The organism is Pseudomonas sp. Root401, assembly GCF_001425105.1.
GTDB classification, from domain to species: Bacteria; Pseudomonadota; Gammaproteobacteria; order Pseudomonadales; family Pseudomonadaceae; genus Aquipseudomonas; species Aquipseudomonas brassicacearum.
The window spans coordinates 114,239-171,909 of the sequence record NZ_LMDO01000003.1 but is presented as its reverse complement, the minus strand read 5'-3'; the positions used below and the strand labels follow the sequence as shown (position 1 = coordinate 171,909).

Genomic DNA, 57,671 nt, shown 5'->3' with positions numbered 1-57,671 from the left:
TGAAGAGTTTCTGGCAGCGTTGGCAGATCCGAATCATCCCGAACATGAAGAAATGTCGGAGTGGTATGGGGATGATGGATTTGATCCAACAGCGTTTGACTGCGATTGGGTCAACCAATGGCTGAAGAAGCAGGTGAAGGTCTGATCAACAAGAGGGTGTCGGGCGGACGCTTACGTATTTGATCCAACAGCGTTTGACTGCGATTGGGTCAACCAATGGCTGAAGAAGCAGGTGAAGGTCTGATCAACAAGAGGGTGTCGGGCGGACGCTTACGAGACTCGTGCATTCCATATAAATCAAGCCTTGCAGGGTGATTGTAAGGGTAGGGATACAAGCCGGGATACACATTTAGTCCGGCTGCGTCTTATCCTTGGGCGGGAAGAGTAATGCAAGGCGAGCACGTACGACAGATGCTTCAACGGTTTCGACAAATTTTCTGACGTCCTCCATTGCCTGCGTAACCCATTCTGCTGGAAATGAGTGCTCCGCCCCATTCTTGTCCTTTCCGTTCCTATGAACAACGTCGTGCCTGATCTGTACTAATTCAAGAAGTCTGATCTTGAGCGCTTCGTCTGGAAAGATATCTACCTCTAGGGCGATCTTAAAAATAGCCTCGATTTTTGGGAGGTTGTGATAAAGCAGTCCCTTGAGGTAGCTGCGGATCCTGTCACTTACCACCTCAGGGTTTGCCAATATAGTGCTCAAAGGGACCTTCTCAGCGGATAACTCTTTATCTTTGATGGCTAAGCGCTGCATCGCCTTCGGTTCTGTGAGTACTGCGCCTTGGAGCGTGTCTCCTAGGTACGCCTCCATCGAGCTAACTGTTTCGGCGAAAATCATCCGCTGTATTATCGACGCTGACCGCCTAAAAACTCCCAGTTCGCTACCTGAACACTCGGCGAGCACATCACCCAGGTGGTGATAGGTAGAGATGTAAATCTCGTATGGCTTCTGCGGAATAGAATTGTTGAGCCATTCATTTTCCTCTGAGTCGCCCGACCCAAAGGGGGCCTCGTCTGCATCGACATCCACATCGGGATGGTCTAGGATTTCTATAAAGCAGCCAGCAGGGGAGTTCTGAATGTTGATATTGAAGAACTCTCCGCACTGGTCACATGCCATTTCACCGTCATCTTCAGACAGGGAGTCCGAGAGCGGTTCGACGCACCAATCTACCTCTGGCACCTCAACAGTTACGCAGGCTTCTTGCTTACATGCTGGGCATTCAAATCGTGCCGTGGTGGTTAGCTGACTCATATATTGCTCGGTCCAGGGAGGGGTGCGATTTTGGGATAGCGACCAGCTTAGCCTACCGGCTCAGAAACCGCCGGGGACCCTGGATGATATGTGACGGTACGGGGCATGAAACCCGCGGGATCTAGCTAGTGGGAGGCATTGGAAGTTACTGAAATTTCAATCGTTGAAATTGAAAGGATCTTGAAGAAAAAGGGCCATCGTTACAGCTTCGGTAAAGGTGGCTGTGTCTGTTGCTGATAGTGAACACCTGCACAGCGTCAACCACGGTAATGGTTGTCAACCACGTCAACCTGTCAACCAACTTAAAAAATCCAGCCGCTAACACGACCGCGCGGGTTTTATGCCCCGTGTCTATCCGGAATGCCCAGGGTCCCCGGCGGCTTTCCGCTTCATGGAGCAAATGACTAGTAAACAGCAGTTCACCAGGTTCACCTGTTTACTAAGCTCAGCACCTTTCCGCCGACACGATCACGCGGGTTTCCTGCGCCGTATAGGACCTAGGCAGAGACTCGCGCTATCGGCAAGACGCCATGAGCATGATCTATCTCTCGTCGCTGAAGGAGGATCTCGTGACGGGGCATGGGGATTCCCTCAAAAAAGGTGTTACGGGTGTTACAGCGCTGATTAACTGATTGATTTATATTGGTTTTTTTGTGTTACATAAAAATATTTATCATGCTTGGCTGCGTGTTATATGAAGCGTAGGTGTTACGCTTTTTTCAAAATATTAGAAGCTGTTTTTTCTCAAGAAAGTACAATTAAGTCAGTATCTTATAGCTCTATCCTAGAGAGGAGGCTAGCGTAGCTGGCACGCTATCCATTTAGAATGAGCGAGTAATGCATGCATGGGACAGTCAGGGGTCAATTTGGAAGATAAGGAAAGTTTCCTAGGTGCTGTCGCGTCGAACGCTGGCGACGACTTCCATGTGCTTTGGGCCACGCGTGAGATGCTCCGGCTGCTCGACGCTAAAGACGACGTAATAGCTGTCAAGGTTGAAGGCCCTCCTCGTGATGACGTTCACGCTCAGTTGGGGGAACATGGTCAAGCTGCCGATATCGTCCTAATACGTAACACGTCGGAAGAACTCAGCTATCGCTACTTGCAGCTCAAACACTCCGCGTCACACCCTCAAGATAACTGGACGTGGTCGCGACTTCTCACCCGCCGAGCGAAGACCAAGCCGCGTAGTAGCGTGCTCGGCAAACTCGCAGGGCTGTTGAAAGCCGTCAAATTCAACGGTGATTTCTCGATCGTAACCAATCAACCGCTGTCGGCCTCAGTGGTAGCAGATATTGCACGGTTGATCAAGAGTGGCACCAAGCCCGCACCAGACGATACGGATCTATTTAACAAGCTCAAAAAAGGGCTTGGATTGACTGCCCTGCAAGTTGTAACTTTTCTCAAAGCATGGGATTTGACGGGTTTTGCGTCGACGTCTCGACTGATGATGGAGAGCGAAATCATCCTGCGTCTCGCCAGTATGGCCGATGCCGATACGCGCGACGACGCCAATCTATTGCAGAAGCGCGTTGCTACATTGATGCTCCCTGAGAGCACTAACGATCCTGCAGTGACGAGGGAAGTGCTATCGGTCTGGCTGGGAGTAGGTAGCAGCGGGATGCTGTTCCCGGCCCCGTCACAGATAGAACCTGCTCGGCCATACGTACGTCGCACAATCATCGATCTTCTCGGTGCGAAACTTGCAGATTTTCAGCATAAACCACTGCGCGTTCACGCTGGGGGCGGATGTGGCAAGACAAGCCTGATTTTCGATTTACAGTCAGTTCTCCCGCCAGGCTCCGAGGTGTTTATATATGACTGCTATGGCGGAGGCTTATTTCTGGCTTCAGATCAGAAGCGCCACCTACCTGAGCAGGCTTTCACGCAGTTAGGCAATGAGCTTGCTGCACGCCTTAGAACGCCTCTGGTTATTCGGCGTCGAGGTAGCATTGATGTGTTCGAGTCGTTCCGCAAGCGAGTCGAGGTGGCAGCGGGCGTTCTAACAGCACGAAATACGAATGCGCAGCTCATACTCTGTTTCGACGCGGTCGACAATGCGAGAACAGGCTCTATCCATTGGCACGACCTTTGTTTTCTCGATGCATTGAGTCAGGCGTCGGCTTGGCCCGCCAATGTTCGGATTATTGTGAGCTGCCGGACTGCTCGACGGGACGAGGTTGGTGATAAGCGACTCTACGACGATTTTGAGATTCCAAATTTTAACGTCGATGAGGTCCGCCAGCTTGTTGCCTCCTGGCAACCCAAGTGGAACCCCGAGCTCGCCACTACGTTTGAAAGTCTCACAGGCGGTAACCCGCGTCGTCTTGTTTATGCCATTAAGGGTTTGCCGAGCGACGGGGAGATGCGTGCGATAGAGCGGCTGATGCCGAAGGCCGAGGGTATAAACCCTTTATTTGAACAGCGTGTTAGTGAAGCAGGTAAGCATCTCGGTAGCGCTGATAAAGTCTGGCAAGTGCTTGATGCTCTTTCCCGTTTGCCCCGCCCAGTGCCACGGCGGATTCTCGCAGCGTTGGCAGAGCTATCTTGCGCTGATATCAACGACATAGCAGCAGATGTAGGCGGCATTGTAGAGCACGATGAGGGATGGTCCTTCCACGATGAAGACTTCGAAGCCTTTGTAATTGAGCGGCCTGACAATGGTGGAGAAAAGCTACTTGAACGTGCGGCCGATCTTCTCTTCGATACCCGGCTCACAGATCGTTACGCAGCATTCAGCGTCGCAGAAGTACTCGCCGCCGCCAACCGTCTTGATGCACTTTACGCATTGGTTACTCAGGAGCAGAAACCCTCGTCCGTTCTAAATCTGCTAGAAGCTCAGTTTATCTGGTCTCGACAGTTAAGCCTCGCAATACGCTGCTGCCGTACAGCGGCGGATATCACTAATGCATGTAGCCTGCTCATCGCATCGGCCGAGGCGATTCATCGCACTAACTTGCTAGAGAACCTTACGGTTAAGAACCTTGACCTCTCGGTGCGATTCGCTGCTGAAGAGGCAAATCGCCTCGTGATGGTTGGTCAACGTCATCGGAACAAACGCCCGCAATTACGGATTGAGCTAGCCCTACATGCGGCGCTGACTCGTCCTGAAACAGCAAAAGCTCACCTGCGATGGTGGCATGCTCACCTTCGTGAACTAAGCAGTAAGAATAGCCCGCATAGGATCGAAATTACAGCTAGCGACATAGCCGTCGAGTATCAAGTCTATGCAGCGCTATCAAATGAGGGTGAAGCCTTCGATCGCCTACTTTGCTGGCGTCCTAAGTCGGTTTTGCACTCGGTACTCAAAATATTAGCGGCAAGTGGTGCGGGAATAAATCTCCAAACACTACTCGCCGTGATCAATAAGCGCGCATGGCCTCCACTCGGACTGGCACCCTTGATGGCAGCGGCTCTACTCGCCGGAGCGGACATGGGGAACTCCATTATGCGCAAAGGCCTCGCAGGGCTTGCGCAGGCAACCCGTGCACGATGGCAAATGCCAATAGAGACCGGGTTATCAAACTCTCCATTACTAGCTTGGCAAGAAGCTGTGCTCTTGGTATGTGAACGTGCCATCACCCATGAAGATCTCAGGCCTTTGGTTGCTGTGATCCTAGAGCGCGCAATGCCAAAGCCTGTACTTGAGGAAACATATCATCTTCACCGGCTGCGGTCGGCCGGAGCGCGACAGGCACGAGCTTACGCGCTGCGCGAGCTAATCTCTGGAGTTATCGTACCAATTGCTGATTGGCTGCCACCGCGACGCACCGCTCCCCCACGGACTGAACAAAGACCAGGACGGCGCCCGGAGAAATCACCTGAGGAGTACTGGAATGAGACCCTCGCAGAAACGGTAACAGCATTCTCCCGGTTCATTGACGCAGCAAGAATAACTGTAACGTCAATTGCCGTCGATCCGGTTAGTGCATGGCCAGCGCTTGCCAAAACACTCGACGTCTCGCGCAGCTATGATCAGGCTTCACGCCGAGATCCGGACGTCGCGATATTGCTTATGCGTAATCATTTGGTGCATGCGGGACTTTGCGGCGGAAACGTGAAAAGCCTAATTCTAAGTGCGCGTAATGTGATGCAGGACTGGTCTGCTGACAGGATTACATGCGCACTGGATCTAGCGAGAGCGCTTGGATTGATTCCGCATACGTATGATGTAGTACTGCAGTTGTTGACTGAGGTTGCGGACGAGATTGGATCGGCTCCACTTCCCGCGTCTGAACGAGTCGAATTGTTTAGCCAAAGTGCGCGCATTGCGTTGTCGCTCGATGTAGGACTTGCGGAATGGTTGTTCGGCAAGGCGGTAGAGGCAACCGGGGCGATAGACTTTGAAGCTCGCAGTGCACTTGCGGCTGCTGGTGCTATCGCGCAGACAGGCCTTAATGGGAGTTCTGCTGAGCACGCAGTTTTCGCTGCGCGTCTTGGCGACGCCGCAGGCGCGGTCGCGGAGTCACTTGGAGCTGGTGATGATTTTGCATGGGATGACGTAATCGGTTGGGTCACCTCCGCAAGTCTTTCAATGGGCTTAGTTATTGCTGCGCGGTGGCACGATAGGGGTATCACATTATTTGACCATAGTTTGCCCAAGGTGATAGCTGCTGGTGCCTCTTTGACACTTGCCCAACGGCTCGCCCTTGCGACGCTTGCATCAGATGGACCGGTCGAGCTAAACACTGTGATCGGTAGTAGCTCTGCGCTACCAAATTGGCTAGTAGAGCCGGCGTTGGCAGAGCAACTACGTGAAGGCAAGATCGATGAGTTCATCACTGCTTTCAAAAAGCTCGAAGGTTGCGCTGGTCACGACGCCTCGGCTGCGATCGTTGCGGCAAAAGTAAGTAGTGATACCTTCCTAGGATGGCCAGAGGTGGACGCTCAGTGGCATCCGACGGAAGAGTTAGATATTGAATCTACCGAAAAAGAGCATGGGCCTCTCAAGAGTGCGGATGAAATACGAGCAGCGTTGAGCGCCGGTACGGAAAAAAGAGGCCCTGATAGTTATCAGTTCCATGAGGTCGCGGAGCGGCTCGGCAGTCTCGCATTACGTGTGCCCTTTCTCGATATTGGATTCGAGCTGGGTCGCGATGGCGGAGAGTTTGGCAAAGCTGTACCCGAAATCTTGCAATGCTGGTCCAACTATCCCCCTGTTAAGACTTGGATGCGAGAGCGCTTCCCGTCCTATATTTCGGGTGCACTTCGTAATCTTTTCCATTGGAGTTACCAGACGGAGATCATAGAGGCCGCGCTCGCAGCCACCGGGCTGGACTCTGCTGCGCAGGCTGATGTCCTCCTGGACGGTATTGAACTACTTCGAGAACGTATCTCATCTGAGCTTCTCTATACGCTGACTGGACTAGTAGCCGCTCGTGTTCCGATAGAAAATCGCTCAAGACTATTTGATGCGCTGCTGCTGAGGGTCGAGGGCGGTACGTCGCATCCGGCCCGTGTTCAACTCGCCAATATTGCTCCGCCAGACAATATCGCGGAAAGCGTCGGGCGCAGCCTATTCGCCGCGATGGGCGATATCGACCGCCGGGTACGCTGGCGTGCGTGCCACGCTGCACTAGTACTGTTGCGCGGGCAAGATCCAGCGTGGGCGAGTTTGATCTCCTGTTTGGATAGGAGTTCGGAGCCCGTTTTCGCTGGGGCTCCTTTCTACCACTATGCTGCACTTGAGCAACTGATGATCGTGATGCTACGTGCCACAGTAGATAATGTGCAGGAAGTCGCCCTTCATACCCAACTCATCCTCGATACAATTCGGCGCGAGCCGCATGTAATTGTGCGCGAACTGGGACGTTCCGTGCTGCTAGAAATTTATAAGGCCGCTGCTTGGCAGTTCTCAGAAGCAGACCGTATGTTCGTGGAAAAGCTTAACAGAAGCCAGTTAGCCCCGATCCCTCGCCTTGCCAGATTTTCTCAACGTTTGAGTGAAGAGAGAGGGCGTAAGCGTAAGTATTCCTTCGATAGTATGGATGCGATCCCATATTGGTATAAACCTGCTGCGCGCTTATTCGACTTGCCACTAGATGACTTTCTTGATCGGCTTGAGTATTGGCTTCATGACAAATGGGGATATGGAGAAAATACCACGCACTGGAATCGCGAGCCGCGAATGAGTCGTCTAAATGGCTTACATGAATTGACATCTCGCAGACATGGTTCCCAGCCAACGGTCGAGCGATTGAGCCATCACATCGAGTGGCATTCGATGATGTGTGTGGTTGGAGAGTTGATATGCGAAATACCCCTGATCAAGTGTCACCAGGATGAGGACGAGCTCGAAGCATGGATTTGTCGATATCTACCGACCTTGTCGCCTCACTGGTTAAGTGACTATCGAGCCGTGCCTCCGCTTGAACCACGTTTCTGGGGTGTTGCACCAATCGAACTAAAAAGCTGTCTGGATCAGCACGAGGATGAAACCGACGCGCATGCTTGGGGATGTTCAATCTCTACCGAAACGTTTGATGCTGAAATCACAGCATCAAACGATATTGTGGTTGCAGCTGATTTTGAGCTGCAGTGGAATAAGGCCACTCACAGGGTCTATATCCATTCGGCACTAGCTTCACCTCACACGGCAAACGCGCTTGCACAGGCGCTTGCTAATACTCGCGATCACATGGATTTCGCACTGCCTGATGAGCGGTTTCACGAAAATATTGAAATGCCAGGGTTCCAACTTGAGGCTTGGCTGCAGCCGTTTGATAGTGATTCGAACGGAGATAAAATCGACGAACGCTGTGGAGCTGTTTCAGGGATTCCAGTTGGGTTAGTAGGTGCTGCCATGGATCAACAGGTGAAATTCGATGTTGAGCGTAGTGCGTGGTGCTCACCAACAGGTGAAGCTCACGTCAAGGTAAAATATTGGGGAGACGATGAACACCAAAACGGGTATGGATGGCGAGCGACGTCTAGCCGGGACTTCATATGTGACTTACTTGATCGAACTGAAAGGAGCCTCATCGTTTTAGTGCAGATTTCCCGCCAGGTACGAAATGATGAAATTGATCGTAACAAACCTCGGTGGGTTCTCTATGTGTTTGATAAAAACGGGGTAGGGACGCGTGTAGAGAGAGAACTCAGAAGCCTCGGGCGAGTTCTGGTAAGGCGTGAGAGGCTTGAAAATAGTGTTGATACTTTAGGCCGCTGGATGCTGCATAGAGCCGCTGAGCTTGATCAGCAGTGCGATATGGCCGATGAGGAACAACGTGGGTTATTAGTGCTCGAGCTTGAAAAGCTTTGTAATGCTTTTAAGCTCCGCGACAAGTAATAACTTATAGCAGTAAGGTCATGCTTCTTCGGCTGTATGTGTGGTTTAACGATTTGCTAGGGCAGCACACATAAACGTGATGCCCATGAATTTTATTTGCGTTCTTCCAAATGAGGGGTCGGATGAGTAGTGGTTGAAGAGTTTATGGGGTAAGCGTACGGGCAAACCGTCTTGCACGACTAAGCCGGACGCCACCTATGCGGCAGCAACTCTGCAATCTCACTTGCCCGCTGCGTAGGCAGGCGCGTCAGCACATCCTTCAGGTAGGCATATGGATCGTGCCCATTGTTCCGGGCCGACTGGATCAAACTCATGATCGCAGCGGCGCGTTTGCCGCTGCGTAGCGACCCAGCAAAGAGCCAGTTCTTGCGCCCCAGCGCCCAAGGCCGTATCTGGTTCTCACACCAATTATTATCAATAGGTACGGCCCCGTCATCGAGGTAGCGCGACAGCGCCGTCCAGCGTTTCAAGCTGTAATCCAAGGCTTTGCCAATGGCCGAACCGTTATGCACGATGTCGCGCTGGGCAACCATCCAGGCATGCAACGCATCCATCACCAGTACCGCCTTTTCTTGCCGTATTCGGCGGCGTATGTCCGGTTCCAGATCCTTGATTTCCCCCTCGATCTCGTACAGCGCCTGCATGTAACGCAAGGCTTGCTCAGCCAGCGTGCTCTTGTGAGTCGCATGCAGTTCGAAGAGCTTGCGCCGCGCATGGGCCATGCAGCCGATTTCAGTCACGCCGAGTTCGAAGCTGGCCTTGTAACCGCCGAAATCATCGCAGACCAGCTTGCCCTTCCAGTCTTGCAGGAAGTTACGCGCATGCTCGCCGGCCCGGCTGAGGCTGAAGTCGTAAACGACAGCCGAGGTTTCGCAAAACGGGCTGGTGGCGTAAGCCCAAACGTAGGAACGATGGATTTTCTTGGTGCCCGGCATGAGCATTTGCACCGGCGTTTCATCAACGTGAACGACCGGCTGTTCAAGCACCACTTCGCGCAGCGCATCGACCAGTGGCTGCAACTGCACGCCACAGGCGCCAACCCATTGGGCGAGGGTCGAACGCGGGATAACCAGGCCGGCGCGGCCAAGCATGGCTTCCTGGCGATACAGCGGCAGATGGTCTGCAAACTTCGCAATCATGACGTGGGCCAACAAGCCCGCAGTCGGGATGCCCTTGTCGATCACCTGCGCTGGCACCGGGCCTGGCTCAGTGTTTCGCAACTGTCGCAGACCCACTTGCCACGGATATGGCGCTCCACGGTGAACACTCCATGTGTGTAATCGAGCTTCTCGCTGACATCTTCACCGATGCGTTTGAGCGCGCAGCCACAGGCACACTCCGTGTTGTCCGGCTCGTGATGGATCAGCGTGCGGGGAAACTCAGGCGGCAAGGCGCGACGTTTGGGTTTCTGCTTTTCCTGGGTGGGTGCCGGAGTAACTTGCAGCGACTCCAGTTCCGCTTCAATGGCAGCGATATCGGTATCGATCAGATCGTCAAGCAAACTGGCCTGTTCTGGGTTCATTTGCTCGCTGCGTTTGGCGAACTTGAAACGCTTGAGCTGGGCGATCTCATGGCTGAGTTTTTCGATCAACGTTTTGTCGTGGTGGATCTTCTTGTCCATGACCTGGACGGTCTTGCCCATCGTTTCAACTTGCTCGTCGAGCGCCGAGACGCTTTGCAGCAACTGCGCCGCGAGTGCACGCAGTTGTTCGGGGTTCAGTTGGTCAAGGTCGGGGATCGAAGTCATGCCGCCGATCTTGCCAGATCAGCGTAAACAGGACGACAGGCTGATCGGACAATTGCGCTGCCGGATGGGGCATGATTCGGCTTAGAGGACGGAAATGGCGTTTCCGGGGCCAACTCTCTGCCATGGCAAGCCCAGTATCAAGGCGTGTAGCTGTTCGGCGCTCAGCTCCATTTGTGAACCGTGGCGCGTGCCAGGCCAAGCGAATTTGCCTTGGTGGAGTCGACGCGCCGCCAACCAGATGCCCAACCCGTCGTGCACCAGGACTTTCATGCGGGTGGCGCGGCGGTTGGCGAACAGATAAGCGCAGTGCGGCTGCGCCGCACCGAACACTGAAATCACGCGGGCCATGGCGGTGTCGGTGCCGGCGCGCATGTCCATCGGCTCGGTGGCGAGCCAGATGGTATCGATGCGGATCATCGCAACAGCTCTCGAAGAAAGGTGGCACAGGCTGCGACGTTTTCGGTCGGCCAGCTCACTTTGACGGTGCCGCGTGGGTGCGGGATTTCGAGACAGATAGCCGACGACGCGGTTTGCGAATTTACCCCGGCTAGCTGCAAGGGCAGCGGAATGAAAGCAGGCTGCAGAGCCATGGTTTTCTGCGTTTGGACTCGAATCCATTTATGGACGAGGTTTGCGTTAAGGCTGTGGCTCAGCGCAACGCTGGCAATCGAGGCCCCTGGCTGGGCGCACTCTTGAATGACCTGAGCCTTGAAGGATTTGGAATAGGAACGGCGTTGTGACTGCATGAAAGACCCGCTTAAAAGGCTAGAAATGGTGTCCACTTAAATTAGGTGGACACCATGGCCTTCGGCGGTTGCGTCAGGAAGGTGTGTTTGCCGGACGCATACCTTTCAGACCCACCCTTCACAAAAATAAGCTAGCTTATGTGAGTCGCTTCGCTAGCTACTGCCCGGGCAATCATGTGACACAGTCGTGCAGCGACCTTGAATTACCCCCTTGCATGGAGTGGCAAATGAGCGCGACCGTGAATGTACTTAAAGTGAGAGATGACCACCGTCCGGTGAGATTCAGCGCGCTGAAAAACGGTGAATATACCTTGGCACTCGATGGATGCGAGCCCCCAGGGTGGGTTGCTGACGACCGTTTCGGTATGAAGGAGCTGCGCAGCCGTATTGAACCTTGGCTTACATCTCTCTTTCAATCTGAGCATTTATCTATTCTTGCTGGCTCAGGATTGACCCACGCAGTCCATTATCTTGCCGCAGGAGAGGGAGCGGCTGGTATGGGGGCCGTGGCTTTGACGGGGTATCAAGCGGAAATTTGCAAGGCAGCTGAAGAAACGAGTGAACGAGCGGGCCGTAAAAAAGGAAATCTCGAAGACCAGCTTCGTGCCGCGAATGAGTTGTTACGTGGGTTAGAGATCCTGGGGAAAACTGATGACGCCCAAAAACTCCGCCTAGAGCTGCTTGAAACACTCAACGTTTTTTCCAATGCGATATTGCAAACCGAAGCTCGCATAGCAACCGCAGACGAAACGAGACGCGAGCAAGCCTTCAATACACTCGTGACATTCTTAATGAGCTTTGCAAGCAGGTCCGGGGTACGCGACAGGCTTAATATATTTACGACGAATTACGACCGCCTCATTGAGGCCGGAGCCGAGCTAGCAGGACTGCACCTACTAGACCGTTTTGTAGGCAACCTAACACCAATCTTCCGGTCATCTCGGCTTGACCTAGACATGCACTATAACCCCCCAGGAATTCGAGGCGAACCTCGTTATCTAGAGGGCGTAGCTCGCTTTACCAAGCTACATGGCTCGGTAGATTGGGTTCAAACTGGAAAGGACATACGTCGTATTGGGCTAGCGTTTGGTGCGGACGAAATAACACCTTACCTTCAAGCTCCAGGCTTAGACGATGCAACCTCCCACAAAATAATGATCTATCCGAACGCAGCTAAGGATCGAGAGACATCCGATTATCCCTACGTTGAGCTGTTTCGGGATCTCGCGGCGGCTGTATGCCGCCCCAATAGCACGTTGGTGACATACGGCTACAGTTTTGGCGACGAACATATAAACCGCGTAATTCGCGACATGCTCACAATCCCATCAACCCATCTGGTGATCATTTCCTATGATGACCCGCTGGGTCGAATTATGAAAACCTATGATGAAATGGGGAGGCCATCGCAGATCAGCCTGCTGATTGGTCCGGCCTTATCGGATTTGAAGACACTCACTGAGACTTTTTTGCCGAAGGCGGCAATTGACAAGACAACGTCACGAATGAGCGATCTTATAAAACAACGCTTTGGGACCGAGCAGAGGCCAAATCGCGGTACTAATTCCGGGGCTGATGAATTCAACCTGGAGGATCTTGTATGAGTCTTTCCCCGCAGGCATATGCAGATTCATTACGAATAGGAAGCATCGACTTCGTCTCTCCCGAAGAAATTAAGGTTCTTATAGATGCCGATGCCCCTGGAACGGTCGCCCTTAACACTGGCACCCCTCGACCATTCCCACGCATCAATGGTTATGTCTTGGTCCCTAGCGATGACGGCTATCTTGTGGCCCAAGTGGAGTGGATCACAGTGGAGCGTTCCCAATATCCAAAACGAACATCCATGCAAGATATCGGCTTAGTCGACCTTCCTTACCCCCTTAGAAAGATGAGCCTTAATCCGTTGGGTTGTCTTGCATACGAGAGGCAATTTCAGGGCAATGAACGCTACGTTTTTAAAAGAGGCGTGGATGCTTACCCTACTGTAGGCGATCCAGTCCTATTACCCACTCAGATCCAACTCCGTGCCATCGTAGAATCCGGCGATAACCGTCACGTAAAGATCGGTACGAGTCCGCTAGCTGCTAACGCGGAAGTAAAAATCGATCCAGATCGCCTGTTCGGCCGCCATCTTGCTGTACTGGGTAATACCGGCAGTGGCAAGTCGTGTTCTGTAGCGGGTCTGATAAGATGGTCACTAGAAGCTGCTAAGAAGGCTTCGGACGGGGCTGATCCAAACGCTAGGTTTATTGTTTTGGATCCAAATGGAGAATACGCGAATACTTTCCGAGACTTGAGCAAGGTAAGAGTCTTTGCAGTTGAACCGAGCGCAGGGGTAGAACAGCTCCAAGTTCCCCTATGGTTTTGGAACACTGCCGAATGGAGCGCTTTCACGCAAGCAAGCGCAAAGGCACAACGCCCTACCTTAATCCAGGCGTTACGATCAGTTCGCGACGGAGCAGTCGAGAACCCCGTGAGTCGTAGCCATGAAATGCGGCGATTTCTCCGCACTCTTGTCAGCATTATTCAAATTGAACGCAATGCAGGTCGTCCTTGGGCTAATTTCCCACACCCTAAAAATTTCTTTGAGAAGATTCTAAAGTGGCAGGAAGGGATGGAGCAGGACGCGGATTTTTCCCAGAAAGAACAACAGACGCTCCAAGCTCTCAGCGATCAAATCGCCGAATTTGCGAATACTCGAACAGGAAAATATCCCTCGTACGATTTCACGAAGCAGGAAATAGATCTGTTCTTACTCAACGCTCAAGCTGCCCATACAGCCTTTGGGGGCAGCGATACCGATATACTTCCAATGGATGCCGACGTACCACGGGAGTTTACGGGCGAACAGTTCCTGCGTAGCGTAGAAGCGAATGCAGAACTGCTCAATGTCTCCGAGTATGTAGACACGATGCTAATGCGCATCCGGACGATCTTGTCGGATAGCCGAATGAAAACAGTCACTGCCGACACGGAAGGCGTAACGCTCGACGGATGGCTGGCTGACTATATAGGCGACAATCAAGCGTCAAATGGCACAGTTACGGTAATCGACCTGTCCCTGGTGCCGGCAGAGGTTATCCATATCATCACCGCCGTGATAGCGCGCATGACATTGGAAGCTTTGCAACGATACCGAAAACTCAATGATGGCAAGACGCTGCCGACCGTTCTTGTAATGGAAGAGGCCCACACATTCATAAAACGCTACCCGGAGAGCGCCGAAAATCAAAGCTCTGCAACTATCTGCTGTCAGGTTTTTGAAAAAATCGCACGAGAAGGGCGCAAATTTGGGCTGGGCTTAGTCCTTTCATCGCAGCGCCCCAGCGAGCTATCGCCCACGGTACTATCTCAATGCAATAGTTATCTGTTGCACCGAATCAGCAATGATCGGGATCAAGAACTTGTTCATCGACTCGTCCCAGATAATCTCAGAGGACTACTGCGCGATTTGCCCTCACTTCCCTCACGACATGCCATTTTGCTGGGCTGGGCATCGGAGTTACCGGTTCTCGTTCAAATGAACTCCCTTCCCGATTCTCATCGACCAAAATCTGACGATCCCGATTTTTGGGCAGTTTGGTCAGGTAAACGCATCGATGCAGGCGGAGAGGTTAAAGTGGAGCGAGATGTCGACTGGAAGAAAATCGCCGATGATTGGCAGCAGCGTCCTCATGTGCCCGAGCCAGAGGATTTCTAGCCCAGCTATACGACCAAATCCCTTATGTGAATGCGCGAAGGTTGTCACGTAGTCGAGACTTTGGGCTTTGGGCATTGCCCAGAGCCTCTCAGGCGAGCGGTATCTTGGCGTTCCAGTCATTAGCCTGAGAAACGGCCATCCACTTGGCCAGTAGCAGGCATTCTCCCGGATCAATCTCGTGTAGCTCTATTAGGTTCAGTGCCGCATCTCGACGAGATATGAGCAGCGAATGGACGTGAGGTAATATGCGCTAGCACATTAATGGTCAGGCTCAGGAAGCTGGCTTTCAGGACGGTTGCTACCACTGCGCGGTTAAAACTCGATGGCAATAAAAATTACCCCTCATCTTGTTCAACTGGCCTATGAGGCTGCTCTTAAATCCTTCTGGCGCAAGGAGTCACTCCGCAAGTTTCTCCGTCAGTCTCACGTTGCAGAATCTCACTTAGCAACATGGGCACCGGAAGAGAGTAAGCGTGACTTTTTGGATCGCACGTTCGCTGCTTTGCAGCGAAATGACAAAGGTAAGGCTGTTATTGGCGAAATGGCCACTTTCCTAGCTGAGCAAATTAGCTTCCCTGATCTCCGTAACTGGGAGGACTCTAATCTAAAAATCCAGGATGCTGCTAAGGCCGTTGCTGAGTTGAAAACGCTCATCGCCCGTCAATCCGAGGAAATTCGATCGGAACGAGAACGCGAAGCGGCAAAGACTAAAGCGCGGGAAGAACGTGAGGTCGCTCAGAGAAAGCTAGGAAGCCTCGCCGCACTAATGCAAAGACTCGATGATCTAGCGCCCCAGATGGGAACGGCACCCGGCGGGTATGCCTTTCAAGACTGGTTCTATGACTTCCTGGCTTTTGCAGAAATTGAACATCGCTGTCCATACAACACGGGCGGCAGGCAGATTGACGGCTCAATTACCGTTGACGGAACCACCTACCTTGTCGAGCTGAAATTCACTAAAAGTCAGGCTGGGGGGCCGGATATCGACGTATTTCGCGGAAAAGTAGAGAGCAAAGCCGACAACACAATGGGCTTGTTCCTATCCATGGCCGGGTATTCTTCAGTGGCAGTGAGCGAGGCGTCAGGCAAAAAGAGCACCTTACTATTGCTCGACGCTTCTCACATTTACCTCATCCTCACTGGTGGCATGCATTGCTTGGAAGTCGTTCGTAGAGTTCGTCGCCATGCTTCTCAAACTGGTGAGGCGTTTTTGCCAGTTTCATCATTCGGCGGCTGAAGGTGCCTTGGGAGTTATGACTAAATGGACTAAAAGGGGACAGATGCTTTCGGTTGAAAATAAATCTGTCCCCCTTTTCGGTCATTTTTTGTCCATTTGCCTAGCCAAAAGTAAGCCATCAGAGGAACTGATTCAACTACATATCAGACCATAGCTTCCAGAAAACTTGCTCAGATGGCACACCAAAACCGAGCAAGGCGAGCCGATTCTTTTCATAGGAATTAGGAGGCCGGACGGCAATCGTCCAGACAACACCACGGCTATTGAGCCCATTCACAATGGCTTTGAAATACATCTGGTCGACTTTCGACAGGCCGTGGCCAAGAATTACGATTTCTTCCACGGAATCCAATCCCTGAAAAAAATCAGCGTTTTCAGCAATGATTTTTCGAGAGGGTTTGAAGGTCTTTTCAAAATAACTATCCAGCTCATCCAATGCCTCGGTTAGCCGGGTGTCTTGCGTTTCTAAATCCGAACTATGGTTCAGCGACTGGCGTTCATTTGGTGCCCACCCATGACCCAAAATCAGGTCCGCATTTTCGTCCTCACCTTTACCGTGGATATGCAGAACACGACTGTCATCAACTCCGTACACCATCGACAAGGTTGGCGTGTAGTTGAAGGTGAGGTAAAAGCCTTGCGGATCGAGGCCACGAAACCGTACTGGTGCGCTCGCGGCGTCTGGTATGGGCAGATTCCTTACCCACTCAGCAAAGAGCGTTTGCAGCCTTGATGACAGGCCGGAAGCGATACGCTCAACCTCATACTGAAAATCATGGTGGCCCGAATCACTCCACTCATCTGAGCTATACGAGGGCATGAAATGCTCAAGGCTCTCGATGATGGAACCTGTGTCTAATTCAGCCAGAGCAGTTTCGAGATGCCCCCAGTCTTCCCCTGCTGGTACGAATTCCTCAACCCATCCAAAAACGTCATCGTCATGAAGCTCAAGGAATGCCTTGAAGTCTAGGTAGTCAGAAGGAATCCCATGCTGCCTGTCGAAGCCGTTGCCGACGATGTAAAGCGTCTTTGCATCCATACAAGACATCCTGAAAAATTGGAGGACCCGCATCATGAGACTTGCAGGCTTTCGCTGTAGCCTACCTTCCTTGCCGTATCACTCGCGGTTAAAACAACCTTTCACCCACTGCCAAAAGCCCTTCTTTTTCTCCGCGACTAGCTGATCATGAGCTTGTTTCAATTCCAGCTCCTTACGATCCAGAGTGGCTTTAATGTCGGAAGATTTACCCTCCAGTTCAGTGAGTTGTTCAGTCGATTTCTGCCAAAGGCCATGGGCTTTTACGAGCCTACTGTGCGTGACATTAAGCTCTTCATCTTTCGCAGTGATTTTCTGCTCAAGAAGCGCGCAGGCCCGTTGACCATTTGCCTCCGCAGTCTTGAGCTTGTCAGCCTGCATGGAGGCGAATTCTCGATGAAATTTGGTGCTGACCGGATCAGAAATAATCTTGGCGAAGACCTTTTCAGAAAGTAGCTCTTTTGTCTTGGCAAATCGTCTTTCAAGACTCCCTTCAATATCGTCCTGACGTATGTGCTGCTCGACGCGCAAACCTGGCCCCACCTTGACCTCAATAATAGGCACGCAATGCGCCTCGAAATCATCGATTTTTGGACGTTCGCACTGGTGTTCCACCCAAACCTCAATGGCGACCTTCCCGCCCCATTTTTTATAGAAGGGGTTGTCCTCGGTGAATTCGCCGTAGAGATCAGGGTAGTAAGTGCGCCCATTGCCAAAGCGAAGCTCTGCCTCGTCAGCCACGAGCCTTGTGAATTTGAACGGCACCATCTGGTTGCCAAAAACAAAATAGATGGTTTCGAGTTGCGCCAATGCGGCGATAACGAAAGCATGGGAAATGGACTCGCCGTCGCTATCTGAATTTCCACTGGAGGCCTTGTCGAGATTCTTGTATCTGAACCACCCGTTTTTTACAGTTACCATCGGCTTGCGCTTATGCTCGCGTGAGTGAGTGCTATAAAAGGTTAACGACTCGAAATACTGGTAGTTCTCACGCTTTAGCTTCAATGCTTGCCAGATGAAAAAAAGCTTGTATCTGCCATCTTCACGATTGATAAATCCGGTCGAATTTTTTGCATAAGCCCAAATCTTCATACTGAACCTAGAGTTTCCTTTCTCAAAAAATGGTCTAGCTGGTACAGAACTGTACAACACGAGAGCGAGCGCTTACAAAAGGATGAATGGGAGCTTACCCCTTCAACCGTTTCCATAGTTGGGTGGTACGGTAGGATGTTACGGCTCCTCAGATATTGAATCGATGACCTGAAGTGTCAAGCCGCTAGCCGTCGCCGCGCTCGCGTGTTTAGTCAAGTTCCACATTTGGCGCGAGCGATGGATACTCAAGGCTCAGGTCTTCAAGGCACTTTCGCATGAGCTCAGCATCTTTAGGCAAGCGTTTGCACAACGCATCCCACCCGGAAATTTTCAGTTGCACGGGCATTTCCACCAATCCTGTAATTGCGTCCCAGAAGGCATCCCAGTTACAGCCGTACCAGTCGGGGAAGCCGAGCGCCTCTCTCAGGGTGGAATGGAGTTCATTGGAACTCATCACTCCGTTTAGATCAATCTGCACAAACTGTTGGCGGGTCATCGTTCGAACCTCAATAGCGTTTAACGGTCTGCGATCAGGAACTCAACGGAACGAGCGCTGCGGTTTATAGAATATCTTTCACATAACCGTTAAGCGCGATGAGCGGAGCGTGAAGGTCGTCCATCTTCTGCACAGCGCTGAAATCCGCAGCTAAACGATGCAGCTCTCGGCCCAGCACCGTATCCATCCCGCCAATCGCTCCCAACGCTAAATCCAGGCATCGACCAATCTCACCCTGAATCCCAGCCACATCGCCCCGCCGTATCAACAACTCAAAAACCTCACGGTCGCAACTGCCCATCAATGGATCATCCCGCAGAATCGGGCTGTGACCCTCTGTCTCATAAGCCAGCTTGAGGGAGTAAAGAGCGACCGTTTCCAGCAGCAATTCCATGGGGGGAAATCCTTAGTGACTGGGTGGGGAGGGTGGGTTATGTCTTGGATTTGGCAGCTCGGGGTATTGGTGAGGGTGGTGACTTTTTTGTGAGCGCTTCGCGCTCAAGCGGGAGCAAGCTCCCTCGCCACAGGTTCTTCTCCTGCCACAGGATCTTCCGCTACCACAGGTTCTTCCTCTCCATGGGGTTGGCTATGGGGTCCGCTTCGCGGCCCAGCGGGGATAAATCCCCTCGCCACAAAGGGGGAATAAATCCCTTCACCACACAGGGGAGCGGGGATAAATCCTCTCACCACAAACGCGGGTGGGGAATTGGCTGAGCCCTGCATTAGCCGCAGAAAACCACTTTCCTACAGACGAAAAAAAAGACCTTGAATTTCAAGGTCTTTCTTTAAGATGGTGCCCCGAGGGAGACTCGAACTCCCACTCCTTTCGAAAACGGATTTTGAATCCGCCGCGTCTACCAATTCCGCCATCAGGGCTCAATGGCGGCGAAGTATAGAGAGGTGCCTACCGTTGGTCAATCACGTTTCATGGTGAATTTTTGATATTTCCGCTAGACTTTCCGGCCCTGCTAGACGAACCCCATCATGCGTGTTGCTGACTTTACCTTCGAACTCCCGGATTCGCTGATCGCTCGCCACCCTCTGGCCGAGCGTCGCGCCAGTCGACTGTTGACCCTGGACGGGGTCAGCGGTGCCATGGCTCACCGTCAATTCACTGATTTGCTTGAGCATTTGCGCCCGGGCGATTTGATGGTGTTCAACAATACCCGGGTGATTCCGGCGCGTTTGTTTGGCCAGAAGGCCTCCGGCGGCAAGCTGGAGATTCTGGTGGAGCGGGTGCTGGACAGTCATCGTGTGCTGGCCCATGTGCGGTCGAGCAAGTCGCCCAAGCCCGGTTCGTCGATTCTGATCGACGGCGGCGGTGAGGCGCGGATGGTGGCGCGGCATGATGCGTTGTTCGAGCTGGAATTTGCCGAAGAGGTGCTGCCGCTGCTCGACCGTGTCGGGCACATGCCGTTGCCTCCTTATATAGACCGCCCGGACGAAGGTTCGGACCGCGAGCGTTATCAGACCGTGTACGCCGAGCGCCTGGGGGCGGTGGCTGCGCCGACGGCGGGGCTGCATTTTGATCAGCCGTTGCTGGAGGCCATTGCCGCCAAGGGCGTGGAGACGGCGTTCGTGACGCTGCACGTCGGTGCCGGGACGTTCCAGCCGGTGCGCGTGGAGCGTATCGAAGACCACCACATGCACAACGAATGGCTGGAAGTGAGCCAGGAAGTGGTCGATGCCGTGGCGGCCTGTCGCGCGCGCGGTGGTCGGGTGGTGGCGGTGGGGACCACCAGCGTGCGCTCCCTGGAAAGCGCAGCCCGCGATGGCGTGCTCAAGCCGTTCAGTGGCGACACCGATATCTTTATCTACCCGGGCCGGCCGTTTCATGTGGTCGATGCCCTGGTCACCAACTTTCATTTGCCTGAATCCACGCTGTTGATGCTGGTTTCGGCGTTCGCCGGTTATCCCGAAGCCATGGCCGCCTACAAGGCCGCCGTCGAGCATGGATACCGCTTTTTCAGCTACGGTGATGCGATGTTCATCACCCGTAACCCCGCGCCACGCGGACCCGAGGAAACAGTATGAGTCGCACCTGTCGCATGTCCTTCGAGTTGCTCGCCACCGATGGCAAGGCTCGTCGCGGTCGTCTGACCTTCCCCCGCGGTACCGTGGAAACCCCCGCGTTCATGCCGGTGGGCACCTACGGCACGGTCAAGGGCATGCTGCCGCGTGACATCGAGGCGATTGGCGCGGAAATCATCCTCGGTAATACCTTCCACCTGTGGCTGCGCCCGGGCATGGAAGTGATCAAGGCCCACGGCGACCTGCACGATTTCATGCAGTGGAAAGGCCCGATCCTGACCGACTCCGGCGGCTTCCAGGTGTTCAGCCTCGGTGCGATGCGCAAGATCAAGGAGGAGGGCGTGACCTTCGCTTCTCCGGTCGATGGCGCCAAGGTATTCATGGGGCCGGAAGAGTCGATGCAGGTGCAACGCGACCTGGGCTCGGACATCGTGATGATCTTCGACGAATGCACGCCGTACCCGGCCGATGAAGACGTGGCGCGGGTGTCCATGGAGCTGTCGTTGCGCTGGGCCCAGCGCTCGAAGAACGCCCATGGCGACAACACCGCCGCGCTGTTCGGCATCGTCCAGGGCGGCATGCACCGCGACCTGCGCATGCGCTCGCTCGAAGGCCTGGACAAGATCGGCTTCGACGGCCTGGCGATTGGCGGCCTGTCGGTGGGCGAGCCCAAGCACGAGATGATCAAGGTGCTCGATTACCTGCCGGGCGAAATGCCCGCTGACAAACCTCGTTACCTTATGGGCGTTGGCAAACCGGAAGATCTGGTTGAGGGTGTGCGCCGCGGTGTGGACATGTTCGATTGCGTGATGCCAACCCGTAATGCCCGCAATGGGCATCTGTTCATCGACACTGGTGTGCTGAAGATCCGTAACGCGTTTCATCGCCATGATAATTCGCCGCTGGATCCGACGTGCGATTGCTACACCTGCCAGAACTTCTCTCGCGCTTATCTGCATCATTTGGACAAGTGCGGCGAAATGCTCGGCAGTATGCTCAATACCATCCACAATTTGCGCCATTATCAGGTGCTTATGGCTGGTTTGCGCGAGGCTATCCAACAGGGTACATTGGCCGCCTTTGTCGAGGCCTTCTATGCCAAGCGCGGGTTGCCTGTACCGCCTTTGGACTGAGTTTTCCGATCCCTAGATTCAATACTTGCAACTGGAGTGCTAAATGAGCTTTTTTATCTCTAATGCCATGGCTGACGCGGCTGCACCTGCTGCCGGCCCTATGGGCGGTGGTTTCGAGTGGATTTTCCTGGTCGGCTTCCTGGTCATCTTCTACCTGATGATCTGGCGTCCACAGGCCAAGCGCGCCAAAGAGCAGAAGAACCTGCTCAGCAGCCTGCAGAAAGGTGATGAAGTGGTCACCACCGGCGGTATCGCTGGCAAGATCACTAAAGTGGCTGATGACTTCGTGGTACTGGAAGTGTCCGACACTGTTGAAATGAAGTTTCAGAAGGGCGCTATCGCGGCCACGCTGCCAAAAGGCACGCTGAAAGCGATCTAAGTAACAACTTCTATTCAATCGACGGGGCGCGCAAGGCGCCCCGCGTCATAAGCGGGCGGCGTGATGCTGAACAAATACCCTCTGTGGAAATATGTACTGATCCTGGCGGTGCTGGCGGTCGGTCTGATTTATTCCGCTCCCAATCTATACCCGGATGACCCGGCCATTCAGGTCAGTGGCGCAAGCACTGCGCTGCAGGTCACCCAGGCCGATCTGGACCGTGCGAGCGCTGCGCTCAAAGCGTCCAATATCGACGTCAAGGCTGCGTCCATCGCCGAAAACGGCAAGGGCGGCCTGTTGCGCCTGGTCAAGGCTGAAGACCAGCTGCCAGCCAAGGACGTGGTGCGCAAGGCGTTGGGCGACGATTACGTTGTGGCCCTGAACCTGGCCCAGACCACTCCGCAATGGCTGCGCAAACTCGGCGCGCATCCGATGAAGCTGGGCCTGGACTTGTCCGGCGGTGTGCACTTCCTGTTGGAAGTGGACATGGAAAAAGCCCTCGACGCGCGGATGAAAGTCTACGAAGGCGACGTCAAGAGCTTGCTGCGCAAAGAGCGCGTGCGTTATCGCAGCCTGCCGCAACTCGACGGTGCCATTCAGCTGGGCTTCAGCGATGAAGATACCCGCGAGCAGGCCCGTGCGCTGATCCGCAAGAACTTCAACGATTTCGACATTGTACCGGCCGACCTCAATGGTCAGGCGGTGCTGCGTCTGGCGATGACCCCGGCCAAGCTGGCGGAAATCCGCGAATACTCCATCAAGCAGAACTTGACCACGGTGCGTAACCGCGTCAACGAGCTGGGTGTGGCCGAGCCGATCGTGCAGCGCCAGGGCGCCAACCGCATCGTGGTTGAGCTGCCAGGCGTGCAGGACACTGCCGAAGCCAAGCGTATCCTCGGCAAGACCGCCAACCTGGAGTTCCGCCTGGCCGCTGAGGCGGGTGCTTCCAAGGCCACTTCCGAGAGCTTCGAGTTCCGCGAGGGCGGTCGTCCGGCGGCGCAGATCGAGCGTGGCTTGATCATCACCGGTGACCAGGTGACCGACGCCCAGGCGGGCTTCGACGAGCAGGGTCGTCCACAGGTGAACATTCGCCTGGACGGTCACGGTGGCGAACTGATGAGCCGCGCTACGCGCAGCAACGTCGGTCGCAGCATGGCGGTGATTTTCATCGAGCAGAAGCCGACCACCACCTACACCAAGCAAGTGGTCAACGGCGTCGAGAAAGACGTACCGGTTCAGACCTTCAAGGAAGAGAAGAAGATCATCAGCCTGGCGACCATCCAGTCGCCACTGGGCAGCCAGTTCCGCATCACCGGCCTCAATGGCCAGGGTGAATCCTCGGAACTGGCCCTGCTGCTGCGTGCCGGTGGTCTGGCCGCGCCAATGTACTTCGCGGAAGAGCGCACCATTGGCCCGAGCCTGGGTGCCGACAACATCACCAAGGGTATCGATGCTTCGCTGTGGGGCATGCTGTTCGTGTCGCTGTTCATCATCGCCATCTACCGCTTCTTCGGCATCATCGCCACCGTCGCGCTGGCGGTGAACATGGTGCTGCTGCTGGCCCTGATGTCGCTGCTGGGGGCCACGCTGACCCTGCCGGGTATCGCCGGTATCGTATTGACCATGGGTATGGCGGTGGACGCCAACGTGCTGATCTTCTCGCGGATACGTGAAGAGATCGCCGCGGGCATGTCTGTCCAGCGGGCAATCAACGAAGGCTTCGGCCGGGCATTCACCGCGATCCTCGACGCCAACCTGACCACGTTGCTGGTGGGCGGGATTCTCTTCGCCATGGGCACCGGCCCGGTCAAGGGCTTCGCAGTGACCATGTCCCTCGGGATCTTTACCTCGATGTTCACAGCCATCATGGTGACCCGCGCAATGGTCAACCTGATCTTTGGCGGTCGTGACTTCAAGAAGTTGTGGATTTAAGGGGCTGCCATGTTACGTACAATCAACTTCATGGGCGTTCGCAACGTTGCGTTCGGCGTCACATTGTTCCTGACCTTGCTGGCGTTGTTCAGCTGGGGCACCAAGGGCCTGAACTACGGCCTGGACTTCACCGGCGGTACGCTCATCGAGCTGACCTACGAGCGTCCGGCCGACGTCACCAAGGTGCGTGAGCAACTGGCGACCTCGGGCTACAGCGATGCCATCGTGCAGAGCTTCGGTGCGACCACCGACCTGCTGGTGCGCATGCCGGGTGAAGACCCGCAACTGGGCCACCAGGTGGCCGAGGCCTTGCAGAAGGCCGGCGGCGACAACCCGGCCCAGGTCAAGCGCGTCGAGTTCGTCGGCCCGCAAGTGGGTGAAGAGCTGCGCGACCAGGGCGGCCTCGGCATGCTCATGGCACTGGGCGGCATCCTGATCTACCTGGCCTTCCGCTTTCAGTGGAAGTTCGCGGTGGGCGCGATTGTCTCGCTGATCCACGACGTGATCGTGACCGTGGGCATTCTGTCGTTCTTCCAGATCACCTTCGACCTGACGGTGCTGGCGGCGGTGTTGGCGATCATCGGTTACTCGCTCAACGACACCATCGTGGTGTTCGACCGGGTGCGTGAGAACTTCCGTGTGCTGCGCAAGGCGTCCTTGATCGAGAACATCAACATCTCGACCACCCAGACCCTGCTGCGGACCATGGCGACGTCGATCTCCACCTTGCTGGCGATTGCTGCGCTGCTGATCTTTGGTGGCGACAACCTGTTCGGTTTCTCCATCGCGCTGTTCATCGGCGTGCTGGCGGGTACGTACTCGTCGATCTACATCGCCAACGTGGTGCTGATCTGGCTGAACCTGAGCACCGAGGACCTGATTCCTCCGGCTGCTACTGAAACGGAAGTGGACGACCGCCCGTAAGGCTCCGGTTTCCACCCGTCACCACTGAAAAGGCGCGAGTTGAACTCGCGCCTTTTTTTGTGCTCCAAGGCTGGGAGAAGCGCGGATTAATCCGCTTGTGATGGTCAGGAGGTTCAAGTGAACAAATCGATGCTGGTTGGTGCGGTATTGGGTGCTGTCGGTGTAACGGCCGGTGGTGCAGTCGCCACCTACAGCTTGGTAAAAAGTGGCCCTGAGTATGCGCAAGTATTGGCCGTGGAGCCGGTCAAGACCCAAATCAAGACCCCGCGTGAAGTGTGCAAGGACGTCACCGTGACTCGGCAGAAGCCAGTCCAGGACCAGCACCAGATCGCCGGTACCGTCCTGGGCGCCGTAGCCGGTGGCCTGTTGGGCAACCAGATCGGCGGCGGCACCGGTAAGAAAATCGCCACCGTGGCGGGTGCGGCCGGTGGTGGTTATGCCGGTAACAAGATTCAGGAAGGCATGCAGGAACGCGACACCTACACTACCACCCAGACTCGCTGCAACACGGTCAATGACATCAGCGACAAGGTTGTAGGCTACGACGTTCGCTACATGCTCGACGGCAAAGAAGGCAAAGTCCGCATGGACCGCGACCCGGGCAACCAGATCCCGGTGAGCAAGGAAGGCCAACTGATCCTGGGCCAGAACGAACCGGCTCAGTGATCCAGCCGCTATGAAAAAGCACCCTTCGGGGTGCTTTTTTTCGCCCGCATTTACTACTCCACCTCAAACCCCCTGTGGGAGCGAGCTTGCTCGCGATAGCGGTGGTTAAGCTTGCGTGGATGTCTGCGTGGGCATGCATCCCGTGACGCTCTGCGTCACCTTCCAGAAGCGGAACGCGGAGCGTCCCTGGCGGCATTCCCACGCGGAGCGTGAGGAACGATCGGCGTATGAGGCAGGCATAAAAAAAGCACCCCGAAGGGTGCTTTTTTCTGTAGCCGGTTGCTTAGCGCTTCAGCGAAGCCGGCAGGTGCGGCTGGATGGCGGTGAGCACAGCCTTGAAGCATTTGGTGTTGCCGGCAACGATGTGGCCTTTTTCAAGGAAGTCGTGGCCGCCGGTGAAGTCGCTCACCAAACCACCGGCTTCCTGGATCAGCAGGGCGCCAGCAGCCATGTCCCACTCGGACAGGCCCGATTCCCAGAACGCATCGAAACGGCCAGCGGCCACATAAGCCAGGTCCAGGCTCGCAGCGCCGGCGCGGCGGATGCCGGCGGTCTGGCCGACCAGGGCGCGGAACATGCCCAGGTAGTTGTCCAGGTTGTCCATCTGGTCATCACGGAACGGGAAGCCGGTACCCAGCAGGGCGCCGTCCAGGCTGGTGCGGCCGCTGACGCGCAGGCGACGACCGTTCAGTTGGGCGCCACGGCCACGGCTGGCGGTGAATTCTTCCTGGCGAACCGGGTCCAGCACAACGGCGTGTTCCAGGCGACCACGGTATTTGCAGGCGATGCTGACAGCGAAGTGAGGAATGCCGCGCAGGAAGTTGGTGGTGCCGTCCAGCGGATCGATGATCCACAGGTACTCTTCGCCTTCGATGCCAGTACCGGCGTGCATGCCGGTCTCTTCACCGAGGATGGAGTGGTTTGGGTAAGCCTTGCGCAGGGCGTCGACGATTTTTTGCTCGGCGGCGCGATCAACCTCGGACACGTAGTCCTTGGCGTCTTTTTCATCGACCTTGATGGTATCCAGGCGCTCGATGGAGCGGAAGATCAGTTCACTGGCGCTGCGGGCGGCGCGCAGCGCGATATTCAGCATGGGCTGCATGGATGTGTCACCTAAGGTTGTTAAAGAAAGCCGCGCATTCTATCAGAAAGTTTTCTCAGGAGAAGGTTGGTGTTCGCTTTCATAGCTTAACGGTAGGTGCTTATGTAAGATTTGCTCCCTTTATCGTGTTCGAGAGCGCCTCCCTTGTTGCAGAACATTCGTGTCGTCCTGGTCAATACCAGCCATCCGGGTAACATCGGCGGAGCTGCGCGGGCCATGAAGAACATGGGCCTGTCGCGCCTGGTGCTGGTCGAGCCGCGCTTGTTTCCCCATCACGAAGCCGACGCCCGGGCCTCCGGCGCCGGTGACATCCTCGCCAACGCGCAGGTCGTCGCCACCCTGGAAGACGCCCTGGTGGGGTGCAACCTGGTGCTCGGCACCAGCGCCCGCGACCGGCGTATCCCCTGGCCGCTGCTCGACCCCCGCGAATGCGGCACCAAAGTGGTCGAGGAAGCCGCGCAAGGCTTTGAGATCGCCCTGGTGTTCGGCCGTGAAGACTCCGGCCTGACCAACGACGAGCTGCAGCGATGTCACTTTCACGTGCATATCCCTTCCGACCCCGAGTTCAGCTCCTTGAACCTGGGTGCGGCGGTGCAGGTGTTGAGCTATGAAGTGCGCATGGCTTGGCTGGCAGCCGAAGGCAAGCCCAGCAAAGTCGAAAAAACCGAGGTCACGTCGCCGCGCAGTGAGACACTGGCGACCATGGACGAACTGGAACGGTTCTATGAACACCTGGAACAGACCCTGGTGGACATCGAATTCCTCGACCCGGAAAAGCCGCGACACTTGATGGCGCGTCTGCGTCGGTTGTACGGACGAAGCTCGGTCAGCCGGGCGGAGATGAATATATTGCGCGGCATCCTCACGGAAACCCAGAAGGCGGCCCGTGGCGAGCTGATTAAGCGGAAGAAATAAAATGTTCGAACGTTTGCGTGAAGATATCCAAAGTGTTTTCCATCGTGACCCGGCGGCGCGCAATGCCTTTGAAGTGCTGACCTGCTACCCGGGGATGCACGCGATCTGGATCCACCGCTTGTCCGGCGCCTTGTGGAACATGGGCTGGAAGTGGCTGGCGCGGGTTGTCTCGAACTTCGGGCGCTGGCTGACCGGGATCGAGATCCACCCGGGCGCCAAGGTCGGTCGCCGCTTCTTCATCGACCACGGCATGGGCATCGTCATCGGCGAGACCGCCGAGATCGGCGACGACGTGACCCTGTACCAGGGCGTGACCCTCGGCGGCACCAGTTGGAACAAAGGCAAGCGCCACCCGACCCTGGAAGACGGCGTGGTAGTGGGTGCCGGCGCCAAGGTGCTCGGGCCGTTCACTGTGGGGGCGGGGGCGAAAGTCGGCTCCAATGCCGTGGTCACCAAGGCCGTGCCGCCTGGCGCGACCGTGGTGGGCATCCCTGGGCGGATCATCGTCAAGTCCGATGACGAGCAGGACGCCCGCCGCAAGGCCATGGCCGAGAAAATCGGCTTCGACGCCTACGGTGTCGGCGAAGACATGCCCGACCCGGTCGCCCGCGCCATCAACCAGTTGCTCGATCACCTGCAGGCCGTCGATGGGCGTCTGGAGGGGATGTGCGGCGCCCTGAAGGACCTGGGCAGTAATTACTGTGCCAAGGACCTGCCTGAACTGCGCGAGGAAGACTTTGCGTGTGTGAAGGACAAGGATGAAACCCAGGCCAGCTAAACCGAGGTGCCTGCATCGCGGGCAAGTCTTGCTCCCACAGGAGTCCTGGTTTTACAGGTCCCCTGGTTTTTAAAGAGCCCTCTGTGGGAGCGGGGGGATTCTGTGGGAGCAAAGCTTGCTCGCGATAAACGATAACGCGGTATCACTGGTCGCCGCCGGCCAGCCTTTGCTATGATGCGCGCGCTCTTTCGCGGGTAAACCTGAGTAAAGCACTAGGTCTTATACTTGACTTAAATACTCGGGAATTGCATACTCGCCCCCATTCCGAACTCCGTGGTAATTGTCCATGCGACTGACTACAAAAGGCCGATACGCCGTGACCGCAATGCTGGATCTGGCATTGCATGCGCAGCACGGGCCGGTGTCCCTGGCCGATATCTCCGAGCGCCAGGGCATTTCCCTGTCCTACCTTGAACAGCTGTTCGCCAAGCTGCGCCGTAGCAACCTGGTTTCCAGCGTTCGCGGCCCAGGCGGCGGCTACCAGCTGTCGCGCGACATGCAGGGCATCCAGGTCGCCCAGGTGATCGATGCGGTGAACGAATCGGTCGATGCGACCAAATGCCAGGGCCTTGGCGACTGCCATGGCGGCGATACTTGCCTGACCCACCATTTGTGGTGCGACCTCAGCCTGCAGATTCACGAATTTCTAAGCGGTATCAGCTTGGCTGACCTTGTAACTCGTCGTGAGGTGCAAGAAGTAGCCCAGCGTCAGGACCAGCGTCGTTGCAATAGCAAGGCGCCGCACCTGGACAAGATTGAAGCGTCCGCCGTCGAATGACTGCCGCAGAGCACGCGGAACGCCAGCCAGCCTGATTTAGGAGAGAGTCCATGAAATTGCCGATTTACCTTGATTACTCTGCGACCACCCCGGTTGATCCGCGTGTTGCGCAAAAAATGAGTGAATGCCTGCTGGTCGACGGAAACTTCGGTAACCCGGCGTCCCGTTCCCACGTGTTCGGCTGGAAGGCCGAAGAATCGGTCGAAAACGCCCGTCGCCAGGTCGCCGACCTGGTCAACGCCGACCCGCGCGAGATCGTCTGGACCTCCGGTGCTACTGAATCCGACAACCTGGCAATCAAGGGTGTCGCGCATTTCTATCACACCAAGGGCAAGCACCTGATCACCTCCAAGATCGAGCACAAGGCTGTCCTGGACACCATGCGCCAACTGGAGCGTGAAGGCTTCGAAGTCACCTACATCGAGCCTGGTGAAGACGGCATCATCACTCCAGCCATGGTCGAAGCCGCCCTGCGTGACGACACCATCCTGGTTTCGATCATGCACGTGAACAACGAAATCGGCACCATCAACGACATCGCGGCCATCGGCGAGCTGACCCGTTCCAAGGGCATCCTGTTCCACGTCGACGCGGCCCAGTCCACCGGCAAGGTCGACATCGACCTGTCCAAGCTGAAAGTCGACCTGATGTCGTTCTCGGCCCACAAGACCTACGGCCCTAAAGGCATTGGCGCCCTGTACGTCAGCCGCAAGCCGCGCGTTCGCCTCGAAGCGACCATGCACGGCGGCGGTCACGAGCGTGGCATGCGTTCCGGCACCCTGGCGACCCACCAGATCGTCGGCATGGGCGAAGCCTTCCGTGTAGCCAAGGAAGACATGGCTGCCGAGAACGTGCGCATCAAGGCCCTGAGCGACCGCTTCTTCAAGCAGGTCGAGGGCCTCGAAGAGCTTTACGTCAACGGCAGCATGACCGCCCGCGTACCGCACAACCTGAACCTGAGCTTCAACTATGTTGAAGGCGAGTCGCTGATCATGGCGCTCAAGGATCTGGCCGTGTCGTCCGGTTCGGCCTGCACCTCGGCATCGCTTGAGCCTTCGTACGTACTGCGCGCCCTGGGCCGCAACGACGAACTGGCCCACAGCTCGATCCGCTTCACCTTCGGCCGTTTCACCACCGAAGAAGAAATCGATTACGCCGCGCAGAAAGTCTGCGAGGCCGTTACCAAGCTGCGCGCTCTGTCGCCGCTGTGGGACATGTACAAAGACGGCGTCGACATTTCGAAAATCGAGTGGGCGGCGCACTGAAGAAGTCGCCACCAGAGCGACTCACTGATGAGGATTAAAGCAAATGGCATATAGCGAAAAGGTCATCGACCACTACGAGAACCCGCGCAACGTCGGCAAGATGGACGCGCAGGATCCTGATGTCGGCACCGGCATGGTCGGCGCCCCGGCGTGCGGCGACGTCATGCGCCTGCAGATCAAGGTCAACGAGCAAGGCATCATCGAAGATGCCAAGTTCAAGACCTACGGCTGCGGTTCCGCCATCGCGTCCAGCTCCCTGGCCACCGAGTGGATGAAGGGCAAGACCCTTGATGAAGCCGAAACCATCAAGAACACCCAGCTGGCCGAAGAACTGGCCCTGCCGCCAGTGAAGATCCACTGCTCGGTACTCGCCGAAGACGCCATCAAGGCCGCTGTTCGCGATTACAAGCAGAAGAAAGGCTTGATCTGATCCGCGTTACGGTAAGGAGTTTTCCATGGCTATCCAGATGACAGAAGCGGCAGCTAAGCATGTGCAGCGTTCCCTCGCGGGGCGTGGCAAGGGCGAGGGTATTCGCCTGGGTGTTCGCACCACGGGCTGCTCTGGCCTTGCCTACGTGCTGGAATTCGTCGACGAAGTGGGCGAAGACGATCAGGTATTCGAGAGTCATGGTCAGAAAGTGATCATCGACCCGAAAAGCCTGACGTACCTGGACGGCACCGAACTGGATTTCGTCAAGGAAGGGTTGAACGAAGGCTTCAAGTTCAACAACCCCAACGTGCGCGGTGAATGTGGCTGCGGCGAAAGCTTCAACATCTGAGGCAGCTTGTGGGTACTCCTTGTCATTTTGCGTTGTTCCAGATGCAGCCTGCGTTCCAGCTGGATCTCGACCAGTTGTCCGCGCGTTATCTGGAGTTGGCCCGTGGTGTCCACCCGGACCGCTTTGCTGACGCCTCCGAAGCCGAGCAGCGCCGGGCGCTTGAGCAGTCTGCGAACCTCAACGAGGCGTACCAGACACTCAAGAGTCCAGCCAAGCGCGCGCGTTATCTGCTCGCCATCAGCGGCCATGAGTTGCCGCTGGAGGTCACGGTCCACGATCCCGAGTTTCTTTTGCAGCAGATGCAATGGCGCGAAGAGCTCGAAGACCTGCAGGACAGCGCCGACCTGGCCGGTGTCGCGGTATTCAAGCGCCGCTTGAAAGACGCCCAGCACACGTTGAACGAAAGCTTCGCAGCTTGCTGGAACGATGCCGCGCAACGCGAACAGGCCGAACGCCTGATGCGGCGCATGCAGTTCCTCGACAAGCTCACCTACGAAGTGCGCCAGCTCGAAGAGCGCCTCGACGATTAACCCAGTGCCGCTCCGGTCGCACGCCTGATTACAGATAAGTCCTGATTACGATGGCCCTACTGCAGATCGCCGAACCCGGCCAAAGTCCACAACCGCACCAGCGTCGCCTGGCTGTCGGGATCGACTTGGGTACCACCAATTCCCTGGTCGCTGCCTTGCGCAGCGGTCTTTCCGAACCGCTGGCCGATGAGCAGGGGCAGGTGATCCTGCCGTCCGCCGTGCGCTATCACGCCGACCGCGTTGAAGTGGGTGAGTCGGCCAAGCTGGCCGCCGCCACCGACCCGTTGAACACCATTGTCTCGGTCAAGCGCTTGATGGGTCGTGGTCTGTCCGACGTCAAGCAATTGGGCGACCAACTGCCGTACCGCTTTGTCGGCGGCGAATCCCACATGCCGTTCATCGAGACCGTACAGGGCCCGAAAAGCCCGGTAGAGGTTTCCGCCGACATCCTCAAGGTCCTGCGCCAGCGCGCCGAGGCGGCATTGGGCGGCGAGTTGGTGGGCGCGGTCATTACCGTCCCGGCTTATTTCGACGACGCCCAGCGCCAAGCCACCAAGGATGCCGCCAAGCTCGCCGGCCTGAACGTGCTGCGCCTGCTCAACGAGCCGACGGCCGCTGCGGTGGCGTATGGCCTGGACCAGCATGCCGAAGGCCTGGTCGCCATCTACGACTTGGGTGGCGGTACTTTCGATATTTCGATCCTGCGCCTGACCGGTGGTGTCTTCGAAGTCCTGGCCACCGGCGGCGACAGCGCCCTGGGCGGCGATGACTTCGACCACGCCATCGCTGGCTGGATCATCGAGCAAGCCGGTTTGTCCGCTGACCTCGACCCGGGTGCGCAGCGCCATCTGCTGCAAACCGCCTGTGCCGCCAAGGAAGCCTTGACCGACGCCGCCACGGTTGAAGTTGCTTATGGCGACTGGAAAGCCGCGCTGACCCGCGAAGCCTTCGATGCCCTGATCGAACCCATGGTCGCCCGCAGCCTCAAGGCCTGCCGCCGTGCCGTGCGCGATTCCGGCGTAGAGCTCGAAGACGTCAAGGCCGTGGTCATGGTCGGTGGTTCGACCCGTGTGCCTCGCGTTCGCGAAGCCGTGGCCGAGGCCTTTGGCCGCCAGCCGCTGACTGAAATCGACCCGGACCAGGTGGTTGCCATCGGCGCCGCGATCCAGGCCGATACCCTGGCCGGCAACAAGCGCGATGGCGGCGAACTGCTGCTGCTCGACGTGATTCCGTTGTCCCTGGGCCTGGAAACCATGGGCGGCCTGATGGAGAAGGTGATTCCGCGTAACACCACCATCCCCGTTGCTCGCGCCCAGGACTTCACCACCTATAAAGACGGCCAGTCGGCCATGATGGTCCACGTGCTGCAAGGCGAGCGTGAGCTGATCAGCGACTGCCGCTCCCTGGCTCGCTTCGAATTGCGTGGCATCCCACCGATGGTGGCGGGTGCGGCGAAGATCCGCGTGACCTTCCAGGTCGATGCCGACGGCTTGCTCAACGTCTCCGCCCGCGAACTGGGTTCGGGCGTGGAGGCGAGCATCCAGGTCAAGCCGTCCTATGGCCTGACCGACGGCGAAATCGCCAAGATGCTCAAGGATTCCTTCCAGCATGCCAGCGACGACAAGGTGGCGCGTGTGCTGCGCGAGCAGCAGGTCGACGCCCAGCGCCTGATCGAAGCCGTGCAAGGTGCCCTTGAGGCTGACGGCGAGCGTTTGTTGGATGCCGAAGAGCGCATGGTCATCGAGCTGCAGATGCAGGAATTGTCCGAATTGATCAAAGGCACCGATGGCTATGCCATCGAGCAGCAGACCAAGCGTCTGTCGCACGTCACCGATGCCTTTGCTGCCCGCCGCCTGGACTCGACGGTGAAAGCCGCCCTGGCGGGGCGCAACCTGAATGAAATTGAGGAATAACTGATGCCGCAGGTGATTTTTCTGCCCCACGAGAAGTTCTGTCCCGAAGGTATGGTCGTGGAGTGTGAGCCCGGAATTTCCATCCTCGAGCTGGCCCATGAGCACCATATCGAGATGGAAAGTGCTTGTGGTGGCGTCTGTGCGTGCACTACGTGCCATTGCATTATTCGCGAGGGCTTCGATTCGCTGGAAGAAGCGGATGAGTTGGAGGAAGATTTCCTCGATAAGGCCTGGGGCCTTGAAGCTCAATCGCGTCTGGGCTGCCAAGCCATTGTCGGCACCGAAGACCTGACCGTCGAAATCCCGAAATATTCGCTTAACCATGCGGCCGAAGCGCCGCACTGATGGTGACACTGTCATGAGCTATGGTTGGAATGATGTACAACGCATCGCAGAAGAACTGGCCGAAGCCAAGCCAGACGTGGATCCGCTGAAGGTCAATTTCGTCGATCTGCAGCACTGGATCATGGAGCTTCCCGGTTTCGACAGCACCTCTGGCCGTTGTGGCGAGAAGGTCTTGGAAGCGGTCCAGGCGCTCTGGATCGAAGAAATCGACTGATCGACCTGGCAGGTTAGGCAATACCCCTGAACCCGCGTATAATTCGCGGGTTTAATTTTTCGCAAATTACCGTTTCTGGAGTTACACCATGGCTGTTCAACGTACTTTCTCCATCATCAAGCCTGACGCCGTTGCTAAAAACGTGATCGGCAAGATCGTTACCCGCTTCGAAGACGCTGGCCTGCGCGTTGTAGCTTCGAAAATGAAGCAACTGTCCAAAGCCGAAGCCGAAGGCTTCTACGCTGAGCACAGCGAGCGCGGTTTCTTCGGTGAGCTGGTTGCTTTCATGACTTCCGGTCCGGTTGTCGTTCAGGTGCTGGAAGGCGAAAACGCTATCGCTCGCAACCGTGAGCTGATGGGCGCTACCAACCCTAAAGAAGCCGCTGCCGGCACCATCCGTGCTGACTTCGCCGAGTCCATCGACGCCAACGCCGTTCACGGTTCGGACTCCGAAGCCGCTGCTGCTCGCGAAATCGCTTACTTTTTCGCTGCTACTGAAGTAACCGCTCGCTAAGCATTGGCTTGAGAGTGAAGGTGAATCCATGACTACATCGACTGTTAAAACCAATCTGCTGGGGCTGACCCAGCCGGAAATGGAGAAATTCTTCGACTCGATCGGGGAGAAGCGTTTCCGTGCCGGTCAGGTGATGAAATGGATTCACCACTTTGGCGTCGACGACTTCGACGCCATGACGAATGTCGGCAAGGCCCTGCGCGAAAAGCTCAAGGCTGTTGCCGAGATTCGCGGCCCCGAAGTGGTCAGCCAGGACATTTCCAGCGACGGCACCCGTAAGTGGGTGGTGCGCGTGGCGTCCGGCAGCTGCGTCGAGACCGTCTACATTCCCCAGGGCAAACGCGGCACCTTGTGCGTTTCGTCCCAGGCAGGCTGTGCCCTGGATTGCAGTTTCTGCTCCACCGGCAAGCAAGGCTTCAATAGCAACCTCACCGCCGCCGAAGTGATCGGCCAGGTGTGGATTGCCAACAAATCCTTTGGCAGCGTCCCGGCGACCGTCGACCGTGCCATCACCAACGTGGTGATGATGGGCATGGGTGAGCCGCTGCTGAACTTCGACAACGTCGTTTCCGCCATGCACCTGATGATGGACGACCTGGGCTACGGCATCTCCAAGCGCCGCGTGACCCTGTCCACCTCCGGCGTGGTGCCGATGATCGATGAGCTGGCCAAGCACATCGACGTCTCCCTGGCGTTGTCGCTGCACGCACCCAATGACGCATTGCGTAACCAATTGGTGCCGATCAACAAGAAATATCCGCTTAAGATGCTGCTCGAGTCGTGCCAGCGCTACATGTCGTCCCTGGGCGAAAAGCGCGTGCTGACCATCGAGTACACACTGCTCAAGGATGTGAACGACAAGGTCGAACACGCGGTCGAGATGATCGAGCTGCTCAAGAACATCCCGTGCAAGATCAACCTGATCCCGTTCAACCCGTTCCCGCATTCCGGTTACGAGCGTCCGAGCAACAACGCGATTCGTCGCTTCCAGGATCAGCTGCACCACGCTGGCTTCAACGTCACCGTGCGCACCACCCGCGGCGAAGACATCGACGCCGCCTGTGGCCAATTGGTAGGACAGGTGCTGGATCGCACCCGTCGCAGCGAACGCTACATTGCCGTGCGTGAGTTGAACGCCGCGGACGATGCGGTGCAAAACGCTGCGAACAGTCACTAAGAGAGGAACTCTATGTCCCTGCGCTTCGCGCTCGTTTTGCTGTTGGCCGGCCTTTGTTCCGGTTGTGTCCTGTCGGGTGACTACAACCCGATGAGGACTAGCAAAGGGCGCGACGAGGCGCGTGTGGCCTACGTGCAACTGGGCATTGGCTACCTGCAGCAGGGCATGACCGAACGGGCCAAGGTGCCGCTCAAGAAAGCCCTGGAACTGGACGATTCCGACCCGGATGCCAACGCGGCCCTGGCCCTGGTGTTCCAGGCCGAGATGGAACCGGAGCTGGCCGACCAGCATTTTCGCAAGGCGCTGTCTGCCCGCCCGCAAGACGCACGGATCCTGAACAACTACGGCAGCTTTCTTTTCGAGCAGAAACGTTACAAGGAAGCCTACGAGCGCTTCGAGCAGGCTGCCGCCGACACCCTTTACCCTGAGCGTTCGCGGGTTTTCGAAAACCTCGGCATGACGGCCGCGCAGCTCGGCCAGCGTGACCTGGCCCGCCAGCAGCTGGAAAAAGCGCTGCGGCTCAACCGCCAACAACCGCGGGCGCTGCTGGAAATGGCTGAGTTGTCCTACGAAGACAGGCATTATGTGCCCGCGCGTGACTACTACGAGCGTTTTAGCCTGCTGAGCGAGCAAAATGCACGTAGTCTATTGCTCGGCGTTCGGCTGGCACATGTGTTTGAAGATCGCGACAAGGCTGCAAGTTACGGCCTGCAACTCAAAAGACTCTATCCCGGTACGCCGGAATATCAGCAATACCTGTCGGAGCAATGATGAAAGCGGCGCATCCCGAAGTTGTAGCAGCGACTCGCGTAAATCCTGGTGAGACCCTGCGTCAAGCCCGCGAAAGCAATGGTTGGTCGCTGGCCGAAGTGGCCCTCAAGCTCAATCTCACCGTGGCCTCCTTGGGCAATCTGGAAGCGGGCGCGTTCGACAAGCTGCCTGGGCATACCTTCGCCCGCGGCTATATCCGCGCCTATGCCAAGTTGCTCGGCATGGACCAGACCGTGCTGGTCCAGCAATTCGATCAATACACCGGGTCCGATGCCCAGGGCAGCAATGTGCACAGCCTGGGTCGCATCGAGGAGCCGGTTCGCGTTTCCCACACCATTTTGCGAATCGTCAGCCTGTTGCTGCTGATCGCGGTGATTGGTGGCGGTTTTGTCTGGTGGCAGGATCAGGCTTCCTTGCGCAACAAGGAGCCGGTCGCCATGAACACTGAGCACGTTGAGGTCGAGGGCGCCGACGGCACTACCCAGATCCATCCGCTGGACGAGCCGGAAGACCAGGCTGTCGTCGAAGGCCAGGCCGAAGGCGAAACCGCCCTGGCGTTGCCACAGGGCCAGGACGCCGCCGATGCCGAAGCGGGTGCCGAGCCGGCTGCTCCAGTCCCTGCGCCAGCTGCACCCACAGCGCCGGCTGCACCGATTGCTACCGCACCTGCCGCACCGAGCACGCCAGCGCCAACCGCGGCTGCGCCTGCGACCCACGCAGCTCCAGTCGCACCAGTTGTTCCGGCAGCTCCGGCGGCCCCGACCCCGGCTCCAGCGGCAGGTGAAGGCCAGGTACAGATTCAGTTTGTCGCCGACTGCTGGACGCAGATCACCGATGGCAACGGCAAGGTGTTGTTCAGTGGCCTCAAGCGCAAGGGCGACAGCACCTCCATCAACGGCAAGCCACCCTTTGCCGTACGCCTGGGTTATGCCCGTGGCGCGCAGGTCAGCTACAACGGCCAGCCGGTCGACATCGCTCCGTTCACCAGTGGCGAGACCGCTCGCCTGAAGTTGGGTCAATAAGTCATGCACGGCGAATCTCCAATCAAGCGTCGCGAATCCCGAAAAATCTGGGTCGGCAACGTGCCCGTGGGCGGCGATGCGCCTATCGCTGTGCAGAGCATGACCAACAGCGACACCAATGACGTGGCCGCCACGGTCGCCCAGATCAACCGCCTGGAAGCTGCCGGTGTCGACATCGTGCGGGTATCGGTGCCTGACATGGACGCCGCCGAGGCGTTCGGCAAGATCAAGCAACTGGTCAAGGTGCCCTTGGTGGCCGACATCCACTTCGACTACCGCATCGCCCTGCGTGTTGCCGAGCTGGGTGTGGATTGCCTGCGCATCAACCCGGGCAACATCGGTCGCGAAGACCGTGTCCGTGCCGTGGTGGATGCCGCCCGCGACCGGGGCATTCCGATCCGCATCGGCGTGAACGCCGGTTCCCTGGAAAAAGACCTGCAAAAGAAATACGGCGAACCGACCCCGGCAGCACTGGTGGAGTCGGCCCTGCGCCACGTCGAGCACCTCGAACGCCTGAATTTCCAGGACTTCAAGGTCAGCGTGAAGGCGTCCGACGTGTTCATGGCCGTCGAAGCCTACCGCCTGCTGGCCAAGGAAATCGTCCAGCCGCTGCATCTGGGCATCACCGAAGCCGGTGGGTTGCGTTCGGGCACGGTGAAATCCGCCGTCGGCCTCGGTATGCTGCTCGCCGAAGGGATTGGCGATACCATCCGCATCTCGTTGGCGGCTGACCCGGTCGAGGAAGTTAAAGTCGGCTACGACATTCTCAAGTCCCTGCACCTGCGTTCCCGTGGCATCAACTTCATCGCCTGCCCGAGCTGCTCGCGGCAGAACTTCGATGTGGTCAAGACCATGAACGAGCTGGAAGGGCGCCTTGAAGACCTGCTGGTGCCGTTGGATGTCGCGGTGATTGGTTGCGTGGTCAACGGGCCGGGCGAAGCCAAGGAGGCCCACATCGGCCTGACTGGCGGTACACCGAACCTGATTTACATCGACGGCAAGCCGTCGCAGAAACTGACGAATGACAATCTGGTGGATGAGCTGGAACGGCTGATTCGCCAGAAAGCGGCCGAAAAGGTCGAAGCCGACGCAGCGGTCATCGCGCGCGGTTAAGTCGAAAGATTAAGGAATACACGTGAGCAAGTCCCTGCAAGCCATTCGTGGCATGAACGACATCCTGCCCGAGCAGACGCCCCTGTGGCGCTATTTCGAGGGCACCGTGGCGCGTTTGCTGGATAACTACGGCTATCGGCAGATCCGCATGCCGATCGTCGAGTTCACCGAGCTGTTCAAGCGCTCCATCGGTGAAGTGACCGACATCGTCGAAAAAGAGATGTACACCTTCGACGACCGCAACGGCGACTCCCTGACCCTGCGCCCCGAAGGCACGGCGGCCTGCGTGCGTGCGGTGCTCGAGCACGGCATCACCGGCGGCGGCCAGGTGCAGAAGCTCTGGTACGTCGGCCCGATGTTCCGTCACGAGCGTCCGCAGAAAGGCCGTTATCGCCAGTTCCACCAGATTGGCCTGGAGGTGTTCAACCTCGAGGGTCCGGACATCGACGCCGAGCTGATCGTCATGACCTGGCGCCTATGGGGCGAGCTGGGGCTTCGCGATGCGGTCAAGCTTGAGCTCAACAGCCTGGGCACCAGCGAGTCCCGTGGCCGCTACCGTGAAGCGTTGGTGGAGTTTCTTTCCGCCCACCTGGACAAGCTCGACGAAGACAGCCAGCGCCGTCTGAAGACCAACCCGCTGCGTGTGCTCGACACCAAGAATGCCGAGACCCAAGCGGTCCTGGTCGACGCGCCGAAAATGGCCGACTACCTCGACGACGAATCCCGTGCCCACTTCGAAGGGCTGAAGGCGCGCCTCGACGCCGTGGGCATCCCTTACGTGATCAACCCCAAGTTGGTCCGTGGCCTGGACTACTACAGCAAGACCGTCTTCGAGTGGGTCACCGACAAACTCGGCGCCCAGGGCACCGTGTGTGCCGGCGGCCGCTACGACGGGCTGGTTGAGCAGATGGGCGGCAAGCCGACCCCGGGCGTGGGCTTTGCCATGGGCATCGAGCGCCTGGTGCTGATGCTTGAAGCCTTGGACAAGGTTCCCGAAGAGCTGTCCCGTCAGGTCGACGTCTACCTGTGCGCCTTTGGCGAGGCCGCCGAGCTGGCAGCCCTGTCGTTGAGCGAGCGGATCCGCGACCAGTTGCCCAACCTGCGCCTGCAGATCAACGCCGGCGCCGGCAGCTTCAAGAGCCAATTCAAGAAGGCCGACAAGAGCGGTGCGCTGTATGCACTGATCCTCGGTGACGACGAACTGGCCCAACAAGTGGTAGGTTTCAAACCCCTGCGTGGCCAGGGCGAACAACAAAGCATTGCCTGGGATGCGCTTGCTGCACACCTGGCCACCTGCGTCGTGCAGGGTTGAAGCTGTCAAACAGCCGATTTAGCGATTAAGGAGTATTGGGGTGTCGAGTACCGAAGATGAACAGCTGGCGGATTTGAAGGACTGGTGGACGCGCAACGGCAAGCCGCTGGTCACTGGCGGCCTGTTGGCGCTGGTCATCGTGTTCGGCTGGCAGGCCTACCAGAAATACCAGAGCAACCAGTCGCAAGGCGCCTCGGTGCTCTACCAGCAATTGCTGGAAACCACCCTGACCCCGGACGGCAAGCCTGACGCTGCCCGCGTGGCGGACCTGGCCGGCAAGCTGGACAAGGAATTCGGCGGCACTGCCTACGCCCAATACGGTCGCCTGTTCGTGGCCAAGGTGGCGGTGGACAGCGGCAAGCTGGACGACGCGGTCACCGAACTCAAGGGTATCGTCGACAAACCGGCCAACCCGACCCTGGGCGAAGTGGCGCGTCAGCGCCTGGCGCAGGTGCTGGCGGCACAGAACAAGGCCGAAGACGCCTTGAAGCTGCTCGACGGTGATGCCGACAAGGCGTTCCTGGCGACCCGCGAAGAACTCAAGGGCGACCTGCTGGTACAGCTGGGCCGTGCTGATGAGGCCCATGCGGCCTACCAAAAAGCCAAGGCTGCGCTGTCGGATGAAGCCGCAGTCGGTGGCCTGCAAATCAAGCTGGACGACCTGGCCAAAGGGGATGCGTGACGTGATCCGTTGGAAACATGCAGCATTGCTGGCTCTGGCCATTCTGGCCGCGGGTTGCAGCAGCAACAGCAAGAAAGAACTGCCTCCGGCCGAACTGACCGACTTCAAAGAAGAAGTCGTGCTGCAGAAGCAGTGGAGCCGTTCCATCGGCGATGGCCAGGGCGAAACCTACAACATGCTGGTGCCGGCCATTGACGGCGACACCATCTATGCAGGTGATGTCACGGGCGTGGTGATGGCGATGGACCGCACCAACGGTGACGTCAAATGGAAGAAAGATCTTGAGCTGCCTGTTTCCGGCGCCGTTGGCGTGGGTTACGGCCTGGTCATGATCGGCACGCTCAAGGGCGAGATCGTCGCCCTGGACGCGAGCAGCGGTGAAGAGAAGTGGCGCGCCCGCGTGACCAGTGAAGTGCTCGCACCGCCGGCCACCAACGGTGACGTGGTGGTGGTCCAGACCCAGGACGACCGTCTGATCGGCCTGGATGCTGCTACCGGCAACCAACGCTGGTTGTACGACAGCACCCCGGCGGTACTGACCCTGCGCGGCACCAGTGCGCCAGTCGTGACCAACCGCCTGGCGGTGGCTGGTTTGTCGACCGGTAAAGTGGTGGCCCTGGATATTTCCAACGGCGTTCCGGTCTGGGAACAGCGCGTAGCGATCCCGCAAGGTCGTTCGGAGCTGGAGCGTGTGGTCGACATCGACGGCGGCTTGCTGCTGTCCGGCGGCACGCTGTACGTCGCCAGCTACCAGGGCCGCGTTGCAGCATTGGACCTGGAAAGCGGTCGTCCGCTGTGGCAGCGCGATGCGTCCAGCTACGCCGGTGTCGCCCAGGGTTTTGGCAGCGTCTACGTGAGCCTGTCCTCGGGCACCGTCGAAGGCGTTGACGAGCGTTCCACCACTGCATTGTGGAGCAACGACTCCCTGGCCCGTCGTCAACTGTCGGCCCCGGAAGTGTTCTCCAGCTACGTTGCAGTGGGTGACCTGGAAGGTTACCTGCACCTGCTCAGCCAGGTGGACGGTCGTTTCGTCGGCCGTGAGCGCATCGACAGCGACGGCCTGCGCGCCCGTCCGCTGGTGGTGGGCAACATGATCTATGTGTATGGCAACAGCGGCAAACTGGAAGCCCTGACCATCAAGTAAGACTATGCTTGGGGCTAATCCCCCAAGCGGCCTTGTTCACAAGGTTTGCAGGGCTTGCACAGACTGCCCCGAGCACCAGCCGCTGCCTCGCAGCGGCTTTTGTATTTTCTGAAATAACGAAGTGGAGAGCCGCATGGTTCCCGTAATCGCCCTGGTGGGCCGACCGAACGTCGGCAAGTCCACCTTGTTCAACCGCCTGACCAGGACTCGCGACGCCATTGTCGGCGACTTGTCCGGTCTGACCCGTGATCGCCAATACGGTGAGGCCAAGTGGCAAGGGCGTACCTATATTCTGGTCGACACCGGCGGCATCTCCGGTGATGAACACGGCATGGACGAAAAAATGGCCGAGCAGTCGTTGCTCGCCATTGAAGAAGCCGATGTGGTGCTGTTCCTGGTAGACGCCAAGGCCGGTTTTACCGCCGCCGACCAGATGATCGCCGAGCATTTGCGCAAGCGTAACAAGCGTTCCTACGTGGTCGCCAACAAGGTCGACAACATCGACCCGGACATGGCCCGCGCCGAATTCGCACCGTTGGGCATGGGCCAGGCGATCCCGATCGCCGGCGCCCACGGTCGTGGCATCACCCAGATGCTGGAAATCGCTCTGGAGAGTTTCCCGAAAGACGACGTGGAAGAGCCGGAAGAGGGCGAGGAAGAGATCGTTGCCGAAGGCGAGGAAGCCAAGCGCATTCCGGGCCCGAGCGAGAAAGACGGGATCAAGATCGCCATCATCGGCCGCCCGAACGTGGGCAAGTCGACGCTGGTCAACCGCATGCTCGGCGAAGACCGGGTCATCGTCTACGACCAACCCGGCACCACCCGCGACAGCATCTACATTCCCTTCGAGCGTAACGAAGAGAAGTACACGCTGATCGACACCGCCGGTGTGCGCAAGCGCGGCAAGATCCACGAAGAAGTTGAAAAGTTCTCCGTGGTCAAGACCCTGCAGGCGATCAAAGACGCCAACGTGGTGATCTTCGTGATGGACGCCCGCGAAGGCGTGGTCGATCACGACCTGAACCTGCTGGGCTTCGCCCTGGAAGCCGGTCGTGCGCTGGTCATCGCGATCAACAAGTGGGACGGCATGACGCCGAGCGAACGGGATTTCGTGAAGATCGAATTGCAGCGTCGCCTGTTCTTCGTCGACTTCGCCGACATTCACTTCATCTCGGCCTTGCACGGCACGGGCGTGGGCAACCTCTACGCTTCGGTGCAGAACTCGTTCAAGTCGGCGGTGACCCGCTGGCCGACCAACCGCCTCACCCAGATCCTCGAAGATGCGGTAGGCGAGCACGCGCCACCGATGGTCAACAACCGTCGGATCAAGCTGCGCTATGCCCACTTGGGCGGTGCCAACCCGCCGATTATCGTGATCCACGGTAACCAGATCGAGAAGGTGCCCAAGTCGTACGTTCGTTACCTGGAAAACACCTACCGTCGCGTCCTGAAGCTGGTCGGCACGCCGATCCGCATCGAGTTCAAGGGCGGCGAGAACCCGTACGAAGGCAACAAGAACACGCTCACCGACCGCCAGGTCAACAAGAAGCGCCGCTTGATGTCGCACCACAAGAAGGCCGACAAGAAGCGCCGCGACAAGAAGTAAAAGCAGCTGCAAGTTGCGAGCTGCAAGCTACAAGTTCCGGCGCACCGGCTTGTAGCTTGGAGCTTGCTGCTTGCAGCTTTTTTTTGGGCTATCCTCGAGCTCTCCCGCGCCGTACCAGAGCCGGGTGCAGAGCAGGGACCCTTCATGATCACCAGCAAGTTGCCGAATGTCGGCATCACGATTTTCACCCAGATGTCCCAGCTCGCCGCGCAGACGGGCGCACTGAACCTGTCCCAGGGATTTCCCGATTTCGATGGCCCGCAAGCTCTGCGCGATGCGGTCGGCCGGCACATTGCCCAAGGCCATAACCAGTACTCACCGATGACCGGTCTGCCGGCGCTGCGCCAGCAAATCGCGGCGAAGATCGCCCGCAGCTATGGCGCCAGTGTCGATGCCGATCAGGAAGTCACCGTGACCCCTGGCGCGACCCAGGCGATTTTCTGTGCCATCGCGGCGGTGGTCCACAGCGGCGACGAAGTGATCGTCTTCGACCCCAGCTACGACAGTTACGAGCCTGCCGTGCAATTGGCCGGCGGGCATTGCGTGCATGTGCCATTGGGCCTGGATGATTTCGCCATCGACTTCGAGAAGCTCGGCGAAGCCCTGAGCCCGCGTACGCGCATGATCATCCTCAACTCGCCGCACAACCCCAGCGGCGCCCTGATCAGCCGCGCCGAACTGGATCAATTGGCGACGCTGATTCGCGACCGTGACATCTACCTGGTCAGCGACGAGGTCTACGAACACCTGGTGTTCGACGGCGTCGCCCACGCCAGTGTCCTGGCCCATGATGAGCTGTACCGCCGCGCCTTCGTGGTCAGTTCGTTCGGCAAGACCTACCACGTCACCGGCTGGAAAACCGGCTACGTGGTGGCGCCAGCGGCCCTGACAGCGGAGCTGCGCAAGGTGCACCAGTACGTCAGCTTCTGCGGCGTGACGCCGTTGCAGTACGCCTTGGCCGACTATATGGCCGAACATCCGGAACACGTCGATGAACTGCCGGACTTCTACCAGGCCAAGCGCGACCTGTTCTGCGATCTGCTGGCCCCGTCGCGGTTCAACTTCAAGCGCGTGACCGGTACTTATTTCCAGTTGGTGGACTATTCGCAGATTCGCCCCGACCTGAATGACGTCGACATGGCGGTGTGGATGACCCGCGAGCATGGCGTGGCGACGATTCCGATCTCGGTGTTCTACCAGCACCAACCACAAGGCCAGCGCCTGGTGCGCCTATGCTTTGCCAAACGCGAGGAGACGCTGCGCGAAGCGGCGCAAAAGCTATGCGTGATTTGAGTACATTGCCGGACCTCGACATTGCCCTGGTCCAGACCACCCTGGCCTGGCACGACCGCCCGGCCAACCTGGAACATTTCGAAGCGCTGCTTGAGCAGGCGCGCGGGGCTGACCTGATCATCCTGCCGGAGATGTTCACCACGGGATTCTCCATGGAATCCGAGGCCCTGGCGGAGCCGGAGAACGGCCCGACGCGCCAATGGCTCAAGGCCCACGCTGCGAAGCTGGACGCAGTGATTACCGGCAGTGTGATCATCCAGGCCGCTGACGGTAGCCATCGCAATCGCCTGCTCTGGGCGCGGCCGGATGGAGAAGTGCTGCATTACGACAAGCGCCATCTGTTTCGCATGGCGGGGGAGCACAACCACTACACCCCGGGTGAGCGACAGGTGCTGTTCGAACTCAAGGGCTGGCGGATTCGTCCGCTGATTTGCTACGACCTGCGCTTCCCGGTCTGGAGCCGCGATTCCGAGGACACTGACCTGCTGCTGTACACCGCCAACTGGCCCGGGGCGCGGCGTCTGCACTGGAATCGGCTGTTGCCGGCCCGGGCGATCGAGAACCTGTGCTACGTGGCGGCGGTAAACCGTGTTGGTACCGACGGCAAGGGCTTTGCCTACACCGGTGACAGCCAGGTGCTGGATTTCCAGGGCGAGAGCTTGCTCAGCGCCGGCGAGGCGGATGGTGTGTTCAAGGTGTGCTTGAACGCAGCGGACCTGGCGGCGTATCGCACGCGGTTTCCGGCGAACCTGGATGCCGACTCGTTCGAATTCATCTAACTGAAACGTTTCAACCCTTTAGAAAAATCCGGGGGTGCCGATAACCGGTCAGCCAAGGAGGATTCCCTATGACCAGTATCAGCGCTTCCACCCTCAACCCTTATCTGCAATCGTCCCCTAAAATCTCGACCAAGGGGGCTGCCGAAGAGACAGCAACCAGTCCTGCGGTAGTATCGATTGGTGACAGCGACGATAAAGCACCTGCCACCGGCGGCGCGCAAAGTGCCAGCGGCAGCGGCAGTGCCGGCGCCCCTAACCAACAGGTCATCGAACAGCTGAAGAAGCAGATCGAGCAGACCGAGAAGCTGTTGGCCCAACAGCAAGCCCAATTGGCCCGGGTCGAGAACAGTAAGGCCAATGAAGAGCAAAAGGCCCAGCAGGCCATGGCCCTCCAGGCCCAGATCATGGGCACCCAGGCGACTTTGATGAGCCTGCGCGGGTCGCTGTTGCAAGCTATGACCGTTTCGATCGATACCCATGCCTGATATTTTGCTTGCCTGACAGGTCGCTATCCAAATGTGGGAGCGAGCTTGCTCGCGATGAGGCCCACCAGGCCACACAAAACCATCAGCCAAACAAAAAGGCCCCAGGGTTCTCACCCCGGGGCCTTTTTACATTTCAGCCGAACGATCAGGCCGCTTTGGCTTCCGGCTGGCTCAGCGAACGGTTCAGTGCACTGAACAGCGCCTTGAAGCTGGCAGTGGTGATGTTTTCATCGATGCCCACGCCGTGCACCGCACGCTCGCCGTTGACCCGCAGTTCGATGTACGCCGCCGCCTTGGCATTGGTGCCGGCGCCGATGGCGTGTTCGTTGTAGTCCATGATCTCTACTGGAATTGGCAGGCCGGCCACCAGCGCTTCCAGCGCGCCGTTGCCCTTGCCGCGCCAGTGCAGGTTGGTCTCGCCCTGGCCCTTGCTCGCCACTTCCACTTCCACGGCGCTGTTGCCGTTTTCTTCCTGCAGGCGATGGCTGACCAGCGCGTACGGGGTGTTGGCTTGCAGGTATTCACGCTGCAGCAGGGCGTGGATCTGCTGGGCAGTCATTTCCAGGCCCAGGCGATCGGTTTCGCGCTGTACCACCTGGCTGAACTCGATCTGCATGCGACGCGGCAGGCTGATGCCGTATTCCTGTTCCAGCAGGTAGGCGATGCCGCCCTTGCCCGACTGGCTGTTGACGCGAATCACCGCCTCGTAGCTGCGGCCGATGTCGGCCGGGTCGATCGGCAGGTATGGCACTTCCCACAGACCGTCCGATTTCTGCTGGGCGAAGCCCTTGCGGATGGCGTCCTGGTGCGAGCCGGAGAACGCGGTGTGGACCAGGTCGCCAACGTACGGATGACGCGGGTGCACCGGGATCTGGTTGCATTCCTCGACCACTTTGCGCACGCCGTCGATGTCGGAGAAGTCCAGCCCGGGGTTGATGCCCTGGGTGTACAGGTTCAGCGCCACGGTCACCAGGTCGACGTTACCGGTGCGTTCGCCGTTGCCGAACAGGCAGCCTTCGACACGGTCGGCGCCGGCCATCAGGCCCAGCTCGGTAGCGGCTACGCCGGTGCCACGGTCGTTGTGGGTGTGCAGGCTGATGAGCACGCTGTCACGACGGGTGATGTTGCGGTGGAACCACTCGATCTGGTCGGCGTAGATGTTCGGCGTGGCGACTTCCACGGTCGCGGGCAGGTTGAGGATCACCTTGCGCTCTGGCGTCGGGTTCCAGACTTCGATCACCGCGTCGCAGACTTCCTTGGCGAATTCCAGCTCAGTGGCGCTGAAAGTCTCTGGCGAATACTCGAACTGCCACTGGGTTTCCGGCTGCTGCGCGGCGTATTTGACGAACAGCTTGGCCGCGTTCACCGCGATTTCCTTCACGCCTTCCTTGTCCTGGTTGAACACGATGCGGCGGAACGACGGGCAGGTGGCGTTGTACAGGTGGACGATGGCCTTTTTCGCACCGCGCAGGGATTCGAACGTACGGGCGATCAGGTCTTCACGGGCCTGGGTCAGCACCTGGATGGTGGTGTCGTCCGGGATGTGGCCTTCTTCGATGAGGGTACGCACGAAGTCGAAATCGGTCTGCGAAGCGGCTGGGAACGATGCTTCGATTTCCTTCACGCCCACCGCGACGAGGGTTTTCCAGAAGCGCAGTTTCTTGACCGCGTCCATCGGCTCGATCAGCGACTGGTTGCCGTCACGCAGGTCGGAGCTGCACCAGATCGGCGCGGCGGTGATGGTCTTCGACGGCCAGGTGCGGTCCGGCAGGTTGATGGTCGGGAAGGCACGGTATTTGGAAGACGGGTCTTTGAGCATGCTCATGGGGAAATCCTTATTGTCGTGGCCGGAAAAAGGCGGCCTGCCGGTGGTTCGATGGGGGTGGCTTCACAGCCGGGACGAGGTGCCGCGATTCAGCCCGGCAGTCGTGCGCTGACGAGGCACAGGCTGCGGTGCTGGCGAAGCTGAATGAGGGTGTGAGAGGTTTTCATGTCTTCAACCCTAACCGCGTGAGGAGAGGATCGCAAGCAGTCGGAAAAAATTGAGATAAGTTCTGCTTTTAGGCGGGTTTGCGAGATTTAATCGCGCATAAAGAGAGTTTGTGTCCTAAGGATTGCGTCGATATTTAGGGCTTGGCAATTCGCGGGAGGGTGGTGATGCGGCTGCCGTCATCGCGAGCAGGCTCGCTCCCACAGGGGATCTCTGTTGTTTGCAAATGTTGTGTTCACAAGAGATCCCTATGTGGGAGCGAGCCTGCTCGCGAAGAGGCCAGTAGCGTCTCTATCCATTCAAGGCTGGAAAGCTCCAATGAAAATCGCCGGATCCACCCGCGCATCGTTCAGGCTGATGTTCCAGTGCATGTGCGGCCCCGTCGCGCGGCCGGTGGCGCCGACCTTGCCCACCACGGTGCCCCGGGCCAGTTGCTGGCCGACCTTCACGTCGATCTTCGACATGTGGCAGAACATGCTGATGAAGCCCTGGCCATGGTCGACGAACACGGTGTTGCCATTGAAGAAGTAATTACCGGTGAGGATCACCTTGCCGGCGGCCGGGGTCTTGATCGGCGTGCCGGCGGGCACGGCGAAGTCCAGGCCGGCGTGGGGGTTGCGCTCTTCGCCGTTGAAGAAGCGGCGCACGCCGAACTTGCTCGACAGCGGGCCGTCGACCGGTTTGTCCAGCAGCAGGTTGCTGGGGATGTTCGGGCTGAAGCTGCGGTAGGCCTTCAGTTGCACCGCCAGTTCGGCCTCGATGCGTTTGAGGTCCGCCGGGTTCGGGTTGACTTGGCGCTTATTCTTCAGGGTGATGTGTTGCTCGGGGTACTTCTTGTAGCCGACCACGAACGGCTGGGTGCTGCCGCCACTGCTGATCTGCTGCGTGCCGGGCTGGACCGTCAGCGGGATGCCGACAATCGCCAGCCAGTTGTTCTGTTCCTTGACCACCAGCACCGGCTTGCCCTGGTAACTGGCTTTCGGTGCCTTGGCGGCGCTGCCCAGGTCCACCACGGCCACGCCGCCGGGCACCGGTTTGTTCAGCAGGCGGGTGATGTAACTGTCGGCGTGGGCGTTGAAGGTCAGGCACAGCAAGAGCAAGGGGGCGAGATATCGCGGCATGAATCAATCCAGTAAAGAAAGGGTGACCGGCGTCAGGTGATTGTCTTCGACCCGTACCAGCAGTTCGCCTTCGCCAAGCTTGGCGGTCAGGCGCTGGCCGGTCTGGGTTTGCCCGGCACTGCGGATCGCCTGGCCGCGTTCGTCGAGCAAAATGCTGTAGCCCCGGCCGAGGGTCGCCAGGGGGCTGACAATGTGCAGCGTCTGCATCTGGTTGTGCAATTGCACGCGGCGCGTCTTGAGGCCTTCGCGCATGGCCCGGGGCAGGCGTTCGGCCAGGCTGTCCAGGCGCTGGCGCAGCAATGCCAGTTGCCGGCCCGGGTGTTGCCCGGCCAGGCGGGTTTCCAGGCGGATCAAACGTTCACGACGGGTATTGAGGCTGCGTTCGAACGCCCGGCGCATGCGCATGTCCAGGTCGTCGAGGCGCTGGGCTTGCTGGCGCAGGCGTTCGCCGGGGTGGCGCAGGCGGCGAGTGAGGCCTTCGAGGCGCAGTTGATCGCGCATCAGCCGGTCACGCATGCGCATCACCAGCCGGCGATGCAGGCTTTCGACCCGGCGCACCAGGTCACCGGCATCCGGTGCCAGCAGTTCGGCGGCGGCGGACGGGGTCGGGGCGCGTACGTCGGCGACGAAATCGCTGATGGACACATCCGTTTCATGGCCCACGGCGCTGACGATTGGCGTGACGCAGGCATCCACCGCCCGGGCCACGGCTTCTTCGTTGAAGCACCACAAGTCTTCCAGCGAACCGCCGCCCCGGGCCAGGATCAGTGCATCGAAACCACGGGCGTCGGCCAGCTTCAGGGCGCGGACGATTTGTGCGGTGGCTTCGCGGCCTTGCACGGCGGTGGGGATCAGGGTCAGGGCAATCTGCGGCGCGCGGCGACGGAACACGCTGATGATGTCGCGGATCACCGCGCCCGTGGGTGAACTGATAATGCCGATGCGTTGTGGATGGGCCGGCAGCGGCACCTTGCGCTCGGCGCTGAACAGGCCTTCGGCGCTGAGTTTCTCCTTCAGGGCATCGAAGGCCAGGCGCAGGGCGCCATCGCCGGCCGGCTCGACGGTGTCGAGGATCAATTGATAGTCGCCACGGCCTTCGAACAGCGAGACCTTGCCGCGCACTTTCACCGCCAGCCCGTCCTTCAAGGCCTGGCGCACCCGCGCGGCATTCTGCCGGAACAGCGCGCAACGCACCTGGGCACCGCTGTCCTTGAGGGTGAAGTACACATGGCCGGAGGCCGGACGGGCGAGGTTGGAGATTTCGCCCTCGACCCAGATGTTGCTGAACACGTCTTCGAGCAACACCCGCGCACGGCCGTTGAGCTGGCTGACAGTCAGGACCTCGCGGTCCAGGCCCAGTCGGGCAAAGGGATCTTTAATCATGGACGGCATGATAAGGGGATTCGCCGATGCTGTGCAGACAATTAGACCGGGTTGCCTGCATCGCGAGCAAGCTCGCTCCCACAGGAGATCTATGTCGCACGGAAGATCAAATGTGGGAGCGAGCCTGCTCGCGAAGGCGATAGGCCAATCACCACAAATGCTGGAAGTAACCCCCCGCATCTGGCTAAAGTCGCCGCTCTCCTCATCAAGGAAGTGCCGGATGAATCTTCTCCCATGGTTGGGCCAATGGGCCTTCGCCCCCACGCAATGGCTGGTGATCGGCTCGGCCATTGCCCTGGCCTACATCGTCTTCGGCATTGCCGGGTTCGGCACGGCGCTGGTGGCCGCGCCCATCCTGCTGTTGTTCATGCCACTGTCGAAAATCGTCCCGCTGCTGGTCGTGTTGGATTTTGTCGCGGCCTTCGGCAACTTGCTGCCGTCACGTCGAGACGTGTCCCGGCCGGAGTTGCTGCGGTTGTTGCCGTGCATGGCGCTGGGCTGCACCCTCGGGGTGATTTTCCTGCTCAACCTCAAGTCCGACCTGTTGTTGCTGTTGATGGGGCTGTTCATCAGCTGCTATGCAATCTACAGCCTGCTGATCAAGACCCGACCGACGCAGTTGTCGTCGCTGTGGGCGGTTCCGATGGGCACGGTGGGCGGGATGTTCGGCGCGTTGTTTGGCAGTGGCGGCTTTTTATATGCCATCTACCTGAACAGTCGCTTGCCCAAGGACCCGGCCCGAGCCACGCAAAGTGCCCTGATCAGTTGCAGCACCGTGGTGCGCCTGAGCCTGTTTATCGTGGCCGGGGTCTATGCCGAGCTACCCTTGTTGGTACTGGCGCTGTGTTTGTTGCCGGCCATGGCGCTGGGGTTGTGGGTAGGGCGTCGCTTGACCATGAAGATGTCGCGTGAGGCCTTCGTGCGGCTGGTCACCTGGCTGGTGCTTGCCAGCGGCCTCGCGTTGATCGGGCGCTACCTGAGTGCTTGACCTGGCCCCGCCAGGGATTAAGCTGCCGGCCTTCGATCAGACCCTGCCAGGGAAACAGCCAGGCCTCGCCATGAACTCGCAAAGCATCATCGTTCCGAAAATTTCCACCCTGCCGGTCCACGAACCTCGGGCCCGGGCGATCGTGCGCTGGCTGGTGCGCAAGAATATCGTCGAAGAACAACTGACCACCTGCGGGCGCACCGGCAATCGCATGGCCCACGCCATCGCCCCCGGTGCTCGCGAGGTGGTCTTGCATCCCGAAGCCTTGCCGTTCGGTGAAGCGATCAATGGCCTGGAGATCATCACCAAACGCTGCATCTATACACCGGCCAAGGGCTTTCTCGAAGAAGCCGGTTGCGCCGAGTGTCGCAAGGAAGTCGGCGAAGCGCTGTTCGAAAGCCTGGAAGACTGGATGCCGGCGCGCACCGACAACTTCACTTGCCCTGAATGCGGTCATGAAGACGACATCAACGGCTTCCTGTTCCTGCAGCCCTGCGGCTTTTCCAACCTGGGATTCATCTTCAACAATTGGCTGGAGGCGGGGTTCAAGCAGGACTTTCTCGATGAATTCGCCGATTGGCTCGATCAGCCGGTGAGTTGGGTGAAGGTGGAGTTGTAGAAGAGGTGCAGTGATCAATGTGGGAGCGAGCCTGCTCGCGAAGGTGGCACATTCAACATTGTGTTGACTGACCCACCGCCATCGCGAGCAAGCTCGCTCCCTCAGGGGAATGTGCTGGCAATCGGGCAGTGATTTAGCCCGTCAATCAGCCCGGCAATAATAGACAGAGTTTTACATTGAGCCAGACGGGGTGCATGAGTATAATGGCGCGCTTCCATTTTCCCGCTCGGGAGCCCCCGCGATGCTGCGTATCAGCCAAGAAGCTCTGACCTTCGACGACATTCTCCTAGTGCCCGGTTATTCCGAAGTACTGCCTAACGAAGTCAGTCTCAAAACCCGTCTCACCCGTGGCATCGAACTGAATATCCCCCTGGTTTCCGCCGCCATGGACACCGTGACCGAAGCCCGTCTGGCCATTGCCATGGCCCAGGAAGGCGGTATCGGTATCATCCACAAGAACATGACCATCGAACAGCAGGCCGCCGAAGTGCGCAAGGTCAAGCGGTTCGAGGCTGGCGTGGTCAAGGATCCGATCACCATCGAGGCTGACGCCACGGTCCGGGATCTGTTCGAACTGACCCGCATGCACAATATCTCCGGCGTTCCGGTGCTGCACGATGGCGACCTGGTTGGCATCGTCACCTCCCGCGACGTGCGTTTCGAGAATCGCCTGGATGCCACCGTCCGCCAAGTGATGACGCCTAAAGAGCGCCTGGTCACGGTCAAGGAAGGCACCAACAAGGACGAAGTCCGCGAGTTGCTGCACAAGCACCGCATCGAGCGCGTGTTGATCGTCGACGACAAATTCGCCCTCAAGGGCATGATGACCGTCAACGACATCGAAAAAGCCAAGGCCTACCCGCTGGCCAGCAAGGACGACCAAGGTCGTCTGCGCGTCGGCGCTGCGGTCGGCACCGGCAAGGACACCGGTGACCGTGTCGCCGCCCTGGTCAGTGCCGGTGTTGACGTGGTGGTGGTCGACACCGCCCACGGCCACTCCAAAGGCGTGATCGACCGCGTTCGCTGGGTCAAGCAGAACTTCCCTGAAGTGCAGGTGATTGGCGGCAACATCGCCACCGGCGCTGCCGCCAAGGCCCTGGCCGAAGCTGGCGCCGACGCGGTCAAGGTCGGTATCGGCCCTGGCTCGATCTGCACCACCCGTATCGTTGCCGGTGTCGGCGTGCCGCAGATCAGCGCCATCGCCAACGTCGCCGCCGCCCTTGAAGGCACTGGCGTGCCGTTGATCGCCGACGGCGGCATCCGCTTCTCCGGTGACCTGTCCAAGGCCATCGTAGCTGGTGCCTCCTGCGTGATGATGGGTTCGATGTTCGCCGGTACCGAAGAAGCACCGGGCGAGATCGAGTTGTTCCAGGGCCGTAGCTACAAGGCTTACCGCGGCATGGGTTCGCTGGGCGCCATGTCCCAGGCCCAGGGCTCTTCCGACCGTTACTTCCAGGACTCCTCCGCGGGTGCCGAGAAGCTGGTGCCGGAAGGCATCGAAGGTCGCGTGCCGTACAAAGGCACCCTGAGCGCCATCATCCATCAACTGATGGGCGGCCTGCGTTCTTCCATGGGCTACACCGGCAGCGCCAACATCGACGAGATGCGCACCAAGCCGGAATTCGTGCGTATCACCGGCGCTGGCATGGCCGAGTCCCATGTCCACGACGTGCAGATCACCAAGGAAGCGCCGAACTATCGGGTCGGCTGACGCCGACAGCTATAAGCCACAAGTTATAAGCTGCAAGCGGGGCTGTGTTCATACAGCTACCGCGCAGCCTCCGATTACTTGCAGCTTGCAGCTTGAAGCTTGCAACTGCTTTATAGAGTTTCGCCCATGGCCCTCGACATTCACGCTCACCGCATCCTGATCCTCGACTTCGGTTCCCAGTACACCCAACTGATCGCCCGCCGCGTGCGTGAGATCGGCGTGTACTGCGAATTGCATCCGTTCGACATGGATGATGAAGCGATTCGCGAATTCGCGCCTAAAGGCGTCATCCTCGCCGGCGGCCCCGAGTCCGTGCACGAAGCCGACAGCCCGCGCTGCCCGCAAGCCGTGTTCGACCTGGGCGTGCCCGTCTTCGGTATCTGCTACGGCATGCAGACCATGGCTGAGCAACTGGGCGGCAAGGTCGAAGGTTCGGACCTGCGTGAGTTCGGTTATGCCCGCGTTGATGTAGTCGGCAAGAGCCGCCTGTTGGACGGCATCGAGGACCACGTCGACGCCGACGGCCTGTTCGGCCTGGACGTGTGGATGAGCCACGGTGACAAGGTCACCAGGATGCCGGAAGACTTCCACATCCTGGCCAGCACCCCGAGCTGCCCGATTGCCGGCATGTTCAACGATGATCGCCGTTACTACGGCGTGCAGTTCCACCCTGAAGTGACCCACACCAAGCAGGGCGGCCGCATCCTGTCGCGCTTCATCCTCGACATCTGCGAGTGCGAAGCCCTGTGGACCCCGTCGAAAATCGCTGAAGACGCCATCGCCCAGGTGCGCGCCCAGGTTGGCACCGACAACGTGCTGCTGGGCCTGTCTGGCGGCGTTGACTCCTCGGTGGTTGCCGCATTGCTGCACAAGGCCATTGGCGACCAGTTGACCTGCGTCTTCGTCGACAACGGCCTGCTGCGCCTGCACGAAGGCGAGCAAGTGATGGCCATGTTCGCCGAGAACATGGGCGTCAAGGTGATCCGCGCCAACGCCGAAGAGCAGTTCCTGAACAACCTGGCCGGCGAGTCCGACCCGGAGAAAAAGCGCAAGATCATCGGCCGCACCTTCATCGACGTGTTCGATGCCGAATCCTGCAAGCTGGACAACATCAAGTACTTGGCCCAGGGCACCATCTACCCCGACGTGATCGAGTCGGCCGGCGCCAAGAGCGGCAAGGCCCACGTGATCAAGTCCCACCACAACGTCGGTGGCCTGCCGGAAGAGATGAACCTCAAGCTGGTCGAGCCGCTGCGCGAACTGTTCAAGGACGAAGTGCGTCGCCTCGGCCTGGAACTGGGCCTGCCGTACGACATGGTCTACCGCCACCCATTCCCGGGCCCGGGCCTGGGCGTGCGGATCCTCGGTGAAGTGAAGAAGGAATACGCCGACCTGCTGCGTCGCGCCGACCACATCTTCATCGAAGAACTGCGCAAGGCCGACTGGTACCACAAGGTCAGCCAGGCGTTCGTGGTGTTCCAACCGGTGAAATCGGTGGGCGTGGTCGGCGATGGCCGTCGTTACGCCTGGGTCGTGGCCCTGCGTGCCGTGGAAACCATCGACTTCATGACCGCGCGCTGGGCACACCTGCCGTACGAGCTGCTGGAAACCGTTTCCGGGCGGATCATCAATGAAATCGAAGGCATTTCTCGCGTGACGTATGACGTGTCGAGCAAGCCGCCGGCGACGATTGAGTGGGAATGATGGGACGTCCGGCATTGTCCGACCCCCTGTAGCTAGAAGTATCCTGAAGCCCGCGTAATAGCGGGCTTTCGGCTTTTTAGGGGGGGATTCTGACGGCTTTGTACGTGCTCAGATATGGCTTTATTCAAAAAATAAAAAAGAACGAATACACTCAACCAACGCGACGATGCTGAGTGTCGCTCAATATCTCTATAGTTGAAAACGCATTAAAAAATAATGTCTTTAGTGCAAGTTTGTTTGGTTAACTGTTATTTCTTACAGGTTGCAGAGAGCCTCAGGCCCCCTACCATCGTGATGCAACAGCAAAGTCGCAGGCTTATTTAAAGCAAGCCTGGATGAAGTTGGGTTGCTTCTACATCCGCATGGCACTGGGAGGGGATAGACATGAACTCCAATAAAACAACCGAGCCACTACAACCCGGTGATTTCGATCCCGCATTCAACGATGGCAAGCTCGTGGTTATCCCTGGCGATGTCTCGAACGTCGTCACCATCGACCCGGAAGGAAAAATATACGTAGCTGGCGCAGTGGGCAGCGCCAGGGGCGGCTATTTCATCACCGCCCTAAATCCTGACGGCACCAGAAATCAGGATTTCAATAATGGAGAATCGGTCACCAACGATTTTATGCCTGACGCTTACTCCATGGGGTTTAATATCACCGTATTACCCGATGGAAAAATCCTTCTCGTAGGCCTTACTCAAAACTATTCCTCTGGCCCAATCATGCTTGGGCTCGCTCGCTACCAGCCCGACGGAACACTGGATCAAAGTTTCGGCATTTCCGGGCATCTTGTGCCTGTCTTTGACTACCAAGATATTAAGCTGCCCGAATTTATAGTGAAGAAAGACTCAACCCCTGACTACCTCCACATTAATCCAAGACTGTCATGCGTTATTCATAATGGAAATATTTTTGTCGCCATGAAGGGAATACACAACCAAAAAAACCTGACACTCATCATGCAGTTTGATGAACAGGGCTATTTCATAAAGGAGTTCGGCAACAACGGCACCGCTGTCATTGAACATCCCGAGTACAATACTGTCTTGACGCAGGCACTCATCATCGACCAACACCTTTACTTGGCGGGGTACTTGGGAAGTAGCTCACGCGGAGTTCTAAGAGCCTGGGCTCGTGTCAACATGAGTGGAGAACTTGACATCGATTTTGGCGCCGATGGTTTTATCTTCGATACTCAAGGCTCCGGGGAAATCGATAAATTTGTCCTGCAAAAGAATTCAAAGCTGCTGGGTTGTGGAGGTACTGGGGTACGCGAAGCAGTATTCGCTTCACGCGGCATGTTAGTGAGTCTCAACCGAGACGGGACTCAGGACATGGAGTTCAACGAGGGCCAACCGGTGATTCAACCCATCGTGGACAACAAAGGCTCGTTCTGGCGAGGTTGCGCGATTCAGCCAGACGCTCGCATCGTTACCTGTGGCCTGTTGGCCTGGAACGTGATGGAAATAATTGTCGGTCGCTTTCTGCCAAACGGGAAGCCGGACCCCACTTTCAATGGCGAGGGCTGGATACCCATTAACTTGGGTAAAGATGTATCCAATGTTGCGATGGCATTGCAAAACAACAACGCCATTGTTGTAACAGGCAGTATGAATACCGACCCGGCACCAGGAAGTGTGTCTTTTGTTTTCCAGCTGCAGGGATAGCCAGCCGATGTTGAATGCGATATCGCCTGCGCCGAGTCTCGACGTAGTTCCGGCGCAATCAGCCAGTCATTCTTCAGGCATGCTCTAAAATAGCCGGTTGCGCTTGCGGAAAGTCTCGGTTTCGCGCTGATCAAGCTGGGCGGGCTTTCGGAAGGTGGCTGCTTGTGCAGGCGCGCGGCAATAGCTGGGGTCAACTGATCTTCAAGGACTTGATCAAGTTCGACTGATGAATCGTGATCGCAATTGTGGCGAGGGAGCTTGCTCCCGCTGGGCTCTGTAGGAGCTGGCGAAGCCTGCGATC

49 protein-coding genes, 1 tRNA gene and 1 pseudogene (1 of these 51 cut by a window edge) are annotated in these 57,671 nt (G+C 58.0%); 38 read left to right on the top strand and 13 right to left on the bottom strand.

The window, feature by feature from the left end; translation table 11 throughout:
- Positions 1-145 carry the end of a plasmid pRiA4b ORF-3 family protein gene (locus ASC85_RS04640; RefSeq protein WP_057448436.1) on the top strand. The gene continues 440 nt to the left of window position 1, outside the view, so 145 of the gene's 585 nt are visible here — the last part of the coding sequence; its start codon lies off the left edge, out of view; it ends in the stop codon at positions 143-145.
- A gap of 204 nt (positions 146-349) precedes the next feature.
- On the opposite strand, the gene ASC85_RS04635 is transcribed toward ASC85_RS04640, so the two are convergent.
- Positions 350-1,258: a hypothetical protein gene (locus ASC85_RS04635; RefSeq protein ID WP_156395612.1), complete on the bottom strand. Its 909-nt coding sequence runs from the start codon at positions 1,256-1,258 to the stop codon at positions 350-352.
- Between the two features lie 866 nt (positions 1,259-2,124).
- Between ASC85_RS04635 and ASC85_RS04630 the strand changes: the two genes are divergently transcribed.
- Positions 2,125-8,544, top strand: coding sequence for a dsDNA nuclease domain-containing protein (locus ASC85_RS04630; RefSeq protein ID WP_162254864.1), 6,420 nt, complete (start codon positions 2,125-2,127; stop codon positions 8,542-8,544).
- A gap of 179 nt (positions 8,545-8,723) precedes the next feature.
- Here the strand turns inward: ASC85_RS04630 and tnpC are convergent.
- The 3 genes and pseudogenes from tnpC to tnpA all read right to left on the bottom strand — a co-directional run bounded on the left by tnpC (position 8,724) and on the right by tnpA (position 11,037).
- A pseudogene (tnpC, locus tag ASC85_RS04625) lies at positions 8,724-10,291 on the bottom strand (IS66 family transposase).
- A gap of 81 nt (positions 10,292-10,372) precedes the next feature.
- Positions 10,373-10,708: an IS66 family insertion sequence element accessory protein TnpB gene (gene tnpB / locus ASC85_RS04620; protein WP_057448433.1), complete on the bottom strand. Its 336-nt coding sequence runs from the start codon at positions 10,706-10,708 to the stop codon at positions 10,373-10,375.
- Positions 10,705-11,037, bottom strand: a complete 333-nt coding sequence (gene tnpA, locus ASC85_RS04615) for an IS66-like element accessory protein TnpA (RefSeq protein ID WP_057448432.1) — start codon at positions 11,035-11,037, stop codon at positions 10,705-10,707. Before tnpA ends, tnpB begins: the two co-directional genes overlap by 4 nt.
- Positions 11,038-11,264: 227 nt before the next feature.
- Here tnpA and ASC85_RS04610 point away from each other — a divergent pair, with 227 nt between their 5' ends.
- The 3 genes from ASC85_RS04610 (at position 11,265) to ASC85_RS04600 (ending at position 15,977) form a co-directional block, all read left to right on the top strand.
- The gene (locus ASC85_RS04610) at positions 11,265-12,641 is read left to right on the top strand and encodes an SIR2 family protein (RefSeq protein ID WP_082534315.1); all 1,377 of its coding nucleotides are present in this window, start codon (positions 11,265-11,267) and stop codon (positions 12,639-12,641) included.
- Positions 12,638-14,740 (top strand): ATP-binding protein, encoded by a 2,103-nt coding sequence (locus ASC85_RS04605; protein ID WP_057448430.1) that lies wholly within the window; start codon positions 12,638-12,640, stop codon positions 14,738-14,740. The genes ASC85_RS04610 and ASC85_RS04605 overlap by 4 nt, the downstream gene beginning before the upstream one ends.
- A gap of 322 nt (positions 14,741-15,062) precedes the next feature.
- Positions 15,063-15,977 carry a restriction endonuclease gene (locus ASC85_RS04600; protein ID WP_162254863.1) on the top strand — a complete coding sequence of 305 codons (915 nt, stop codon included), beginning with the start codon at positions 15,063-15,065 and terminating at the stop codon, positions 15,975-15,977.
- 136 nt (positions 15,978-16,113) lie between these two features.
- Here the strand turns inward: ASC85_RS04600 and ASC85_RS04595 are convergent, their stop codons facing one another.
- From ASC85_RS04595 to ASC85_RS04575, 5 genes are all read right to left on the bottom strand, one after another.
- The gene (locus ASC85_RS04595) at positions 16,114-17,016 is read right to left on the bottom strand and encodes a bacteriophage abortive infection AbiH family protein (RefSeq protein WP_057448442.1); all 903 of its coding nucleotides are present in this window, start codon (positions 17,014-17,016) and stop codon (positions 16,114-16,116) included.
- A 78-nt stretch (positions 17,017-17,094) separates the two neighbouring features.
- The gene (locus ASC85_RS04590; RefSeq protein ID WP_057448429.1) at positions 17,095-18,105 is read right to left on the bottom strand and encodes a hypothetical protein; all 1,011 of its coding nucleotides are present in this window, start codon (positions 18,103-18,105) and stop codon (positions 17,095-17,097) included.
- Between the two features lie 208 nt (positions 18,106-18,313).
- Positions 18,314-18,601, bottom strand: a complete 288-nt coding sequence (locus ASC85_RS04585; protein WP_057448428.1) for a barstar family protein — start codon at positions 18,599-18,601, stop codon at positions 18,314-18,316.
- 64 nt (positions 18,602-18,665) lie between these two features.
- Positions 18,666-18,995, bottom strand: a complete 330-nt coding sequence (locus ASC85_RS04580; RefSeq protein WP_057448427.1) for a hypothetical protein — start codon at positions 18,993-18,995, stop codon at positions 18,666-18,668.
- A gap of 397 nt (positions 18,996-19,392) precedes the next feature.
- Positions 19,393-19,477: transfer RNA gene (locus ASC85_RS04575), tRNA-Leu, on the bottom strand.
- A gap of 108 nt (positions 19,478-19,585) precedes the next feature.
- Here ASC85_RS04575 and queA point away from each other — a divergent pair.
- The 6 genes from queA (at position 19,586) to ASC85_RS04545 (ending at position 25,666) form a co-directional block, all read left to right on the top strand.
- Positions 19,586-20,635 carry a tRNA preQ1(34) S-adenosylmethionine ribosyltransferase-isomerase QueA gene (gene queA / locus ASC85_RS04570; protein WP_018607457.1) on the top strand — a complete coding sequence of 350 codons (1,050 nt, stop codon included), beginning with the start codon at positions 19,586-19,588 and terminating at the stop codon, positions 20,633-20,635.
- Between the two features lie 14 nt (positions 20,636-20,649).
- Positions 20,650-21,765 carry a tRNA guanosine(34) transglycosylase Tgt gene (tgt, locus tag ASC85_RS04565; RefSeq protein WP_162254865.1) on the top strand — a complete coding sequence of 372 codons (1,116 nt, stop codon included), beginning with the start codon at positions 20,650-20,652 and terminating at the stop codon, positions 21,763-21,765.
- Positions 21,766-21,808: 43 nt separating this feature from the next.
- Positions 21,809-22,144 carry a preprotein translocase subunit YajC gene (gene yajC / locus ASC85_RS04560; protein ID WP_007982729.1) on the top strand — a complete coding sequence of 112 codons (336 nt, stop codon included), beginning with the start codon at positions 21,809-21,811 and terminating at the stop codon, positions 22,142-22,144.
- 63 nt (positions 22,145-22,207) lie between these two features.
- Positions 22,208-24,076 carry a protein translocase subunit SecD gene (secD, locus tag ASC85_RS04555; RefSeq protein WP_057448425.1) on the top strand — a complete coding sequence of 623 codons (1,869 nt, stop codon included), beginning with the start codon at positions 22,208-22,210 and terminating at the stop codon, positions 24,074-24,076.
- A gap of 9 nt (positions 24,077-24,085) precedes the next feature.
- Positions 24,086-25,000: a protein translocase subunit SecF gene (gene secF / locus ASC85_RS04550; RefSeq protein WP_057448424.1), complete on the top strand. Its 915-nt coding sequence runs from the start codon at positions 24,086-24,088 to the stop codon at positions 24,998-25,000.
- Between the two features lie 117 nt (positions 25,001-25,117).
- A complete protein-coding gene (locus ASC85_RS04545) occupies positions 25,118-25,666 on the top strand; it encodes a glycine zipper 2TM domain-containing protein (protein WP_014336691.1) in 549 nt (182 codons plus the stop codon).
- 283 nt (positions 25,667-25,949) lie between these two features.
- On the opposite strand, the gene suhB is transcribed toward ASC85_RS04545, so the two are convergent.
- Positions 25,950-26,768, bottom strand: a complete 819-nt coding sequence (suhB, locus tag ASC85_RS04540) for a type III secretion system regulator SuhB (RefSeq protein WP_003185165.1) — start codon at positions 26,766-26,768, stop codon at positions 25,950-25,952.
- Between the two features lie 144 nt (positions 26,769-26,912).
- On the opposite strand from suhB, the gene trmJ reads away from it, so the two are divergent.
- The 22 genes from trmJ (at position 26,913) to ASC85_RS04430 (ending at position 46,183) form a co-directional block, all read left to right on the top strand.
- Positions 26,913-27,683, top strand: coding sequence for a tRNA (cytosine(32)/uridine(32)-2'-O)-methyltransferase TrmJ (gene trmJ / locus ASC85_RS04535; RefSeq protein WP_038856918.1), 771 nt, complete (start codon positions 26,913-26,915; stop codon positions 27,681-27,683).
- A gap of 1 nt (position 27,684) precedes the next feature.
- The gene (gene cysE, locus ASC85_RS04530) at positions 27,685-28,461 is read left to right on the top strand and encodes a serine O-acetyltransferase (RefSeq protein WP_046063909.1); all 777 of its coding nucleotides are present in this window, start codon (positions 27,685-27,687) and stop codon (positions 28,459-28,461) included.
- A gap of 286 nt (positions 28,462-28,747) precedes the next feature.
- Positions 28,748-29,239 (top strand): Fe-S cluster assembly transcriptional regulator IscR, encoded by a 492-nt coding sequence (iscR, locus tag ASC85_RS04525; protein WP_003185160.1) that lies wholly within the window; start codon positions 28,748-28,750, stop codon positions 29,237-29,239.
- Positions 29,240-29,289: 50 nt separating this feature from the next.
- Complete coding sequence (locus tag ASC85_RS04520) at positions 29,290-30,504, top strand: IscS subfamily cysteine desulfurase (protein WP_057448423.1); 1,215 nt, start codon at positions 29,290-29,292, stop codon at positions 30,502-30,504.
- Positions 30,505-30,547: 43 nt separating this feature from the next.
- Positions 30,548-30,934 (top strand): Fe-S cluster assembly scaffold IscU, encoded by a 387-nt coding sequence (gene iscU / locus ASC85_RS04515; protein WP_003185157.1) that lies wholly within the window; start codon positions 30,548-30,550, stop codon positions 30,932-30,934.
- Between the two features lie 25 nt (positions 30,935-30,959).
- Positions 30,960-31,283, top strand: coding sequence for an iron-sulfur cluster assembly protein IscA (gene iscA, locus ASC85_RS04510; RefSeq protein ID WP_030139597.1), 324 nt, complete (start codon positions 30,960-30,962; stop codon positions 31,281-31,283).
- 8 nt (positions 31,284-31,291) lie between these two features.
- A complete protein-coding gene (hscB, locus tag ASC85_RS04505; protein WP_003197997.1) occupies positions 31,292-31,813 on the top strand; it encodes a co-chaperone HscB in 522 nt (173 codons plus the stop codon).
- A gap of 50 nt (positions 31,814-31,863) precedes the next feature.
- Positions 31,864-33,726 (top strand): Fe-S protein assembly chaperone HscA, encoded by a 1,863-nt coding sequence (hscA, locus tag ASC85_RS04500; protein WP_057448422.1) that lies wholly within the window; start codon positions 31,864-31,866, stop codon positions 33,724-33,726.
- A gap of 3 nt (positions 33,727-33,729) precedes the next feature.
- Positions 33,730-34,071, top strand: coding sequence for an ISC system 2Fe-2S type ferredoxin (fdx, locus tag ASC85_RS04495; protein WP_046063912.1), 342 nt, complete (start codon positions 33,730-33,732; stop codon positions 34,069-34,071).
- Between the two features lie 13 nt (positions 34,072-34,084).
- Positions 34,085-34,285 carry a Fe-S cluster assembly protein IscX gene (gene iscX / locus ASC85_RS04490; protein WP_003198004.1) on the top strand — a complete coding sequence of 67 codons (201 nt, stop codon included), beginning with the start codon at positions 34,085-34,087 and terminating at the stop codon, positions 34,283-34,285.
- Between the two features lie 88 nt (positions 34,286-34,373).
- Complete coding sequence (gene ndk, locus ASC85_RS04485; protein ID WP_003185145.1) at positions 34,374-34,799, top strand: nucleoside-diphosphate kinase; 426 nt, start codon at positions 34,374-34,376, stop codon at positions 34,797-34,799.
- A 28-nt stretch (positions 34,800-34,827) separates the two neighbouring features.
- Complete coding sequence (gene rlmN, locus ASC85_RS04480; protein ID WP_003198007.1) at positions 34,828-35,976, top strand: 23S rRNA (adenine(2503)-C(2))-methyltransferase RlmN; 1,149 nt, start codon at positions 34,828-34,830, stop codon at positions 35,974-35,976.
- Positions 35,977-35,988: 12 nt separating this feature from the next.
- Entirely contained in the window at positions 35,989-36,747 is a 759-nt protein-coding gene (gene pilW, locus ASC85_RS04475; protein ID WP_003198009.1) for a type IV pilus biogenesis/stability protein PilW, read from the top strand.
- Positions 36,747-37,769, top strand: coding sequence for a RodZ domain-containing protein (locus tag ASC85_RS04470; RefSeq protein WP_057448421.1), 1,023 nt, complete (start codon positions 36,747-36,749; stop codon positions 37,767-37,769). The genes pilW and ASC85_RS04470 overlap by 1 nt, the downstream gene beginning before the upstream one ends.
- A 3-nt stretch (positions 37,770-37,772) precedes the next feature.
- Complete coding sequence (gene ispG / locus ASC85_RS04465; protein WP_003185136.1) at positions 37,773-38,882, top strand: flavodoxin-dependent (E)-4-hydroxy-3-methylbut-2-enyl-diphosphate synthase; 1,110 nt, start codon at positions 37,773-37,775, stop codon at positions 38,880-38,882.
- A 22-nt stretch (positions 38,883-38,904) separates the two neighbouring features.
- A complete protein-coding gene (hisS, locus tag ASC85_RS04460) occupies positions 38,905-40,194 on the top strand; it encodes a histidine--tRNA ligase (protein WP_014336698.1) in 1,290 nt (429 codons plus the stop codon).
- Between the two features lie 40 nt (positions 40,195-40,234).
- Entirely contained in the window at positions 40,235-40,876 is a 642-nt protein-coding gene (locus tag ASC85_RS04455; RefSeq protein ID WP_057448420.1) for a YfgM family protein, read from the top strand.
- Positions 40,869-42,020 carry an outer membrane protein assembly factor BamB gene (gene bamB / locus ASC85_RS04450; protein ID WP_003198019.1) on the top strand — a complete coding sequence of 384 codons (1,152 nt, stop codon included), beginning with the start codon at positions 40,869-40,871 and terminating at the stop codon, positions 42,018-42,020. Before ASC85_RS04455 ends, bamB begins: the two co-directional genes overlap by 8 nt.
- Positions 42,021-42,153: 133 nt before the next feature.
- Positions 42,154-43,626: a ribosome biogenesis GTPase Der gene (gene der, locus ASC85_RS04445; protein WP_057448419.1), complete on the top strand. Its 1,473-nt coding sequence runs from the start codon at positions 42,154-42,156 to the stop codon at positions 43,624-43,626.
- A 144-nt stretch (positions 43,627-43,770) separates the two neighbouring features.
- Complete coding sequence (locus ASC85_RS04440) at positions 43,771-44,919, top strand: pyridoxal phosphate-dependent aminotransferase (protein ID WP_057448418.1); 1,149 nt, start codon at positions 43,771-43,773, stop codon at positions 44,917-44,919.
- Positions 44,907-45,698, top strand: a complete 792-nt coding sequence (locus ASC85_RS04435) for an amidohydrolase (RefSeq protein ID WP_057448417.1) — start codon at positions 44,907-44,909, stop codon at positions 45,696-45,698. The genes ASC85_RS04440 and ASC85_RS04435 overlap by 13 nt, the downstream gene beginning before the upstream one ends.
- 68 nt (positions 45,699-45,766) lie before the next feature.
- Positions 45,767-46,183 carry a hypothetical protein gene (locus ASC85_RS04430; RefSeq protein ID WP_057448416.1) on the top strand — a complete coding sequence of 139 codons (417 nt, stop codon included), beginning with the start codon at positions 45,767-45,769 and terminating at the stop codon, positions 46,181-46,183.
- 145 nt (positions 46,184-46,328) lie between these two features.
- Here ASC85_RS04430 and leuA read toward each other — a convergent pair whose 3' ends face one another.
- The 3 genes from leuA to xseA all read right to left on the bottom strand — a co-directional run bounded on the left by leuA (position 46,329) and on the right by xseA (position 50,677).
- Complete coding sequence (gene leuA / locus ASC85_RS04425) at positions 46,329-48,008, bottom strand: 2-isopropylmalate synthase (protein ID WP_024616419.1); 1,680 nt, start codon at positions 48,006-48,008, stop codon at positions 46,329-46,331.
- A 464-nt stretch (positions 48,009-48,472) separates the two neighbouring features.
- Positions 48,473-49,294: a peptidoglycan DD-metalloendopeptidase family protein gene (locus ASC85_RS04420; RefSeq protein WP_057448415.1), complete on the bottom strand. Its 822-nt coding sequence runs from the start codon at positions 49,292-49,294 to the stop codon at positions 48,473-48,475.
- A 3-nt stretch (positions 49,295-49,297) separates the two neighbouring features.
- Positions 49,298-50,677: an exodeoxyribonuclease VII large subunit gene (gene xseA, locus ASC85_RS04415; RefSeq protein WP_024616421.1), complete on the bottom strand. Its 1,380-nt coding sequence runs from the start codon at positions 50,675-50,677 to the stop codon at positions 49,298-49,300.
- 220 nt (positions 50,678-50,897) lie between these two features.
- On the opposite strand from xseA, the gene ASC85_RS04410 reads away from it, so the two are divergent.
- The 5 genes from ASC85_RS04410 (at position 50,898) to ASC85_RS04390 (ending at position 57,370) form a co-directional block, all read left to right on the top strand.
- Positions 50,898-51,665, top strand: coding sequence for a sulfite exporter TauE/SafE family protein (locus ASC85_RS04410; RefSeq protein WP_057448414.1), 768 nt, complete (start codon positions 50,898-50,900; stop codon positions 51,663-51,665).
- 70 nt (positions 51,666-51,735) lie between these two features.
- Entirely contained in the window at positions 51,736-52,284 is a 549-nt protein-coding gene (locus ASC85_RS04405; protein ID WP_003198037.1) for a hypothetical protein, read from the top strand.
- A gap of 241 nt (positions 52,285-52,525) precedes the next feature.
- On the top strand, positions 52,526-53,995 hold the full coding sequence (gene guaB, locus ASC85_RS04400; RefSeq protein WP_014336709.1) for an IMP dehydrogenase: 1,470 nt from the start codon (positions 52,526-52,528) through the stop codon (positions 53,993-53,995).
- 126 nt (positions 53,996-54,121) lie between these two features.
- Positions 54,122-55,699 carry a glutamine-hydrolyzing GMP synthase gene (guaA, locus tag ASC85_RS04395; protein WP_053161917.1) on the top strand — a complete coding sequence of 526 codons (1,578 nt, stop codon included), beginning with the start codon at positions 54,122-54,124 and terminating at the stop codon, positions 55,697-55,699.
- Positions 55,700-56,083: 384 nt separating this feature from the next.
- Positions 56,084-57,370 carry a hypothetical protein gene (locus tag ASC85_RS04390; protein ID WP_057448413.1) on the top strand — a complete coding sequence of 429 codons (1,287 nt, stop codon included), beginning with the start codon at positions 56,084-56,086 and terminating at the stop codon, positions 57,368-57,370.
- Positions 57,371-57,671: the final 301 nt, after the last annotated feature.

What these genes read in the sequence shown, in the direction of transcription:
- ASC85_RS04635 (WP_156395612.1), bottom strand. Translation starts at nt 1,258, where the DNA reads ATGAGTCAGCTAACCACCACGGCACGATTTGAATGCCCAGCATGTAAG.
- tnpB (WP_057448433.1), bottom strand. Translation starts at nt 10,708, where the DNA reads ATGATCCGCATCGATACCATCTGGCTCGCCACCGAGCCGATGGACATG.
- tnpA (WP_057448432.1), bottom strand. Translation starts at nt 11,037, where the DNA reads ATGCAGTCACAACGCCGTTCCTATTCCAAATCCTTCAAGGCTCAGGTC.
- ASC85_RS04610 (WP_082534315.1), top strand. Translation starts at nt 11,265, where the DNA reads ATGAGCGCGACCGTGAATGTACTTAAAGTGAGAGATGACCACCGTCCG.
- ASC85_RS04605 (WP_057448430.1), top strand. Translation starts at nt 12,638, where the DNA reads ATGAGTCTTTCCCCGCAGGCATATGCAGATTCATTACGAATAGGAAGC.
- ASC85_RS04600 (WP_162254863.1), top strand. Translation starts at nt 15,063, where the DNA reads ATGGCAATAAAAATTACCCCTCATCTTGTTCAACTGGCCTATGAGGCT.
- ASC85_RS04595 (WP_057448442.1), bottom strand. Translation starts at nt 17,016, where the DNA reads ATGGATGCAAAGACGCTTTACATCGTCGGCAACGGCTTCGACAGGCAG.
- ASC85_RS04590 (WP_057448429.1), bottom strand. Translation starts at nt 18,105, where the DNA reads ATGAAGATTTGGGCTTATGCAAAAAATTCGACCGGATTTATCAATCGT.
- ASC85_RS04585 (WP_057448428.1), bottom strand. Translation starts at nt 18,601, where the DNA reads ATGACCCGCCAACAGTTTGTGCAGATTGATCTAAACGGAGTGATGAGT.
- ASC85_RS04580 (WP_057448427.1), bottom strand. Translation starts at nt 18,995, where the DNA reads ATGGAATTGCTGCTGGAAACGGTCGCTCTTTACTCCCTCAAGCTGGCT.
- queA (WP_018607457.1), top strand. Translation starts at nt 19,586, where the DNA reads ATGCGTGTTGCTGACTTTACCTTCGAACTCCCGGATTCGCTGATCGCT.
- tgt (WP_162254865.1), top strand. Translation starts at nt 20,650, where the DNA reads ATGTCCTTCGAGTTGCTCGCCACCGATGGCAAGGCTCGTCGCGGTCGT.
- yajC (WP_007982729.1), top strand. Translation starts at nt 21,809, where the DNA reads ATGAGCTTTTTTATCTCTAATGCCATGGCTGACGCGGCTGCACCTGCT.
- secD (WP_057448425.1), top strand. Translation starts at nt 22,208, where the DNA reads ATGCTGAACAAATACCCTCTGTGGAAATATGTACTGATCCTGGCGGTG.
- secF (WP_057448424.1), top strand. Translation starts at nt 24,086, where the DNA reads ATGTTACGTACAATCAACTTCATGGGCGTTCGCAACGTTGCGTTCGGC.
- suhB (WP_003185165.1), bottom strand. Translation starts at nt 26,768, where the DNA reads ATGCAGCCCATGCTGAATATCGCGCTGCGCGCCGCCCGCAGCGCCAGT.
- cysE (WP_046063909.1), top strand. Translation starts at nt 27,685, where the DNA reads ATGTTCGAACGTTTGCGTGAAGATATCCAAAGTGTTTTCCATCGTGAC.
- iscR (WP_003185160.1), top strand. Translation starts at nt 28,748, where the DNA reads ATGCGACTGACTACAAAAGGCCGATACGCCGTGACCGCAATGCTGGAT.
- ASC85_RS04520 (WP_057448423.1), top strand. Translation starts at nt 29,290, where the DNA reads ATGAAATTGCCGATTTACCTTGATTACTCTGCGACCACCCCGGTTGAT.
- iscU (WP_003185157.1), top strand. Translation starts at nt 30,548, where the DNA reads ATGGCATATAGCGAAAAGGTCATCGACCACTACGAGAACCCGCGCAAC.
- iscA (WP_030139597.1), top strand. Translation starts at nt 30,960, where the DNA reads ATGGCTATCCAGATGACAGAAGCGGCAGCTAAGCATGTGCAGCGTTCC.
- hscA (WP_057448422.1), top strand. Translation starts at nt 31,864, where the DNA reads ATGGCCCTACTGCAGATCGCCGAACCCGGCCAAAGTCCACAACCGCAC.
- fdx (WP_046063912.1), top strand. Translation starts at nt 33,730, where the DNA reads ATGCCGCAGGTGATTTTTCTGCCCCACGAGAAGTTCTGTCCCGAAGGT.
- iscX (WP_003198004.1), top strand. Translation starts at nt 34,085, where the DNA reads ATGAGCTATGGTTGGAATGATGTACAACGCATCGCAGAAGAACTGGCC.
- ndk (WP_003185145.1), top strand. Translation starts at nt 34,374, where the DNA reads ATGGCTGTTCAACGTACTTTCTCCATCATCAAGCCTGACGCCGTTGCT.
- rlmN (WP_003198007.1), top strand. Translation starts at nt 34,828, where the DNA reads ATGACTACATCGACTGTTAAAACCAATCTGCTGGGGCTGACCCAGCCG.
- pilW (WP_003198009.1), top strand. Translation starts at nt 35,989, where the DNA reads ATGTCCCTGCGCTTCGCGCTCGTTTTGCTGTTGGCCGGCCTTTGTTCC.
- ASC85_RS04470 (WP_057448421.1), top strand. Translation starts at nt 36,747, where the DNA reads ATGAAAGCGGCGCATCCCGAAGTTGTAGCAGCGACTCGCGTAAATCCT.
- ispG (WP_003185136.1), top strand. Translation starts at nt 37,773, where the DNA reads ATGCACGGCGAATCTCCAATCAAGCGTCGCGAATCCCGAAAAATCTGG.
- bamB (WP_003198019.1), top strand. Translation starts at nt 40,869, where the DNA reads ATGCGTGACGTGATCCGTTGGAAACATGCAGCATTGCTGGCTCTGGCC.
- der (WP_057448419.1), top strand. Translation starts at nt 42,154, where the DNA reads ATGGTTCCCGTAATCGCCCTGGTGGGCCGACCGAACGTCGGCAAGTCC.
- ASC85_RS04440 (WP_057448418.1), top strand. Translation starts at nt 43,771, where the DNA reads ATGATCACCAGCAAGTTGCCGAATGTCGGCATCACGATTTTCACCCAG.
- ASC85_RS04435 (WP_057448417.1), top strand. Translation starts at nt 44,907, where the DNA reads ATGCGTGATTTGAGTACATTGCCGGACCTCGACATTGCCCTGGTCCAG.
- ASC85_RS04430 (WP_057448416.1), top strand. Translation starts at nt 45,767, where the DNA reads ATGACCAGTATCAGCGCTTCCACCCTCAACCCTTATCTGCAATCGTCC.
- leuA (WP_024616419.1), bottom strand. Translation starts at nt 48,008, where the DNA reads ATGAGCATGCTCAAAGACCCGTCTTCCAAATACCGTGCCTTCCCGACC.
- ASC85_RS04420 (WP_057448415.1), bottom strand. Translation starts at nt 49,294, where the DNA reads ATGCCGCGATATCTCGCCCCCTTGCTCTTGCTGTGCCTGACCTTCAAC.
- xseA (WP_024616421.1), bottom strand. Translation starts at nt 50,677, where the DNA reads ATGATTAAAGATCCCTTTGCCCGACTGGGCCTGGACCGCGAGGTCCTG.
- ASC85_RS04410 (WP_057448414.1), top strand. Translation starts at nt 50,898, where the DNA reads ATGAATCTTCTCCCATGGTTGGGCCAATGGGCCTTCGCCCCCACGCAA.
- ASC85_RS04405 (WP_003198037.1), top strand. Translation starts at nt 51,736, where the DNA reads ATGAACTCGCAAAGCATCATCGTTCCGAAAATTTCCACCCTGCCGGTC.
- guaB (WP_014336709.1), top strand. Translation starts at nt 52,526, where the DNA reads ATGCTGCGTATCAGCCAAGAAGCTCTGACCTTCGACGACATTCTCCTA.
- guaA (WP_053161917.1), top strand. Translation starts at nt 54,122, where the DNA reads ATGGCCCTCGACATTCACGCTCACCGCATCCTGATCCTCGACTTCGGT.
- ASC85_RS04390 (WP_057448413.1), top strand. Translation starts at nt 56,084, where the DNA reads ATGAACTCCAATAAAACAACCGAGCCACTACAACCCGGTGATTTCGAT.